The organism is Mesorhizobium zhangyense (assembly GCF_011045115.1).
GTDB lineage: Bacteria > Pseudomonadota > Alphaproteobacteria > Rhizobiales > Rhizobiaceae > Mesorhizobium_M > Mesorhizobium_M zhangyense.
This window is the reverse complement of sequence record NZ_JAAKZG010000024.1, coordinates 1-47,466: the sequence shown is the minus strand read 5'-3', so window position 1 is coordinate 47,466 and position 47,466 is coordinate 1. Positions and strand designations below refer to the sequence as shown.

The window sequence follows — 47,466 nt, the reverse complement described above, 5'->3', positions numbered from 1 at the left end:
AACACCATCGAGGATCGCGAGATGCGTGATCACGTCGGGGTAGTCCATCGCCATACGGAATGCGGTGTAACTGCCGCGATCGTGGCCTGCGACAGCAAAGCGATCGAAGCCGAGGTGCCGCATCAGGGCCACGCAATGACGCGCCTTTGCGCGTTTGGAGGATCCGGCGTGGTCGGGCGCGTCTGCGGGAACAGATGATTGCCCAAAGCCAGGAAGATCTGGACAGATCACAGTGTAACACTCGGCTAAATGGGGAACTACGCGATGCCACGTCGCGTGCGTGCGGGGATGCCCATGCAGGAGAAGCACCGGAGGGCCGTTGCCACCACGGCGAAGCCGAAATGTCGCCTCCGGCAGTTCAATCATTTCAAGATTAAAGCCATCGAACATCGGGGGATGTAATCCCTGGAGGTGCTCAAAGGTTCCCTCTGAATAGCAGCGGTATCAGTCATTGGCGCCGCGTCCCTGCCCCGCAGCAAGGAACCATCTTTCATTACCTTCGTTCGAGCCATGCCAAAGGCGGATACAGATTTCCATGAATGAGATTGCAAGACAGGGCCAGACCGAGTTCGCTGGTTTGACTTATGGTGATGATAGCGGTCGCGGGATCCATCGCCGCCGCTCGGGTAAGGGTTTCCACTTCATCGGCGTGGACGGCGGGACAATAACCGATGCCAAGATTTTGCATCGCATCAAATCGTTGGCAATCCCCCCGGCATGGAAGGATGTTTGGATATCGCCAAAACCGACGGGTCACATCCAGGCGACTGGGCGCGACGCTCGAGGCCGTAAGCAATACCGCTATCACTCGCTCTGGACCGCTTGCCGAGATGAGGTGAAGTATTCAAGCCTCGTGGACTTCGCGCGTGCTCTTCCGCAACTGAGGAAACACATCGAAGAAGATTTGCGCAGTCGCGGCCTGCAAAGAGAGCGCGTTCTGGCGTCTGTCATATGGTTGCTGGATCATGCCTTGATCAGAGTTGGCAACACCTCCTATAGACGTGACAATGGGAGTTTCGGGCTGACGACCTTGCGCGATCGTCATGTCGATATCGATGGGTCAACGCTGCGCTTTGCGTTCCGCGGTAAGTCCGGCAAGGAATGGAAATTGACCATTTCGGACCGCCGGGTCGCCAAGATCGTGAAAAGCGCACAGGATCTACCGGGCCAACATTTGTTCCAATATTTTGACGAAAATGGGCAGCGGCGCCCAGTCGAGTCGCAAGATGTGAATGCATATATTCGGCAAAAAGGCGGTGCCGATTTCAGTTCCAAGCACTTCAGAACCTGGGCGGCAACCGTTGCGGCCACATGTCTGCTCAATGACACGGACCTTCCTGAAACCAAGCATGAAACTGCGCGTGCCTTGAACGCGGTAATTGACACGGTGGCCGCAGACTTGGGTAACACGCGGGCGATCTGCCGCAAATGCTATATCCACCCGGCCACGCTAAAGTCATGGAGTGAGGCGCGCCTTTCAGAAGAGCTTTCTTCCATCAAAATCAGACAAACACCGAAGGGATATACGGAGGACGAGTATCTCGTTCTCAAATGGCTTCAAAAATTTCATGCTCCAAATGATGAAAATAAGAGCAAGTAGTCAATAAGTTTCCAGATCCCAGATTGGCGTTAGATCGTCAACGGGTCGTCATTGTTGACCGCGATGCTTGAGCGGCAAAGTATGTCGCGACAGCCCTGATGTCTTCATCCGTCAGTTTTTTCGCGGCATTGAGCATGAGATGACTGTAGGCGGTGCCGCTTCGCTTACCTTCCCTGAACAATCGAAGCTGTGCCTCGATGTAGTCAGCCCTTTGCCCCCATAATTTTGGGTAGGCTGGATTGTGGGCCGAACCGCCGTGACATCCGAGACAGGCAGGTACGCGTCTGGCCGACAGTCCGCGCTCAGCAATTTCGCGCCCTCTGGATGCAGCATGGCTTGTCGGTGCCCGCTCTAGTGCTGGTGGCGATTGCGCGGCGAAGTACCGAGCCAGTCTTTCCAGATCATCCGTATCCACGTTGGCTGCGGCCTGCGTCATGAATCCGCTCGCGCGGCTGCCCTCGGCATATGCACGGAGACTTTCCAGAAGGTACGCTTCGCTCTGCCCATCAATGATCGGCGTGAGAGCGCTCCTACCCGCTCCATTCGTTTCATGGCACCGGACGCAGTCGGCAAGCGCTCGCTCGAAACCGCTGTGCTGGGCGGAAGGAAGCCCTGTCGAACCATAGGCCAATTTCCGATACTGTTGAGGATCAAGCGACGGCAACTCCCTGAGGAACGCGACCATTGCCCAGATTTCGTCGTCCCGAGCCTGGGTGGGCCAGGCGGGCATGCCCGTGAAACGCACGCCATGCTTGACGATCCGGAAAAGCTCCTCGTCGGACCATTTATCGACAACGGTGGTCAAATCCGGCGGCTGAGGAAGCATCCGCTTGACCACGGGCGAGCGTGGCTCGCCAGGCGCGCCATGGCAGATAGCGCATCCGGTGGTAAAATGTGCAGCGGCTGGCTGAACACCCGCACGTGGGAGTTCGTCCGGGACCTCCACCGAAAGCGCGTAGGTGCGGACCGCAGACTGCATTGCGAAATGCAGAAACCACTCGGTGATCTTCCAATGTCCGGTGCTGGCCCCGACATTGAAGAAGCCTATCCAGGCGAACAGGATCACGGCCAGAGGTGCCACCACCAGCACAAGCACCATATGCCACCAGCGAACAAACATCAGGGTTCTCTCGCTTGCTGCATTGCATTCGGCTCCGATAGAATACGCCCAAGCAAGACCAGACCGCCGATGAGATAGACCACTGCACCAACCGCGAGCATGATTACGCCGCCTGCGTGTTGATCCCCTTGTGCACTCAGGGTGACGCCGAAGCACGTGACTTCATCTAACCCGTAGAGCGGCCGCGGAGCGAGGGACAGCAACACACCGAGCAGTGTCATATGTACGGAGGTCAGGAGCAGGCCGAGCGCTCCCACACCGCTGCGCGCTGCGGTGTCCTCGGACGTCCTGTAGCCGATGCATGAGAGCCAGAGGAAAAGCCCTGCAGCGAGGAAACTGCTTTGCTCCATCACCGTGACGAGAACAGAGCGTTCCGCCAGCGCTCTCATTGCCGGCGCATGCCAGAGCCAGACCACAAAAAGTTCAACCACTGATGCAACAATTGGCGTGGAAATCGATGATCGCGCGAGAAGGTCGAACCGGGAGCCGCTCACTACGATCGCCAGCAGCGGCGCGGCGATTGCAACTACGCCCATGTGTGCAAGCATGTGTGAGGCGAAGGAATTGCGGTACAAATCAAGCAATGGTCCGCCCCAGACCATCACCAGGACCGTCAATCCGAGCAGGAAGGACACCCGTCTCATGGCGAGCACTCCGCGATGAACAGCAGCGGCATTGCCACGTAGATGACCGCAACGAAACTGAGTCCGGAAAGCAGCAATGTTGCAAAGCCCTGAAAGAGCTCGCGGTCATGGCGGGTCGGATCGTCGTGTGGCGGATCGTGGGTACCGAAGCCCCATTGTCGCCACGCAAGCAAACCCGACATTGCGATCAGAGCCAGTGCCATAATCGTGACGAGGACAACTCCCAACCGAACGACGTCGAAGCCGAACGAAATCTGGCTGCTTTTGGCGCAATAGACGGCCACACTGACATAACAGATCAGAAAATGCAGAGCCCACACGACCGGTGCGGTGAACAGGGTCCAAAGCGATTCCATCTCGTTGGGAATGATGCGCATGGCAGGCTCACAACATCCGGGGGAAAAGGCCAATAACGGCAAAGGTGATCAGCGCGGTTACGAAGAGGAAGTGCCAGTACAAAACCACGTTTTGGAGGTCGACATCGTGCTGTGCTGTCAGACGCCCTACCAGACTGCGGGCAAGGCAATAGACCTGCATGACAAGTCCGAGCACCGCGTGAACCGCCGTCCACAACACCAGCACCCAGACAATTGCCGGATAGACATGGGATTTCGGGTCCATTCCGTAAGCCAATGGGCCAGCGACCGCAGCAAGGCTGCCACAAATCGTCAATAGCGCGGCAAGCATCAGACATGCACGCATAGCCAACACAAAACCTCGACCGTTCAACCTGCGCGCATAGATCATTGCGATCCAGGCTGCCGCAAACAGCCCAAACCCGATCATCGGCCATTGTGCTCCCGGACCTTTCGAGCCGGCGGTGAAATCCTCATGAATCGTCCAGTAGAAGAAGTAACCGAAGATGAGACTCGCAAAGGCGGTACCATCGCCTATCATGGTGATGAACATCGCCCACCAACCCGTGGAACTCGGTCCGGAAACGTAAAGCGGCAAGGTGACGCCCAGACCGATATGCTTTTGCGGTTTCTCGGGAAGTTCGGCGGTGCCCGTCCACAGCCAGTAGACGATTGCAGCAAACGCACCAACGGCGGAAACGATGGTGGCGATCCACCAGTGAAAGGTCAGCGCAACAAATGCTCCGCCAAGGAAGAAGGCCGAGATGATCGGGACGTAGGCCGTTCCGGCGACGCGGAGCACCTGGATCGGTTGGGCGTCCAGTACGGATGTCACCAAGCCTTCCCGTCTCCCCTCCTCCGCATCGGGCAGGTAAAATCGACCTTTGTTGATGTCTCTCATCAGGTTCGGCTGATCCCAAAGGGGATAACGGCTTTCGATGATGGGAATGGACCTGACACCCCAGTTTTCCTTGGGCTCGCTAATCCATTCCAGCGTCCCGGCGTTCCATGGATTGCTCTCGCCCTCCGGTTCGCGATGCTTCGGCCGCAGAACGTCGACCACGATCACCAGAATGCCCGAAGCAAGAATAAAGGCGCCGATCGTCGAAATCAGGTTCAGCCAGTCCCAGCCCACCTCCGGCGGATAGGTGAACACGCGCCGCGGCATGCCCCGCAGTCCGGAGAGATGCATTGGAAAGAAAGCCACGTTGAAGCCAATGAACATCAGCCAGAAGGCAAGCTTGCCTGCCCGGTCGCTGAGCATTCGCGCATTGATAAGAGGATAGTAGTAATAGAGACCGGCAATGACCGGGAACAGCATGCCGCCGATCAGGACATAATGCAGGTGCGCGACGACAAAATACGTGTCATGCGCTTGCCAGTCGAACGGGGCCAGGGCCACCATCACGCCGGTGAGGCCGCCCATTACGAAAATCGCTAGCCCCCCTGCCCCGAAGAGCATGGGGACCGAGAAGATGACGCGACCGGCGAGCATCGTTGCAATGAACACGAATATCTGCACCCCCGTCGGAATGGCTACCGCCTCCGAAGCCGCGGAAAAGAATGCCAGCGAAATCTGCGGCAATCCGGTCGTAAACATGTGGTGCACCCACAGTCCGAAGCTCAGGAAACCAGTGCCGACCGCCGCAAGCACGATCCACGAATAGCCGACAACAGGCCGTTGCGAAAAAGTCGGAACGATCATGGCCATCAGGGCGATGGCCGGCAGGAAGATGATGTAGACTTCGGGGTGGCCGAATATCCAGAACAGGTGCTGCCAGAGAATGGGGTCGCCACCCCGTTCCGGGTTGAAGAACGGCCAGTCGAACATGCGTTCCAGTTCGAACAGGATATCGCCGGCGATCAAAGGCGGAAAGGCAAACAGGATCATCCCAGCAACGACCAGCAGGTACCAGGCAAAGAGCGGCATCATGTTGATGCGCATCCCCGGTGCCCTGCATTTCAGGATTCCGACGATCAGTTCAACTGCCGCTGCGATCGAGGCGATCTCGATGAACGACAGGCCGAGAAGCCAGATGTCAGCGCCAATGCCGGAGAATTCCTTGTCGGTCGCAAGCGGCGGGTACATGAACCATCCCGATGACGGCGCGGCGTTGAAGAAGATCGAGCCGCAGACGAAGATGCCGCCCAGGAGAAAACTCCAGAAGCCGAACGCCGAAAGACGCGGAAAAGGGAGCTCCCGCGCGCCGAGCATGGGGGGCAGCAGAAAGATCGCCACTGCCTCGAAAATCGGAACGGCAAAGAGGAACATCATCACCGTGCCGTGAAGCGTGAAGGCTTGATTGAACAAATCCGCAGACAGGAAATCGTTATCCGGAACGGCTAGTTGGACCCGCACCATCAGCGCCAGCACACCAGCGAAAAGCATGAAGGCGAAGGCTGTCGCGGCATACCAGAGACCGATCTGGTAGTTGTTGACCGAAGTCCAGTAGCGCCAACCGGAAGGATCGGCCCACACCTTGCGCAGACGCTCCTCCTGGGCCTTGGCCTCCTTGCGCGTCATTCGATCAGCGAACTGGGTCATTTCAACCCCTTCAAGTAAGAGGCGATTGCTTGCAGGTCGTCTTCCGGCAACATCCGGAAGGCCGGCATTTTAGAACCTGGCTTGATGACGTCCGGGTCCGCAATGAACCGTCGGATCGCCTCCTCGGTATTTGGCAAGATGCCCGCAGCCAAGCTCTCCCGTGATCCGAGATGGGTCAGGTCAGGACCGAGCGTTCCCGTCGCCTCGGTGCCGTGAACCGTGTGGCAGGAGCCGCAGCCATTTGAAATGAAACGAAGCTTACCGTCGCTCGCAAGTTCCTCAGATGGCTGCGACTGGGCTTCAAGCCATATATCGAAGGCCGCCGGATCCATGACCATCGCGTAAAATGCCATGAGCGTATGCGAGGTGCCGCAGTATTCCGCGCAGGGTCCCCGGAAGATGCCGACTTTCGTGGCGAGCAGCGATAGACGGTTGGTCCTGCCGGGAATCATGTCCATTTTCCCGCCAAGCGATGGAATCCAGAACGAGTGGATCACGTCGCTGCTTTTGAGGACAAATTCGACGCGCTGCCCAAGCGGCAAGCGGATTTCGTTGGCCGATGCAATCGAAGCTTCGTGATTCTTCGACCGGTAAGAAACACGCCACCAGAATTGCTCACCGGTGACCTCGATTCGCAGGGGTGCACTGGGCGGTTCCCCTGACTGCGGCCGGAGTGACGGCATCAGCCACAAAGCGTAAGCGAGCAAGGCCATCAAAACGACGGCGGGGAAAATGGCCCCGCCCCAAAGGATCAGCCGGCCTGCCGATTGCGCGGAGTGGGGTTCGCCTTTCCACCGCGCGGCATAGAGCAGCGTTCCGATCACGGCAAGCCATACCACCGAGCCGCCTATGACCATTACCCAGAACAGTGTGGCAATCTGCCTGGCCTCGGCACCGGTCGGCTCAAGAGTCGATTGAATTCCCGCACACCCATGCGCGAACATAAGGATTGGAATGAAACCGTAGCGCAACGGCGATCGCGGATATGGCGGTCTTTCCACCGCTTGTCCGCGTACCACCTGGGAAAATCCCGACAAGAGACCTACTCTTTTGTTGAAGCGGTCCCCGCAATTCCCTGGTGGTTGAACCCCGCCATGGGAGGATTGTTCCAGGACATAGGAGGAGCGGAGAGGTAGTTCGGATGAAATAGCTGCCCCTCCATTCGAGATCGTTATTGCCCCGCATCGCTGGTCTGATCGGCGGGAACGACACGCCAGATCTTGTTGCCGACGTCGTCCGCAACGAGCAGCGCGCCATTCTTGTCGACAGCTACGCCGACGGGTCGTCCAAGCGCCTCGCCGTTTTCACTGAGAAATCCGGTCAGGATATCGCGGGGAGAACCGGAAGGCTTGCCATTCGCAAAAGGCACGAAGATCACCTTGTACCCGCTTCGCGGCTCACGGTTCCACGATCCGTGCTGACCGACAAATGCGCCCTTCGAGAATTCAGGGCCAAACAAGGTCCCCTCGTAAAAAGTCAGCCCGAGCGAGGCCGTATGTGGGCCAAGGGCGTAGTCGGGAACTATTGCCTTCTCGACAAGATTAGGCCGCTGCGGCTTCACGCGCTCATCGACATGCTGGCCGTAGTAACTGTAGGGCCAGCCATAAAAACCACCTTCTCGCACTGATGTCATGTAGTCGGGAACGAGATCACTGCCGATCTCGTCGCGTTCGTTTACCGCAACCCACTATTCGCCACTGTCCGGCTGCCATGAGAGGCCATTAGGATTGCGCAGTCCCGACGCAAACAGGCGGGATTTCTTCGTTGCGAGGTCGAGCTCCAGAACGGCAGCGCGGTTTTCTTCCGCCTCCATGCCATTTTCGCCGACATTGCTGTTGGATCCGGCTGTCGCGTAAAGCTTGGTGCCGTCGCGGCTCGCGATCACATCCTTGGTCCAGTGATGGTTGATGTCGCCGGCGGGGAGATCGACGATCTTTTCCGGAGATGCGGTGATCGCGGTCACGCCATCCTCATACGGAAAAGCGACGATTGCGTCCGTATTGGCGACATAGAGCTTGCCATTGAACAATGCCATCCCGAACGGCGAGTTCAACCCTTCGAGAAGCACTGAACGCGTCTCGGCAACGCCATCGCCGTCGGCATCCCGCAGCAGCATTATGCGGTTGGCGCTCGGCACTTCAGCTCCAGCCTGGCCCATTACGACGCCCATGATCCAATCGCGGAAGTCGAAGTCCTTGTCGGGTTTCGGTGGCCTATTGGTTTCAGTCACGAGGACGTCGCCGTTCGGCAGAACGTGCAGCGAGCGCGGATGATCAAGACCGTCAGCAAATGCGTTGACGACAAGGCCCTCCGCCGCGATGGGCTGCTGGCCGGCAGGCCAGGGTTTGGCTGGCGCGATGTTGACGGTGGGGATCAGTTTGGGATTTGGTTTGGGGAGAGTCGGGTTTGGTCCGTAGCCCTGCTCGATAGCGACGGTGGCAGTTTCCTTCGACAGAAAAAAGACCGCTCCTGCCGCGATGACGACCAAAGCAATCACCAAACCTACTGCAAATATAACTTTAGCCATCGGCCAGTGGCCTCTTTTACGTCTGCCCTGAATACTTGGGGGAACCAATCGAAGGCTGGCTGATTATTCAAAATCCGGATGTCCTCTTTCTCGTTCGGGTCGTCGAAGCCCGTCGCAGCCCCTCCAGCGGCGGGCTTTCCGGCAAAGGAATCCCCTTCCCGTCTCAGGCTTATTCCATGATATGAATGATCCGACGCGTGCCGGGTTCCACGACCACGGTCCGCTCGCCCACCACGACATAGCTGTAGCCTCCGTCGAGGTCGGGTTGTTCGATTGTGTGAAGCTCAACAGTATCCGGCAGAACCGTGCCAACAGAAAAATCTACATCAGGTAGAGGCTCGATAGGCACGACTCGCTCACGCACGACATATTCCCTGATTATGGTTTCCTGCGCAGGTCCGAGCAAAACATCCTGGGCAAACGATGCGCCAGTCGACGGGGCAATGAGTAGACTTGCTACTAAAAGCTGGGCTCTCATGGTTTCCTCCTGTTGTAGAGATTGTGGAATAGATGTTTCACAACTGCCCGCGCTCGGAAACGTTCCAAGATTTCGAGGAAGTTTGAGGCAATGACGGCAGTCAGGGATACGATCTCTATCCGGACAGGTTCATTACGTCTCGACTGGACGGCCTGCTAAATTCCACATGCCCCGCATCCGGCTTTTTAAATCCACGCCAACTCCCCGGGCATGGGGATGCGCGGAGACAGATTCTGCGAGCGGCCAGGAGGTGGCGGCAAAATTCTGCAGAATATGGTTCGGAAAAAGGGGCATGCGAAACATAGACGTGACGGCCGCCCGTGATGCCTGACCATGAGTATAAAACCGCTGGGGCGTAATTAAATGAATGCCTTGCACGGGTCATCGCCACGTAAAGCAGACACCTTCCCTCTTCAATTTCATCACGCTCGCCAACTGCGAGATCTGACGGTGTGCAACCCGTCGTGATGGAACATCCATTGATGGGGTCAATTCAGCCAGGATTCCTTCATCCTTCTGCCTTGAAGTTCTTTGCCTCCTTCTCGATCTCTTTCTTGTCGTCGCCATGCTTGCGAATCAAGGCCTTTGCCTGGTTGGGGGAGACGTCAGTTTTCTCGGCTAGGTCGAGTGCCCGCTTTTCGACATCTCGCGATTTTGGATTGTTCGGATTCATCGGCTTTCTCCTTCTGTTCGTCAATGAACGGGCAGTAGATGCGTTCCATCAGGCATCTGAGGGGAAACGGGCAGAAAACTTTTTGCCGTGACGCGCGTTGACATCGAAGGTCCGACCCATGGAGGCTCATATGCGCCGCGCGACAACAAAAACCAAAACAACGACCGAGGCAAAAGCAGCGGCTGCGAAGCAAAGACGAATCCAGGCCGGGATCGCCAAGTCGGATGCAAAACCAACACCGCAGGATAAGTCCTCGGTTCAGGTCGGGGCGCGCCGATATCCTGAGCCACCCTTTCCCAAACAACATCAATCGAAGCCGGGCTCCGAGGCAGTCCTTGATCCCAAGCCGATGTACGACGCGCCGTTTTACATTGGATCGAAGAAGCTTGAAGGAAAGGTGGCGCTTATCACCGGCGGCGACTCCGGGATCGGCCGCGCAGTGGCAATTTTGTTTGCTCGCGAAGGGGCAGACGTCGCTATCGCCTATCTTTCGGAAAAAGTAGACGCCGAAATCACGAAGAAGGCCGTGGAGACCGAAGGAAAACGGTGCATTACGATCACCGGGGACGTTTCCAAGAGGAACTTCTGCGTGAAGGCGGTCGCCCGAACTGTCAATGAATTGGGCAAGCTCGATATCCTGATCAACAACGCCGCATTCCAAATTCACGCATCAAAGTTCGAGGATCTGACCGAAGAGCACTTCGATACGACGCTCAAAACCAATCTGTATGGCTACTTCCACATGGCTCAGGCTGCCGTCGCGCATATGAAATCCGGTTCCGTCATTCTCAATACCGGTTCTGTGACTGGTATCGACGGCAGTCCGCAGTTGGTGGACTATTCGATGACCAAGGGTGGGATACATGCTTTCACCCGAGCTCTTGCCGGCAATCTGATTGATCGGGGTATTCGGGTGAACGCAATCGCTCCGGGTCCAGTCTGGACCCCACTCAATCCGTCCGACAAGAAAGCGCAGGACGTTTCGGAGTTCGGCGCAAAGACCCCTATGAAACGCCCTGCACAACCGGAGGAAATCGCTCCGGCATATGTGTTCCTGGCGTCATCCCATTGTTCCAGCTACATCACGGGCGAGATTCTTCCCATTGTCGGCGGCTATGAGTGAGTTGAAAAACAGGCAGAATTGCATTGAACAATTCCGATGGACGGTGGGCATGATTTGCTCGCGGGCAAAGCCCACACCATCCATGGATTGCGTGGGCTATCCGACTAGCCCGCACGAACAGGCCGGATCGTTCCGTTTCGGGTAATGCTTAATTCGTCTCCGCTGCAGTGCATGCGCGAGGCGCTGCCGCCGCGGGTGAAGGATCGTCAAGCCGTTCAATGTGGAGCGAAAGTCCCAGAGCTGACTAGCAGCAGAGTTACACCAATCACGATCAGAGCAAGACCCGGCCAATTGGCCGCCCAGCTAAATGCGGTTATGCCACTTCGCGTCGGCTCCAGAGTACGGCCTGTCGAGGAGGTAGAATGGGAATCACTTAAACGGCCTCGGAAAATGGCTGCTCTTGCCATCGCCAACACGCCGCAAATAATGAGCAACGCGCCGATCCAAATTAATATCATCGTCGCCTCTCCATTCTGCGGGACAAAACCGAAACACAATCAACCGACGCCAGTTCAACGTGTCTCGGCAATAACCACTAGGCGTGTCAGATCACGCTTCATGCCTTAATCCTTGCAGGCGTCATCAGCTTCTGCGGCGGCAGTTTTATCGCCCTTCTGCTGGGCTTCGACGTCCTGCTGAGATGTGGCAAGGTTCTTGTTGCCGCCGCCCTCCTGGTCGGCAAGCGGCATCGTGTTGCCGTCCTTCTTCGTAGGATTGGGATTGACCTCTGGCGTGGTGGTGCTCTGCGTGTCAGTCTGAAGTGGAGCTCGCGTGCCATCCTTCGAAATGCCGGTCTTCGCATCGTTGGAAATCGATCCGGTCGTCTCGGGACATGCCGCGAATGCCGCAACGGGGACAAAAGCCGAAATTGTCAGTGCGGCCATTGTTGCGATGATCGTTTTCATCATCATTCTCCTTTTCGCTTTTCGGGGTTAGTGGAACTCTAACCATTCAGCACGCAGGTTGTTCCGTTATGCGGCAAGGCGGTGCCGCAATACCTCGCGATCTCATTGTGGAAGGACATGCTCGCGGGCTGATCCAAGTCGAACTTTCTCTTCATCCAACATCAAAAGGCTCCTGCTGTCCGAAGATATTCCTCGTTGGGACGGCTTTGCGAACAAGGTGGCCGAGGAGAACTGCTCGTAGTGCGGTTCTCTGCACATGAAGTTTTTCGACGAATTATCGATGCGATGTTCGAAGGGGAAGGAACAAACCACTGCCCTTCCTTCGTTTTGTGTACCGTCCTCGTCCCACGCTCCATGAACGGTAGGCCGCCGATCGCCCCTGGCCGGCGGTATCAAAGCCGTTTGACGGCTGAGAAGGGCCAGGCCCGCATTACGTCCCTGGCCTTTCGGACTCCCAGCCTGGAACAAGCGCCACCCGCGGAATCCGACGCCGTCGCTCTTCGTCTATAAGACCCACTAGCTCACAACGGAGGGGCGAGAGAGCCGCAGCCTTAAGAATTTTGCGCGTAGAATGGCTCCTGTGGATCAATTAGCCAACTCACGCATTTCTCTCGGGAGGGATTGAAAGTGGAGGAATTCTTATGAGAAAGATGCTCATACTTCTGATTACGCTCACTTCCGTTGCCGCCTGCTCGCAGACAGAACGCGGCGCAGCGATCGGTGGTCTTGGCGGTGCCGCGGTGGGCGCTGCTGTCGCTTCCCCTGGCAACACGGCGGAAGGGGCCCTAGTGGGAGGGGCAGTCGGTGCGGTTGCGGGCGCACTCATCGGTCGTGCGAGTGAACCAGGCGATTGCTACTATCGCGACCGTCGAGGAAACCGCTATATTGATCGTTGTCCTAGCGGGTATTGAACACAGGTCGCCTGGAGACCCCTGATGTGCAGCGCTCATCGCTTTCGCGTGCATGATCGGCTGTAACCCCTGATCAGTAGACAGTGGTCAAAAAGGTTTTGTCAGAGCGAGTGCCGATCGCGCGGATTTCCAAGTTCCGGATCGCGCTGCCTCGAATAGTCATCAATGCGAGGCAGGCGATCGGCGAATTCCACCCAAGGCAATCTTAGTTTCCAGTAGGCATGGGCTTCGGGTTGAAAGCGCTCGGGATGGTCGAAGAAACCGATCGTCAGATAGAATTCATCGTCAATTCCGTCGTCGCGATAGCCAATCGACGTTCCGCAATTTCCGCAAAAACTGCGCGTGACGCCCGTGGTCTTCGAAAAGGTTTTCATCGTACCACGCGTCAGCTTGAACTGGCTCGGTCGATAACCCACCCACACGGTCAGCGGGCTGCCGATGGCGCGCCTGCAATCATCATCATGATCAGTGCAAATCCAGAACGGTTCTCCCTGCATCTCGGCGGCAATCGCGCCGCAGAAGCATGCTGCCGTTTCCACTCTGGCATTGTTTTCTTTTACGGCCATGCTGGGCACACCCTTGTTTCGGTCAACCTTCCGCTGCCACGCTCGGATAGTTTTCGCCTTTCAGCGCCCGCGCCAGATGGGCGGCATTTGACGCCGCCATCTTCAGCGTGTCGACCACCTTCTCCGGCGTACCGGGCAAATCGACATAGTTCACGGATCCCATTGCCTCGTCCACCCAATATATCCCGCCGTTGGCCGATATGGTGAAACCGACATCGTTTAGCGCCTGGAAACAGGCCGCATGGCAATGATGCGCGCGCCGGCTTCGTTGCCGACGACCGCCACCAGGTCAACCTTGCCCGCAGCCGGCATGCGCCCGCTGGCGTCGGTATCCGACTCAAAAAGCGTCCATTCGTTCAAGAACACGCTTTGCGATGCTCGAGGATTGGCCCATCCTGATCGGTCGGCGAGCCCGATACTGGGCCGTGATTTGGCTGCCGTCGCGCTTTACTTGACTGTCACGTCGAATTCCGCCGCAGCGGGCAGCGTTTCAGGCCGGGAACGATCATGAAAGATGTAGACAATCGTGTAGCTGCCGGGCGTATCGAGGGAAATGCCGGCGGTTGCGAAGTTGCTGAAGTAGTCCAGCGACACGGGAAACGGCGGTGGGGAGTCAGCCTTGTAGGTATGCTCGTCGGGAAGTGATTTCAGAACCTTGCCAGATTGATCGCGCACTTCAATGTCGAGCCCGATCTCGTAACTGGACATCGGCGTACCAACGTCCTTGCGACCGACATTCTCGAAAAAGGCGTAGATGAATATCTCCTCACCTGGTGCATAGACATTGTTGGGGCGTTCAACGAGGTTACCTTGCTTGAACGCCGCCTTGTCCGCCAACGTCTTCTTGGTGAGCTTCATAGGCGGAAGTACCGCCTGCAGGGCAACGGTTGCACCGTCGATGCTGATCGGTGCAACACGCTTGCCGTCAGGCCCTAGTGGCGTCGTGAAGTAGGATTGCACCATCGGATAGCAGAACGCGTTCGCTTGCGGGTGATCAAGAACAAAAATCATCGCTATGGGCGGCATCTTGGCGTTGCGGGTCTTGCCGAGTTGAACGAGCGCGCACATTGGCCATCTGGCGAGCACGCTCGCACCTTTAAGTGTTGGGTCGGTCTGGAATTGCTGCTCCACCTGGCGGAGCGACTCGTGGAATTCAGTCGAGTTCTTGTCTTGCGTGGTGGTGGTCATGAGCATGACGATGTTATCAGCAGCGTTTACCTTTGCTGCATCTTCCTGCGCTTTTTGCAGGACAGTACCATCTGCGCCGAGCCGATAGGTCCGCACGAAATCCTCGTTCTTCAACGCTTTGGTCGCACGCTGCCAGGCCTCCATATCGAACGTCCCCTCACCGCGATCACTCAGCACGAAGAAAGCAGGAACGTTTGCTTCCTCGGCACGGGCGGAAACGAGGAACAGGCTGGCAATCACAAGACTGGCGGTAAAATGCTTCATGGAACCCTCCATTCGTTCGCATCCCGCCCAGGATGGTATTCACGCCATCACGATAGCACTCAGTGTATCATAGAAGTTGCAATAGCCATCAAAATACGGGAATTGTGGCCGGGGCGCTGACGCCAACGTCGCTATGACGTAGTCGTCACTTTTGGACGCGGAGCTGTCGCTCACTGCGATCTATTGGCTATTTTTCGGACTGTTTTTCAGGGTGACGCGCGGGTAACCAAGGTTTTATCGTTCCCGAACGGGATCGAGGAGGTTGGTGTGAGAAAGCACAACAGCGTTGCTAATGGGTTGGGAGGTCTTAACTGACGACGAGGCCATCGAAGCCGCGATCGACAAGCATGGGACGGACCCTACGACATCGGTCGCCTATTGCACATTTAAAACGTCTGGAAATCGAGATGACCCTGAGTTTCGGTTTGGTTCGATCTATTTTTGAAGCTGGTGAAAAAGGCTCTCATCGGGTGGGCTTCGCCGCGCGTATTAAGGCACGTATCTCTTGGCCGGCGCCCGAAGATCTATTGCCCCTTCCGGGTCAGGAAGAAACTCCGGTCCTACAACCCTTACCTTGCCTTCAGGGTCGAGTGGACGGGCCGTCATTTCAGTACTGTCCTGTGTTCGGACAATCGCGTCCTTTGCCTCGTCGCTTCCCAAGTCCCTCGATATTTAGGGATCACAACCGGTCTGTTGCTCCCTCGGCGGCGTCCACTTTCGTAGTTTTCGATGGTCGGTTTGGACAAACCGAGAGCATAGGCTGCTTCTTCACGCGAATAGCCCATGGCCCTGCGCCATTCTTTAAAATCGTCGGCAGTCATTGAATTCCTATCGTGACAACTATTCGGTCACGCAGGCCTCGACTTTGCACGGCCACTTCTGTTTCCATTGATCACTCCGCTGCCCGACCACTCAGAGCCCTGACGGCCATGGCCAGCGTCATAGCGTCTGCCTCCCCACCCGCGAGCGAACCTAATGCCACAATCAAGGTTTGTCGCCATCTTCTCGATTGCTGGTGGTGGAGGGTGGTCAAACTCCTAGCTCTAATGCGCTCCGTCAGGATTCGTTTCGTTTTGACGTCTGATAATGGCCACCCGCCATCACCCACCAGCACCTGAAAATCTTCACGATACTCAGCCGGATCATTTCAGTGGAACAAAGAACGCATGGGGAACGTTATGGATGATTAGAGTGCGATGACCCGGCAACCCCTCTTCAGCAATACGAGTTGCGAGTTGCCTTGGAGCACTTACAGGAGACTCAGATGGATATGACCACGCTTCTCATAATTGTTCTCATCGTTCTTGTTCTAGGTGGCGGCGGCTGGTTTGGCCGAGGGCGCTGGTACTAAAAGCGAGCACCCGGAAGGCATCGATTCTTGTCCTCTGGCGGAGGAGTCCCGCGCAGACTATAATGCCTGTGACGGGCTGCAGTTCGCCAACCAACGGGACAGGTCCGATGCATGCAAGCTATAATCAAATCCGAAGGCCAAAAGGGCGCCGAAGCTGACGTCGAGAGCTTCCGCAAGGATCTTGGTCCGTTCGTCGTCGCTGCCGAAACGACACGGATGGCGATGGTCTTCACGGATGCAAAAGAACCAGCCAATCCGATAATTTTCGTCAACGACGCCTTTCTCGAACTAACCGGATACGACCGGGAAGAAGTGCTCGGTCAGAGTTTCAACTTCCTGATGGCGCGCGGCACCGATTCTGATTCTTTGGCGCGCATAGAGGTCGCGTTCGCGGGCCAATACACGGGAGGATCGGAAATATGCTACCGCCGCAAGGACGGCAGCGAGTTCTGGTCGGCAATCCTCGTCAGCCCGGTTCGGGACGACAGCGGTAACATCGTGCAGCATTTCGCCTCCTTCGTCGATCTTACCGACCACAAGCAGGAGCAAGCCCAGTCCAGAATGCTCATCGACGAATTGAACCACCGCGTGAAAAACACCCTTGCGACGGTGCAGTCGATTGTCTGGCAGGCTTTGCGCAATACCTCCGATCCCCTGGTGATCCGGGAATCCATCGAGTCGCGCCTCTTTGCCCTCTCCCGGTCGCACGACCTGTTGACCGTGGAAAAATGGGAAGGCGCAGGGCTGCGCGATTTGATCAAGGCTGCCCTGGAGCCGTTCGGGGTTGCAAATGGACGCTCGGAGCATTTTGTCATCACCGGCAGGAATATCCGCGTTTCCCCGAAAGTTACCCTTGCCCTCGGCATCGCGTTCCACGAACTCGCGACCAACGCCGTGAAATACGGTGCGTTCTCCAACAAGATCGGATCGGTCCTGATCTCATGGGTGATTGAACCGTCCCCGGAGGGCAATCGGCTGATCCTGAGTTGGCAAGAGAAGGACGGGCCTCGCGTCATACCACCGACCCGAAAAGGCTTCGGTTCGCGGGTAATCGAGCGCGGTCTGGCTCATGAGCTGGAAGGCGCTGTGCATCTCGACTATCCGCCCGACGGTGTGGTCTGCACGATCAACTTTCCCGCACCGCATGATGCTCGTGATGGATAAATTGCTTTCCGGTCGGCAGGTCCTTGTTGTTGAGGATGAAATGCTGGTCCTCATCATGATCGAAGACATGTTGGCCGATCTCGGATGTGAATTGGTGGTTGCCGCCGCTACTGTCAAACAGGCTCTTGCGGCGATTGATGCGCAAGTCTTCGATGTCGCGATGCTGGATATGAACCTGAATGGCGACAATACCTATTCCGTAGCAGACGCGCTTGCGGCGCGCGGGGTACCATTTGTCTTCTCGACGGGCTACAGCGGTCACGAAATGAGGGATGGGTACCGCGACCGGCCCCTTCTGAAGAAGCCGTTCATGGAGAAGGAATTGGCCGAGATATTTGCGCCCCTCCTCTCAGGTTGATTGGAAAAAAAGACAGAGTGGGCGTGGATTGGTCAAAAATCCGCACCTTTCCGAAAGCAACTCACATTCGGCTTGGCTTTATTGGGCATCACCATCGTCGATAAGAATGGCGGCTTCACGGGCGGCGTCAGCAAACGCTATACGAGCAAATACGGCTTTACGCCGGCCTTTCAATACAGCCTGGACGGCTTGGCACGCTGCGAGGTGCTTTGAACCGGCTTCCTTTGGCCATCTCTTGAGTAGAACTTCCTCCGCCTGCTTAATATTGCTGACGACATGCAACTTGTTCCCAGCCGGGCCGAGGGCAATACTCACCGGTCGGTCGAAACGATGAATGTTCATGACATGAACTCCCCGTTCGGAATGTAATTCAACGCGGGTCGGGGTAAGGGGTTGCGTCGTGCTGGTCTCGGGCCAAAGGTTGGGCCAAGGAGGGCTCGTCATCCAAAGACTCCACTTGCTTTTGGCCCGTATCGGCGTAGCGTTCTTGGGTGACCAGCCGATGATACGGGCGCTGGTTTTTGAGAGAGACTATCAAGCTTTCGCCCAGACCTGAGGAGAAAGCCATGAGCACTTCTCATGATTTTCAGCTCGGAATTTTTTATCCCGATCAACTGGATGTGCTGAACCGCGTCGTTGAGAAAGTTTGCCGCTGTGGCATGGTCTCAAGGAAGAAGGCTTGGATGCCGATGATCTCGCCGGACATGCCCTCTCGCTTTACAGTTCCGGCATTACCGATGAAGATGCATTGTTCAAAAGGCTTCGACGGATGCCTTTAACGAAACGAGCAAAGCATATTCGGAACGTTTCCGATTTCGTTCGGCTAGACCGCCGCCACGAAAGCTAACGGTCGTAGACATAATCTGGAGGAATTCGAGAACAGATTGCGCCGAAGAAAACTGTAAAATCCAAAACTGTTTCGACATTTCCCGCGTGTCTCGCGGCTTGTGAAACTGTTAGCGGCAGACTTCAGGACAGATCGGCTCGTAGCCAACTTATTCCGTGAACCTCCCTAGTGAGGCAGGCCAAAGTCAGGGACCATTTGTTCCAGATTTACGGCCACTTAGGAACTCACGCTCAGTTCACCGTTGCGACCTCCGGATGGTTGACGCATAATCAGCCGAGGGTGGCTTCTCGGGAGGCCTTGATGGACGAGACCGAGTTCGATTGCAGGTATCTCGCCTCCGAAGAGATCGACTTGCTGCGCCGGGTATACGACCGGGCGCTGGCGTCTCGGAACATCGCGCCGGGATCAAAGGAGGCCGATGAACTGGCCCTCAGGATCATGATCATGTACCAAGCTGGCGTCAGGAACGAGGAAGCTCTCCGTGGCGATGAGGCGACCGCGCCGTAACCCCAAGGATCATAATAGATACGAACTCAAGAACTCCCCAGACGGGACGTGGGTGGTGGTCGACGTGTTCACCGGATGGCCTGTAAAGGTGGATGGCGCGTTCACCATCGGGATGGACATGGAGCGGGCCGACTATTTGGTAAATCTCCTGAACTACAACGATCGAAAGTCCAGGGGCATTTACTAGCCGTCCGCCCAGAAGGCGAACTTGCCCTTGGCAACGTCTGGGACGAAGCGGATACAGCCGCGAAACAGCGTGTTGCGCAGAACGATCGAAAGGCAAGTATCCAGGTTCTGCCGATTTTGAGTTGGTAACCGAACCGATGAAGTTCGGGGTCAAAGGCCGGTGATCCAAGGTGGCAGGGTTCGTGCTCGAGCCTACTACGCTTGTCTGCCAACTGTTTTGCAGGCAGTTCGGCGATAGCAGGAGAAGGCGAACTTGCCCTCAGTTCGCCTGCAACCATCTTCCACGACAAAGGGTTCCGGGCGCTAATACGGCGGGCCAAGCAACGCCCGCCGTATATGACGGAAACCGTCAAATGGCATATGTGGGTTGGCTACATACCCTTGATCTTGCCACAGAACTCGGCGAATTTCGTGCTGTCGGTCTTCCCGCACTCGTCCTTCATCATTTTCTGATTGTCCGCCGACATCGCTGCCCAGGCCGCCTTGATCTCGTCGTCCGAGCGCATGGTCGTCATGGCTTCATCGCTATAGAACGGTTTCATCATCATCGGATCGTCTAGCGGCTTTGTCTTGTCCGCTGCTGCGGGATCACCGGCCGCCGGATCGGCCGTCGTTGACGTTTGGGCGTATGCCGCGCCGGATGCCAGCATGAGTGTCATGGCTGCGGTCGCAAGAAACTTGAGTTTCATCGCGTATTCCTTCCCTGAGTGCCTGCTATTTTCGATCGACTTGGAGCGATCAGATAGGCAACGGAAAGTCTCGGGAAAAGTTCCACGAATATATCCTGACTTAGCATGGCATTCCAAGATCGTCGCTCGATTTGAATGAAAACAGGGAGGCTCGATGGATTTTTCGAACTCTTGTGTTCCCAAGCGCATGAAGGACAGTGGATCGCGGCAAGAGAGTCCGTTCAAGAATTGCGTAGGAGCGACCACAAGCCCGCCTTCGCGAGGGCAGCGAGGGCGGGCTCTATGCCGCTGGGGAGTGAGTTAAACGCCAGCGACTTGCCGCCGGGGCCAAAGGCAACTGAATAAGCGGCGCAGAATTAACGCGTAGATCACGCCGAGTGTTCCAATCAAAATCGCTGGCACGGCAGTGAATTCGATGATTATTTGATCGTGTAGCTGGGCCCGCCGGCTGCATTGGCCGATGCGACGAATGGAACCCTCGTCGCGTCGGCCTCTCAAAAAATTGCGACGGGATAACTCCCAAATGCCCCCGCCCTGCTCAACGCCCAAGCCGACATTGAGCCAGGCAAGCGGCGAGAGTACCACCGAAGATTGCGGTAAAAACTGATGTAGATCAGCCCCGACTACGAGAATTTGCAATCACATTCCCCGCACCCCTGTTGGAGCAGGGCGCTTACCTATCTTTTGGCAATAATATAGCGCTCCACCCCTCATTACATCCCTGAAAGATTGCGCCAATTCCAAAATTGCCTAATTGGATGCACCCACTTGTTCATCTCGGTATCCCAGTCAAAGCGTCTCGCGATTAGGCTGCCGACAAGCGCGAAAGCAAGGATTGCGGCCATGTAGCTGAGAATTGGATATATCTGCTGCATCGTCGTTCCCTCGACGCTATGTATGGCACTCTAGCACAATTTGAGGATGATCCCCTACATCTCAAGCGCTTCCCTCGGCGAGGAGAATCCTCGGGCTCTGACGGTTGTGAGAGGAAGCAGTTACGGCCACAACTTCCTCTACCCCCAACGGGTGACCGACTTATCACTTCATTCGCCTCACCTAATCGCGACGCTGGACCGATAATGGGCTCTGGCCATCGCTAGCACTGTGTCAGCGGAGGCTCGACGCCACCCGCTCCACCCCCCGCGCAAGTACGTCGAGCCTCTCGATTGGGGCCGCGCCTTCTAGCTCTCATCGGTATTAGCTGCTGTTAGAAGAGAGGATCTGCGGCTTCTGGCTAGTGTGTGTTCCGGCGTGCAAATTTTGCACGCCGGAACACACACTATGGTTCGAATCGTTTCAGAACTGGCAGTCAGAGTTTCTGTCTACGGCGCTGTTAGTCGTTCTGTCGGTTTTCCTGAGGCATAAGGGATCGCCCGAATCTAAGCCCGCCCCCCCCCCGCAAACTCGGAAACGGGATCATAAAGCAGCCGGCGCGACGAGTTCTCTAGAACGCTCATCGCGCCGGCCATTCAAGCGACGTCACAAGAGAAATGTGTCGCGCAGCCAAGCAAGGAAGCCGTTACTCATCTTGGCAATTGAGCGCACGCGAGCCGCGGCCCACCGTGCCCGTATCGTCGTACCGGTATGGCAGGAGCAGACTACCCCGTGCAGCTGGTTATCAGAAAGCTCGAAGAATCGTCGGGCTTCACCGTAGGTGTCGTCTCTCAAGCCTTCCCTACGCAGTTGCGGGTCCTCAAATGCAACCGTCAGTGGAGAATTGTCGGAACGCGCAATCTCTCGCAATTCGGGGGAGAGGCGCTCGGTGCCAACAAGTGCATTGAGACACCGGTCCGAATCTGTCGCAAGCAACTCCTCCCAGCGTTGCAGGCGCTGAACGCGCGTCATCATGGGAATTGCCTCGGCCTTAACCGAGGCTACGAAATGCAGTTGATCAAGTGTTTGGTGCTTCATGGGTGCCTCCCGGATCACCAGGTGGAACGTCCAAGCCCCAGATCAGAATTTATGTCTCGCTCGGATGACGGCAAGATCGAGGAAGGGCTCCCCCGAAATTTATTTCGCCCAGTGGAATCACTGAGGCGAAGCACAAAGATTGCACTAGTCCGCGCATAGGAGGCGTGTCATGCTCGGCCCGCGGCGGACCGGCAGGAAAACCGCATTGGCCGGCACGATGAATTGAACCCTCATCGTGTCGGTCTCATATTGCTGAAGAGCATTAAATGGGGTGCCGCACCCTTCACAAAATGGTGTTATAATTCCATCGCGCAGGACTATACCCCTTCGCGATGGCCGGCGCGAAAACCCAAGCCCCCGCCCTGACGCACCGGCCGTCCTTCACAAAGGAAGATCGGAAATGCCCCAACTTCACGCCCGAGGTGTTGAACTGGTTGTCGAGCTTCTGGACGCGTCGGAGCGACTCGAAAGCTTACCGCCGGATTATGTTAAGAAACTTCTGCGGGAAACGTCGTTTGTGCTTGGACGGTTGTTAGTAAGGGATGTTCCACCGAACCATCGATGAAAACGCCCGCCCCGGATCACCGCGGCGGGCGTTTGAAACCAATGCGACTAGGCGGCCTTAGCCATTTCGTTTGCAGATGCATCGGCGAGACCGGTCAGGGCCTTGTCAGTCTGGGATTCTTCATCGAGGGTCTGGCCGAACAACGTCGCGGCATCGCCCATCCCGAGAACTTCTGCCCAACGCTTGAGCGTGCCGTAGCGGGTCATCTCGTAATGCTCGACTGCCTGGGCCGACGAGATCAGCCCGGCATCAAGCGCCGGCGTGCCTTTGAAGGCATCCATGACTTCTTCGCCTTCAGATATGATGCCGTCGATTGCCTCGCAGGTCTTGCCCTGTGGGCGCTTACCCATCAGTTCGAATACCTGTTGAAGTCGATCGACGTGGCCCTCGGTCTCATCGCGATGTTTTTCGAATGCTCCTTTCAGATCAGGAGATTGGGCAGCGCGTGCCATTTTAGGCAGTGCTTTCAAGATCTTTCGTTCCGCGTAGTAGATGTCCTTGAGGGTGTCGTGGAATAGGTCTTCCAAGTTCTTTTCTTTGGCCATGGGTGTTCCTCCAATCTCAGGCGATCACAGGGTCGTGAATTCGCACGGTGGTAAGTCGAACAGCCTTCAATTGTTCCCATGGTAATAAATTATAGTGGGGAGTTGTTTGGCCGGACGATGCACTGCGTCGGCGGATTTTTGCTTGGCGCCTTCGCAAAGAATAGCCAAGAGGGGATAATTTCAGAACTCTGGAGCGGGTCTGAAGTACAGCTTGCATCACTCGCGGCATGAGGCCACTGCGGCCTCGGTCGTGATCGCAGCACTGGCATTTGTGGTTCGCCTATTTCTCTTTTCAAACTAACTTTCCGGCAATGCCTGCGCGACGCGCTGCTGCTTGTCGGTCAGCGACATGTGTGGTTTCGTTCGACAAAATTTTTGAAGCCATGAACCTAGGAGTGACGCTGCGATGACCTGGTTATTGTCTCAGTTTATTTCGTCCGGTCTGTTTGCAGGGGCCCTGATAGTTCCGCAGCACGCCGCGCTGGCGGCATCTCCATGTAACGGCGTCGATACAACGCTCACGGCACAACGCAAGTCCGACTATGCCAATCTGGTTGCCAAAAGCCTCGACCAAAACATCATACCCTCAAAGGTCAGCATCCAGGGTTTCATGCAATCAGGCACATGGACAGTCGTTTATGCTGAGGTCTCTGTTGCCGATCCCGGCTATTTCTTCTTCGATTCCTCATCAGGCCGCCCGGCGTTTAAAGACGTATGGGGAGGAATGGCGGATGAAGGTGATGGTCCAGAAATCACAAAATGGGCGAAAAAGCTGGGGGCAAATAATGCGATCGCTTCATGCTTTGCTGATACAGTTACGGAGTAATCTTGGCCGCTTTCCAGGCTTGGTCATTTAATGGGAACCTTCGGACCCGCAGGCCTGTTTCTCTCTAAGATGGAGGAACTGGCTATGCCCAATAAAGTCTCCTACGAACATGGCGCTCGCAAACTCATGGCGCAAGATCGTCCCGACCCGAGCGACGAGTTCTCACAGAAGGCGGCAGAGAATAGAAAGCCGGCACTCGGCGTAGGTTTGACTGAGAAAGTCGACCACAAAAAGAAACTTGTCCGCGATCCGGCCAAGGAAGCACCACCGGCGCACGATGACGGCGATCGGCCGCCTCGTGACACACGAGAGGCGCCGGCACCGAACCCGGATGGGAAACCAGACCGGGCGGTCGACGCAGACGGATGAGAAAAGGCATTTCGGCTGCACTACCCGATTCTGTAATCGCTGTTGTCGGTTAGCGCCATATCTGATTACCTTCGATTGTTTCAAAGAACAATGGGGGGGGGAAACGCCGTGGCGAAAGCAAATGCACCGTGTGTAATCTGCAAAAAGCCTGCCACACTAAGAAAACCGTCATTCGGCGATTATCAACATTCTGACTGTTTAGAGTGTGGCCAGTTTAGATCGTCTAGCTCGTTCATGGCGGAAGCAAAGATTCTTTCTGTTACCATCAGACGCCGGGCGCTTGGGAAAGCTTCAATCCGTGCGCAGTATGGGGCATTGCCAATCGTCACAACCTATGACTGCCGTAGACAGACGCCGTCGGGCTCACCACCCCGTTGCTTGTCCGTCAGCGCCATTGATGTTTTAGCTACCGCGGTTTTCAAACATGGGGGAAGTTTCAAACATGGGGGAAGCGTTTTATGAATAATCATGTAGAGCAAGTGGATCCAGATGAGGCGGCGCAACTTTCGTTCAACGAAAAGAAGCCGCAAGGAAGCCTCATCGCGACGGACATGATTCAATTCGATCAATTGTCCGCGGCATTGATTTATGCCGTAGAGACAATGCACAGCAGCCATCGGCAGCGTTGCATGATCACAACACAGTCAGGAAGCATCTACCGCTGGAGCGAGATTCCTACCCTCTACAGTAGCGTTAAAACCCCACAGTAGTCAGCCAGGCCTGCTGAACCCCTGCCCACCCCGGCTTGGCTACACGTCGTTTACCGTCCACAGATTGTATTTAGCCCAGACGCCGCGCTCGGCTTCCTCCGCTGTTGCCCATTTAGCATCGTCAACGTTGAGGAGTGTGAGAAAGCCGTCGTGTTTATCCTCCAATCCTCTGGCGTGATGTAACCCTGCTCGCACTCCTCGCAGTGTTCGTAAACATCACCGCTGACAAGATTGCGAAACAGGATAACCGACCCTGGCGGCACCCTGGATATTGGCCAATATGAAAGCGAGTTACCATCGGCAGCACCATATTAACGACAATGGCGTGATGCCAACTCGCTCAGTCGGCAGCGTCTGTCCGCCCATCCTGATCTCGGTGCCGGCCAAAGCCGGGCTTGGCGTCGTCGTACCTCGCTCTATCTCCCTCATATCAAGGAAGGATATTGCAATGGCTGACGATAAATCAAAGGTCAAAGAAGACAGAAAGCTGGTGGCGAGCGGCGAGACTTATGAGGTCACAGCGTTCGCCAAGAAATACGGCATTCCGCCAAGCGAGGCCGCGACAATCATCAAACGCTACGGCCCGTCTCGAAAAAAGCTCGACGCGCACATGGCAAGCCGCAACGCTTGAGAGGTTGCCCTAGCGGACCCTTTTAGGCGGCTCTCACGAGGACTTTACAGCCACTCAACCGACCACCGCTGTCTTGCCGGCCCAAGGGCGCCGCGCACTCATTGAACCGCATCAACAACCGTGGCTTGCCCGGGTGACAGATTGACAAGACCGGCGATCGAAGGCAATTATATTTGATCAAATATATAAGAGTTGATGATGATCACTTTTGCCGACTTGGTTGGCCCGTCCGCCCCGATCCGAAAGCTGTTTGATGGGCTGCAATGGGCGGAAGGACCTGTCTGGGTTGCTGATGATCGACGACTCTTGGTCAGTGACATTCCGGCCAATCGCATTTTGTCGTGGACCGCAGAAGCCGGGGCTTCGATCCACCGTTCCGACTCAAGCCGCGCAAATGGAAATGCGATCGACACGAAGGGGCGACTGGTGACCTGTGAACACGCCACGCGGCGTGTGACGCGGACCGAAGCGGATGGAACGATCATCGTTCTTGCCGATCGTTTTCAGGGTGCCCGCTTCAATTCACCCAATGACCTGATAGTGCTCCGCGATGGTACCGTCCTGTTCACGGACCCTGACTATGCCCTGCTCTCCGCGCTCTACACAATCGAGGGCACCCACGAGATCGGCGGCAATCATGTCTACCGCATCGACCCGGAGAGCGGCGCGGTGACGATCCTCCTGGCTGATTTCGACAAGCCCAACGGCCTGGCCGTATCCCCTGACGAAACCTTGCTTTATGTCGCCGACAGCGGCCGTACCCATCGCTTGAACGGTCCTCATCACGTGCGGACCTTCTCGCTCTCACCGCGGTACGAGCCGATGGAATGCGGACCGACAATCGAAATCGCGCCGGGTGTGCCCGACGGGCTCAAAATCGACAGCCTGGGCAATCTCTGGATCTCGGCGCATGATGGCGTGCATTGCCACGCTGCCGACGGGCGGTTCCTTGGCAAGATTGACGTGCCCGAGATCGTCGCCAACCTCGCCTTCGGTGGCGATGGAGGCAAGACGCTGTTCATCGCAGCTTCCACCTCGGTTTACGCTATAAATCTCGAGGTCAGCGGAGCGGGTTGGTCATGACGAAGGTCGGTCGCTTACTCTGTCTGGCCCACGGTCCGTTTGCGTGCACTCTCGATCCGCAGATGGGCGGAGCGCTGCACGATCTCACGTATGCAGGTCTGCATTTCTTGCGGTCGGCATCGCGGCCCGTCTCGGCCACGGAGACCGCGTGCTTTGCAATGCTGCCGTTCTGCAACCGAGTCTCGGGCGACGTTCGAATGAACGACAAAGCGTGGCCCATCGAGCCGAATTTCGGCATTCCGCCAGCCCCCTGCCACGGCGATGGTTGGCAATCCGTTTGGAAAACCGACAAGCGTACGCCTCACTCGGCACAGCTGTCGCTCGCCTCTCGGCGCCCACCGTTTGCCTATAGTGCCAGCCAGACACTCACCTTGAGTGATGAGGGTCTTCGCATGGAGCTTTCGATACGCAACGAGGCTGTGGAGGTCATGCCCTTCGGCCTAGGCTTTCATCCCCATTTCCCTGATCCGGACACGGCCACGCTCAAATTTGCGGCGCGCCGCATCTGGCTCGAGGGACCTGACCGGTTGCCAACCGAGCCCATATCCGTCCCGCCCGAACTCGACCACACGTCAGGGGCTCCGATCTCGCCGCATTGGCGAAACAATTCCTATGATGACTGGGCAGGGCTGGTGCAGATCGAATGGAGCGACGGACGCCGCCTGTCCATGCAGGCCGATGCGATCTTGTCGGTCCTCCATGTCTATCGACCACCCGGCCAACAATTCTTCTGTCTCGAACCGCAAACTCATGTCAGCGGAGCGATGGGCTGGGCGCATGGCGCCATGCACGGCATTGCGCAGCTGGCGCCGGGAGCTACCCTCCAGGCCGCCGTCATGCTTTCCCCGTCCTTGCCTCAACGCAGATAGAGGCCGCCATTGACGTCGAGGATGACGCCGGTCAGATACGAGGCTTCGTCCGATGCCAGGTAGACAGCAGCGGCCCCTATATCGGCGACGCTGGCCAGCCGGCCGAGCGGCACCTGCGCTTCCAGCACCTTCACGCCCTCGGCTCCATGGGTGGAAAACAACATGTCGGTTTCCACCAGCCCGGGCGCGATGGCATTGACGGTAATGCCCAGCGGGGCCGCCGTACGCGCCAGCGTACGCGTGAAGCCATGGATGCCGCTCTTGGACACTCCGTAGTGCAGGTGACCCTTGAGCGCGCCTTGATGCCCGACCACCGATCCAAGTTGGATAATCCGTCCACCGGGTCGGTGCCGCATTCGCTCCATCGCGCTGCGCGAACACAGAAACGCACTGGTGAGATTAGCCGCAAGGATACCGTTCCAGCTATCCAGCGACATGTCGAAGATGGTTTCGGCCCGTGCCGCGCCGGCATTGTTGACCAGAATGTCCAATGCGACACCCGCCCTGTCGAGCGCGGCAAAGACCTCTTTTACTTCATGTTCCACCGTCAAGTCGGCGCCGAACACCGTGGCGTCCCCAAGCGTGTCCGCCAGCGCCTCGAGTTGCGCGCGGCTGGAGGCGAGGTCCACCAGCACCAGTTTCGCCCCAGCCGCATGAAAGGCCGTGGCGATGCCGGCCCCGATGCCGCGCGCAGCGCCGGTCACCAATGCGGTTTTGCCGTTGAGCCGGAAGTTCACTTAAGCACCCCTGGCAGCCACAGGGTCAAAGGAGGCCAGAAGGCGACGATGACCGGCACCAAGGTCAGCACGCCGCACAACAACCAGACCAGCCTACCTTCTACCATATGCTTGACCCCTCCCGCCGTTTTGGCGACATAGAGCAGAACGCCAACGGGTGGGGTGATGCCGCCCACCATGACACACAGGATCACCACCAGCGCCAACTGGATCTGATCCACCCCGAGAGCTGTGGCGACCGGCGCCATCACCGGCACCAGGATGATCAGGATCGCCAGCCCGTCAAGCGCCAGGCCAAGCAGCGTGACGATGACGATCACCACCAGCATCATGATGACTGCACTGCTCGATATCGCCTGGATGGCCGAGACCAGCGAAACCGGGAACTGGTCGATGGCCAGTATCCACGACAGGATGGAGGCTGGGGCTATGACCAGCAGAATTGCGGCACTCGACAGGGCAGCATTGGAAAACGCCTTGTAGAGCCGGGCCCACGTCAGGTCACGATAGATCAAGGCCAGCACCAGGGCGAAGATCGAGGCGATTGCACCGGCCTCCGTGGCCGTGAACGCGCCCACGGCAATGCCCCGGAAAATGACAAGCGGCAGCAATAACGGCAGGGCGGCCCGCTTGAACGCGCGCCACAGCTCGCCCCTTTCGCGCTTTGGCGAGCGGGCAAACCCCATACGATGCGCAATGATTGAGCTTGTGATCATCAGCGCTGCCGCAATCATCAGGCCCGGCAGGATGCCGGCGAGGAACAGGCTGGCGATGGAGACACCGCTGACCATGGTGGCATAGACGATCATGATGATACTGGGCGGGATGATCGGTCCCATGGTCGCGGCGGATGCGGTGATGGCAACCGAGAACTCGTCTCCATAACCAGCCTTGCGCATCGCCGGCACCATGACCTTGCCAAGGGTTGCGGCGTCGGCCATGGCAGAGCCGGAAATGCCCGACATGAAAACGCTGGCCAGGATTGTCACATGCGCCAGCCCACCGCGCAGGCGTCCGATCAGTACGGTAGCCAGGTCGATCAGGCGCTGCGTGATCGAGCTCGATCCCATCAGCTCACCAGCCAGAATGAAGAGAGGAATCGCGAGAAGCGTGAAGCTATCAAGCGAGGCGACCATGCGCTGCGCCACGATATCGGCCGGCACGCGTCCATCCATGAGGATGGCGAGCAACGGCCCAAGCGTCATGGCGATGGCCACCGGCACGTTCAGAACGAGCAGGATTGCGAAGGCAAGGAAGACAGTAAGAGTGATGACGGTCAAAGCTGCAGCTCCTCGTGCCGCCGGTCGACACCGGATTGGGGATCGGTAAAGGACACCAGGAGGCGCACGATGGCATAGAGTGCGAGGATCGCAGCACCGACCGGAAGCGCCCCCGATATCCAGCCTGTGGAGATTTCCAGGGCCGCCGTGCGCGCATCGGCGGTGCGTGCCGTGAAACTGCTGCCGACGATGACCATGGCTATGGCAAAGGCCAGGATGATCCCGTCGCCCAGCCTGTACAGCCAAAGCTTGCCGGTAAAGGGCAACCTGTTGGAGAGATAGTCGACACTATAATGAAGGCCCTGCTTGAGCGCCGGCCCCATCAACAGGAAGGCGGTCCAGACCAGCAGATTTCGGGCGAGTTCCTCGGTCCACACCATGGGGATGCCGAAGACATAGCGGATCAACACCTGGAGTAGTGCCACACCGAACACCAGCACCATCAACACCACTCCGATATGCCGCAGCACGGCGTCGAGCCCGTCCAGGGCCTTCGTCAATATCATTCTCATGATCGTCCTTTCGCGACGAAAGGCGGCAGCCGATCGCTGCCGCCCATGTCTTCAGCCGGCTTGGATAAGGGCAACAAGATCGCTGGCGCCTGCGGTCTTGCCGGTCAGCCGGCCCCATACCGGCTCGACCGCTTTCCGCAGCTCTTCGCGGTCGACCTGAAGCAGTTCGAGCCCGTTTTCCTTCAGTTGCACGGTCGCGGCGGCGTTGGCCTTCTTCATCTCTTCGCGCTCCCACACGGTCGCGGTCATGATCGCCTTGGAGATCGTGACCTGCTGCTCGGGTGTAAGACCCGTCCAGAACCTTTCCGATACGATGGGCGATCCGACAGTATTGATGTGCTGGGTCTGCGTGACGTATTTACCGACTTCGTAGAGCTTGCTGTTGATCATCCCTTCGGGCGTGGTTTCCACGCCATCGACCAGCCCGGTCTTCATCGCCGGATAGACCTCGCCCCAAGGAACCGGCACGGGTGTGGCACCGAGCGCCTTGAACATTTCCACGAAGCTGGCGACCTCGGGCGAGCGGAATTTCAGGCCGGAAAAATCGCCGATTGCAGTAACCGGCTTGTCGATCGTCAGCATGTCGCGGAACCCGATATGCAGCCAGGACAGCGGACGAAGACCCTGACTCGCGACCAGCGCGTCACCCAGGGTTCTTGTGACGTCGCCATCCACCACGCGCTCTACATGCTCCCAGTCGCGGAACACAAAGGGCAAGTCCATGACGGCATATTGCGGCACCAGGTTCGATAGATACGGCGGATCGCCAAAACACATTTGCAGGGTTCCGAGCTTGACCTGCTCCAGCAGTTCGCGCTGGCTGCCCAGTTGTGCGGCCGGATAATGGCGCACGGTGATCTCCCCGGCGCTGGCAGTTTCCACCGCGTTCTTGAATTGCAGGACGGTGTTGCTCAGCACCGAATCCACGGCGTTGTGGTCGCCGAAATTGATCATTACGGGCGTTGCGCCCCGCGCGATGTAAGGCATGGCCACAGCACCCATTGCGGCACCGGCTCCCAGCTGCAGGACTTTGCGGCGGGACATAGATAACGACATGGCAGGACTCCTCTCTGACCGACGGCTGAAGCGCCGTCATTCCTCCCGACGGTGCGGTTTTCTTTAAACTGTATATTTGATCATATTTCAAGTCAGAATATATTTGATCAGATTTTATTGGCGTGTTAGGTCACGGATCGTCGCCATTTGTCCTGTCCCGCCGCTGCGGAGTAATCGATGCCCAATCTTGACGACCGAAAAGCATCCATGTCGGAAACCACCACCGCGCGGGTGAAGGCCTCCATACGGCTGGATATTCTCGTCGGCGTGTTGCCCCCCGGTTCGCGCATAAAGCTGCAGGAACTGACCGATCGATACGAGATCAGCGCCATCCCGATCAGGGAGGCGGTGCGCGAATTGGCTGGCGAAGGCCTGGTGGAACTGCATGCGCATAAGGGCGCGGTGGTGCGTGGAGTCGATATCCGCTTCGTACGAAATATGTACGACATCCGTTCAGCGCTCGAGCAGATGCTGGTCTCGGCTGCGGTCGAACGCCTGGATGCTGACGATATCGACGCCATCCGAACCGCCGCAGTGGACTATGAAACGGCGAGCAACGCAGGCAACGTGCAGGCGATGCTGGCTTCCAACGCCCGTCTGCACCGCACCATCAACACTGCCGCAGACAATCCCGAGGCGCTTCGCATTCTCGAACAGGGCTGGGAACTGGTGCTGGCGCTGCGCTTCCGCTTTGGTTTCGGCGACGACCGCATCGTGACCATCCGCGAGGAGCACACGGCTCTGGTTAACGCCATCGAACGCCGCTCGATCGCCGACGCCGTGGCGATCACACGGGCCCATTGCGAGAGCGCCTGTCGCGATCTCGTCCAGCAAATGAAAAAAGCAGAGTTTCAATGAAGATCGAGACGGTCAAAACCTTCGTCGTTGACGCCTATCGCGCCAACTATGTCTTCGTGAAGATCATTACCGACGATGGCACATACGGCGTCGGCGAAGGCACCGTCGAACATCGCGAACAAGCCGTCGCGCATGCAATCGGTGAATTCGAGCCCCTGCTTCTCGGACGCGACCCATTCGCTACTGATGCGATCGTCGAACTGCTCAGCCGCGACAGCTATTGGCGCACCGGCGTGGTGATCCGCAGCGCCATCGCCGCCATCGAGGCTGCCCTGCTCGATCTCAAGGGCAAGTCCCTTGGCGTGCCGGTTTACGAACTGCTCGGCGGCAAGCAGCGAGACCGCGTACCGGTGTACGGCAATGCCTGGTTTGCCGGCGCACGCACCGCCGAAGACTTCGCCGAAAAAGCGCGCAATATCGTCGCCCAGGGTTGGCGCGCCCTCAAATGGGATCCATTCGGTCAAAACTACCTGCGTCTGGAGCGGACCGAGCGAATGCGCGCGATCGGCATAGTGGAGGCGGTCCGCGATGCCGTTGGCCCCGATGTGGAACTTATGATCGAAGGTCACGGACGGTTCGATGTCTCGACAGCTATCTCTGTCGCCAAGGATCTGGCTCCGTTCCGCCCCTACTGGTTTGAGGAGCCAATCCCACCCGAATCCATACCGGCACTCGCCGACGTTCGCTCCAAGTCACCCGTGCCTATTGCCGCCGGGGAGCGTTACTACGAAATCCAGCGCTTCCAGGAGCTGATTGCGGCGCACGCCGTCGACTATGTGCAACCCGACGTCAGCCATGTTGGTGGTCTTGCCGAGGCCAGGCGCATCGCCGCAATTGCCCACGCCCAATATCTGCCGATCTGCCCGCATAACCCGTTGGGACCGATCGCCAATGCCATGACGCTGCACGTTGCCGCCTCTACGCCCAACTTTGCCTGGCTCGAAACCATGGTGTCAGACGTGTCATGGCGCTCCGAGATCGTGCGCGAGCATGTCGTCATCAGGGACGGGCATATGGTCATTCCAACAGCGCCGGGTCTGGGCATCGATATCAATGAAGACGCTTGCGCCGAGTACCCGCCCAAACCGTATCTGCTGCGCCACTACAATGGCAGCCTGACCAACATACGTCCTGCCGCTTCAGTGCCGTTCTACCAGACAGCGTAAGCAATGATTTTTGTCCCGAGGCCGCCAGCAGGTTGAGCAGACATTATTGGCGACCATTCTGAAGTCGCAGTTGCGTATGCTGGGGACCTCCCCGGACGCTATTGCCCCTTGACCACTTTGAAATTCAATCGGTAGTTCGCCTCCCCTAAATCGATGCTCGTTTCTGGCGCAATCGCAACCGCACGTGTAGTCGCCGCTATGTCCGCTATCAGGAAACGTCATGCGCGCCCTCAATGACCGAGATTGGGCGCATAGCTGATATTCAAAGCCCCATACGTGACGTAGAGTCAAAACCAACTGTCGACCGTCGACGACGAGGCCTCTACGCCTTTCTACACATGGGCTATCTCCCGTTCTCTACGCAATGTAATTCAAGTGGCAATCGACGATTGCCCGCTATGGAGGGCAATCAGCGGTTTTGGTGGGCCGAAACGGATTCGAATTGCTGTAAGTCTGTAGGCCCTTTGCGAGCGTGCAATCCGGAGAAATCTGGAACTATCGCGTATTATACGGCTGTCTGGAGCAAATGTCGGTATCGGTGGTTGCCAGCCCCCACAACCAAGTCCAGCATAAATCAATCGCCGTCCCGATCTAACCATCAGGGCGGCGTTTTGCGTTCAAACCTCTCGTGCCGCCGGCCGCCCCGGCGTGAGATTGGCGCGCATACAAGGACGGTAACGATCAAGCAGCCGAAACGGAGGCGCTGAACCAAAGGCGATGTCTTTCATGCAGCGAATGGTCGCTTTGCGCCCAATGGCGGTCATGGTGGTGAACTTTACGTCCGCCTGGAAGCAGACATTGCCCGTACGTCCGCGCATGAAGAAGTTGTGCCAGAAGGCTAGGTGGCGTTCCGTCGTCTCCGGGTGTGCTCTGTTGCTGTCACTCAGTGAGTTCGAAACGCAATCTGAACGACTGGTATTCCTGAGAGGGTCGATAGCCGCGGCGCGGCCAGGATTGGGTTCGAACTGGGGCGGGCCGTCAAGACACGGAGCAGTATGAAGCTTTTACCTCAAACCTGAACCAGATGTCCCGGCGAGACTTCACGGTACTTTCGTGGTGTCGGCATGTAGTCGACCGAGCGCACCGGTGAGCGCAATTCGGATGCCGGCAGTTCGCGGCGAATGTGACGCCTTGATGGGTCGGGAACAGGCACCGCGGCGATCAGCTTCTCGGTATACGGATGTTGCGGATTTTCGAACACCGAAGACCGTGGTCCGATCTCGACGATTTCGCCAAGATACATGACAGCCACACGGTGGCTGACACGCTCCACCACCGCCATGTCATGCGAGATGAACAGAAATGACAGATGAAGGCTTTCCTGAAGATCGAGCAGCAGGTTGATCACCTGCGCCTTGATCGAGACATCGAGCGCCGAGACGGACTCATCGGCAACGATCAGTTTCGGGTCGAGAGCCAATGCGCGTGCTATGCAGATGCGCTGGCGCTGGCCGCCGGAAAACTCGTGTGGAAAGCGCTCGGCCATATCCTCGGTCAAGCCGACCCGGCGCAGCAGGTCCGCGACCTTTTCCCTGGCTTCCCGCTTCGTGCCGAGCCTATGCGCGAGATAGGGTTCGGCGATAGCGTCGCCTATGCGCATGCGCGGATTGAGGCTGGCGAACGGGTCCTGGAAGATCATCTGCACGCTGCGTCTCATGTCGCGGAGTTCATGCCGGTCAAGCGAGATTATGTCTTTTCCATCGACAATGATCGAGCCGGACGACGGTTGCAGCAGCCGCATGATGGAGCGTCCGGTCGTGGATTTGCCGCAACCCGATTCGCCGACCAGCGACAGGGTTTCGCCTGGCTGGATAGTGAAGGATACATTTTCTACCGCATGGACCCGGCCGGAAAGCGTTCCGAACGGCCCGGCATGGACATCGAAACGCGAAGAGAGATTGCGCACCTCCAGAACCGGGCGCTTTTCAGCCGAAACGGTATTCGCCGGCTGCGGGACAGGTCTTGCTTCACCGGTTGCCATATCGACGATCGGGAAACGCAACGGCCGCATATGGCCCGCCATCGCGCCAAGTTTTGGCACGGAGGAAAGCAGCGCCCGGGCGTAGGGATGAGCAGCATCCTTGAAGATTTTCGCCGTCGTGCCGGACTCGATATTTTCACCGCGATACATCACCACGGTCCTGTCGGCCATCTCGGCTACCACGCCCATGTCGTGCGTGATGAAGAGAACGGACATGTCCTCCTCGTCCTGCAGCGTCTTCATCAAGTCCAGGACCTGCCCCTGGATGGTGACGTCGAGTGCTGTCGTCGGCTCGTCGGCGATGAGAAGCCTGGGGCGGCTCGCAAGCGCCATCGCGATCATCACGCGCTGGCGCATTCCCCCGGAGAATTGATGGGGATACTCATTGTAGCGCGAAGCGGCGGACGCAATCTGTACCTTGTCCATCAGCCGAAGCGCCTCTGTTTTGGCATCGGCATGAGACAGCGAACGGTTGTGGCACAGAAGCGACTCCGCGATCTGGTTTCCGACCGAGAAGATCGGGTTGAGGCTGGTCATCGGCTCCTGGAAAATCATCGCCACGTCGCGCCCACGCACATCGCGCATCTGCCGATCCGTGAGCTTCACAAGGTCTGTTCCCCCGAGAACGATCGAGCCCTCGATGCGGCTCGCGTGTTTGGGCAGGAGCTGCATGATGGAAAGGGAGGTCACGCTTTTTCCCGAGCCAGACTCGCCGACGATCGCCAGTGTCTCCCTCGGGGCAATTTCGAACGATACATTTTTGACCACCGGGCGCCATTCGCCGTCGATCCTGAAGGATGTCGTCAGATTGGAAACCGACAGGACAGGAGAGGCGGTATCCAGAACAGATCTGGCGGCTGCGGCTACGGTCATTTGGTCATCCTTCGACGATCAGAATCGGTTGCTTCGGGTTATCTGCAGAAGAAAATCCACGACCGCGCGCACCTTGACCGGCGTGCGGCGATGGGCGGGAAAAACGATGGATATCGGGTCCGCTTCGATCTCGTAGTCGTCGAGCAGCGTCACCAATGCCCCGCTTTCAAGATCGTCGCGGAATATCCACCAGGTCGCTTGCGAAATACCGATGCCGGCAACGGCCGCTTCGCGCAGGATGTCGCCGCTGTCGGTAACGAGGCTGCCCGAGACGCGGACGACCTGATCGTCGCTGCCTTCACCCTTGAAGTGCCAGTTCGCGCCGAACCCACCGACGATGCAGTTGTGTGCGAGAAGATCGGCAGGCGTTTCAGGACGCCCATGCTGTTCGAGATAGGCGGGAGACGCCACCGTCTTTTGCGTGCCGCGCACGAGGATGCGGTTGATGAGACGCGAATCCGCCAGCCGGCCGGAGTGAACGACGAGGTCGTAACCGCCCTCGATCGGATTGGCCGTCTGATGCTTCAGGCACAGCTCGAGAACCACGTCTGGATAGCGCTTGTAGAAACCCGCCAGCGCCGGGATGACGGTTCGCCGGCCAAAGGACGGCGGCAGTGCGATGCGCACCAGCCCGCTCGGGGCGATGCTGCGCTCGCGCACCGCAGCTTCTGCGTCGTCCATGTCCTGGAGGATTTGCCGGCAGCGCTCGTAGAACTCCGAACCATATTCAGTCAGGTGCATGCGCCGCGTGGTGCGATGCATCAGCTGCGCGCCCAGATCCTCTTCCAGCCGTGTGACGCTTTTCGTCACGGCGGAGGTCGAGAAGCTCAGCGTGCGAGCTGCGGCGGTGAAACTGCCAAGCTCCGCAACGCGGACGAATGCCAATATGTCCTGAAATTTATTCAACGCTGGATAGTGTTCCCAATTATTATTTGAGCAGTCTGATAGCCAACCGAACAAAGATCAGGGTTTTGCCGGCTATCAGCCACTTTTCAGCTACCATACAGCAATTGTCGTGCCGTCCAGCCCCCTTGTGAGGCATAGGGCGCGCCGATTGGGAAAATGATTTTTTCCAAAATGCCATATTCATCTTCCTCTCCCTTTACGAAAAGAAAAAGAAAAGGAGCCGGAACCGGCCCGGGAACATGAAGGAATGGAAACGGCGTGACAGCCATCTGGTTCAACAATGCGCTTTGCCTGATCGAAGCCGAAGACGGATGGGCAGCGCAGCGGCACTCCATCGAAATCAGGAACGGCGTGATCGACGGTTTGCACGAGCCTAATGCTTCGATCGCGAACGACTGCGAGATCATCGACGCCTCGGGCCTCATCGCAGCGCCGGGTTTCGTCAATTGCCATAGCCATTCCCCCGATAATCTGATTCGCGGAACGGCAGGCGACCTTCCGCTTGAACTTTGGTCGCTTTCATCGTCTGCGGGACGTGAAAGCCGCACGCCGCGCGAGATCTACGTTTCAGCCCTGCTCGGCGCCGTCGAGATGATGCGGACGGGCACGACAAGCGTCCTCGACCATGTGCGTATCTCGCCCGATATCGAAGCCGATGCACTTGCCGCTGTCGCGCAGGCTTGGCGCGACAGCGGCATGCGCGCGACCATCGCGCCGGTTGTCTCCGATCGCGCGGTCTTGGAAACCATGCCTCTGGAGGCAGAGGATATTCGCGACATCGATCTTTCCGCTTACGGCCGTCGCCGTCCTATGCCCTGGCGCAGACAGATGCAGGTTGCGGAAGCCTTCTTTCGCCGTTGGCACGGAAGCGCGGACGGTCGCATCCGGGCTGCGATCGGCCCTTCGGGACCGCAGCGCTGCTCGGACGAACTGCTGACGGCAGCGGCCGATTTCAGTGCACGCAACGACACACTCCTGCACACACATGTGCTGGAAACCAGCATCCAGCGCGAGACGGGATTTCGGCTTTACGGCCGTGGCATGATCGACCACCTCGATGAGCTTGGTGTTCTTACACCGCGCACGAATCTCGTTCATTCGATCTGGCTCGAAGATGGAGACGCAGAGACGATTGCCCATTCCGGCGCCAGCGTTATTCATAACCCGGTGTCCAACGCGCGGCTCGGAAGCGGCTTTTGTCCTTTGCCGAAATTGCTGCGCGCCGGTGTCCGTGTTGGTCTCGGGACGGACAGCGCATGCTGCAATGACGGTAATAATCTTCTCGAGACGGTCAAATGGGCCGCCATCCTGCACAATTCGCATTCGCAAAACGAGCGTGATTGGACAAGCCCACAGCGGGCCCTTTCGTTGGCGACCTCTGGCGGCGCGGACGTGCTTGGGTTGGGTAGGATGGCCGGTAAGATCGCGGTCGGCCATGTGGCGGACATGACGTTGTTCCGCATCGCTTCGCCTGCTTTCGCGCCACTCAACGATCCTGTCCGTCAGCTTGTGCTGGCCGAAACTGGGTCAGCCATCGCACTCGTCGTGATTGCCGGACGGATCGTGGTTAGGGATGGCCATGCCGTTGACGTCGATGAAGCCAGCCTTTGGGAAGAAGCCCAAGAATTGTCGGAGCGGCGCCAGCGCGACAACCAAAGCGCCTATGCGGCGACGAATGCGCTGGAAATGCCGATACGGCGCATGCGGGCGCGCCTCACTGGGGGCTGCTCATGCCACTAGAATGGACGCGCCAGCCGATCCGGTTCTTTCAGCATCTGTTGCGCGAGGCCGATGCTTCCGGGCTCGACGTCGGGCAATTGATCGCGGAAATCAAAAGCGTCGGTGCGGGAGCCTGTATTGCCATGGGTGGCGGGTTCTCTGCCTGGTATCCAACCAAGCTCTCCTCGCAGACCATCAACCCGCATCTGACCTTCGATTTTCTTGGTGCGTTTCTGGACGCCACCAAGGAAGAAGGCATTCGCACGCTGGTGCGGATGGATATCTCCAAGGGCCGGGAAGGCATGGAGAGGAAGTATCCGGACTGGTTCGTGCGCCGGGAGGATGGAAGCGTCAGCACCGTCTGGGCCATGCCACAGATTTGCGCGACCGGTCCATTCTGGCAGCAGGAGACATTCGCGATCCTGGACGAAATCCTGACCGGCTATCCGACGCTCGACGGTTTCTTCTTCAACTATCTGCACGTGCCGCGATGCCACTGCGCGCGCTGTGCTTCGGCAGTTCTCGAGGCGATAGGCGAGGCGGTTCCGACGGAAGGCGTGCGCTCCGCGGCCTACGAGACGTGGCGGCAGGATTTCCTGGCGGACTATATGGGCCATGTTCGCGATTTCATTCGCGAACGGAATCCGGAAGCGGCACTGGTGCCCTACCATCATGTCCATGACGGCTGGAACATTCGCCGCATGGCGGAAGTCAGCGACATCATAGGATCGCAGGTTTCCAATCCGGTCATCCCCAATCCCGTCGACCCTCAACCGGCCTGGAACCATTGGGCGGCGGAAGAGGCGCTGACAGCGCGCGCGCTGAAGCCGGGAAGCGCGCCGATCCTCATCCAGACCACCTCCGAAGTCTTTGCCAGCCGCCAGACGGCGATGCCCGACGCCCGCCTTATCCAGAATCTGGTTCAAGCGGCAGCGCATGGCGCGAATACCGCCCCGGCCGTGAACGGCCTGCTCCAGCAGGACGATCCTCGTTTCGTTCCGGCATTGGAGCAGTTCGGAGGCTATCAGGCAAAACAGGCGACGTGGTATGAGGGCCTTCACTCCACCGCACGCATGGCGATCGTCAAATCCGAAGCCAGCAGGCTCTGGGGGCCTGACGCGGGCCGGCCTGCCGGTGCGCCGGATGGCTGCGGGCATGTCGCGGAATTTCGCGGGCTCTTCGAAATCGCTGCCGATCTTCGCTACCCCTGTGACATCGTCGTGGCTGGCGATCTTTCGGTTGCCGACCTTCAGCGATACGATGCCATCCTGCTGCCGGCAGTTCATTGCCTCTCGGATTCCGATGTCCGCGCGATCGATACCTATGTGCGCAGTGGCGGCAGGCTGATCGCCAGCGCGGATCTGGCCAGATGCGATGAGAACGGACGCGAACGTGGCTCGCCGCCGCTTTCCTGCCTGCCGCGTCTTCCCGGAGAAATTCGCAACGTGAATGGCGCTTATTTTGCGCTGTCCGGCCAGGCATTGCGGAGCGCATTCGGCGGCATCCCGCATATCGCTGCGGCGGGAGATTTTTGGATTCCGTTTCCGGAGCGAGGAAATGCCAACGATGATCTCAGGCTGATCGGCCCTTTCTCCAACAATGCGCCGGAATTCACGCTTGTCGAGGGTCCCGGCGCGGAGCCCGGATTGATTGAGGAACAGTACGGTCAGGGCAGGGTCGTGTGGCTACCATGGCGCATCGGCTCGCTTTATCACCGGTTCTCCATGCCTGAGTATCGGCAACTAGTTGGCGTGCTGCTCGAAACGGTGATCGGCTCTCCGCCGCTGCGCACGACGGCATCCTCGGCTGTCGATCTCATTCTTTACGGGCGTCCCGACGGCATGGTTCTGCATGCGCTGAACGGCGCGGCGACCCGAACGAAAGGGTTGATGGAAACCACTCCATTGGCTGGCTTCGAGATCGTCGTGGAAACCGACGCAGACAGCGCCACGGACCTTCAAACCGGCAAAACACTACAGGTTTCGAAAACGGAAAGACATCTGACCGTGCAGCTTGACCGCCTGGATAGTTTTGCTGCCATCGCCCTTTCAAGAGGCGAGAGCGGGAGGAAGACGTGACATCGGACGGATCAGCAACTACGGCGACACAGACCGCGTCGCCGCAACATAAAAAGTCCTCCCAGAGGGCACAAAAAGGGTGAACTTATGAAACATATGCTTGGAAGAAGCTTCCTGATTGCCGCCCTGGCCACGACGGTCGCGTGCAATCTGCCTTTATTTGCTGCGGCCGGAGAAGCGGGCACGCTTGTCGTCGCCCAGCCTGCCGATGCCTACTCAATGGATCCGGCGAAGCACTCGGCCTTCCCGACAGCGAACATCTTGTTCCAGATATATGACGGGCTCATAACCATGGACGAGAAGGGCGAACTCGTCGCGGGGCTGGCAACGTCATGGAGCAATCCGGACCCTCTGACCTGGCGCTTCAAGCTGCGCGAAGGCGTCAAGTTTCACAACGGGGAGCCCTTCAATGCCGAAGCGGTGAAATTCACCTTCGACCGCGCGCTCGACCCGAATTTCAAGGCTCCCTATTATTCCCGCATCTCGGCCATAAAGTCGGTCGAGATCGTCGACGAATACACCGTCGATCTCAAGACCGAGAAACCGTTCCCGACGATGCTGCTGTCACTTTACGAGGCATCGTTTCCTGCCCTGATCGTTCCGCCGAAATACACGCAGGAAAAGAACGGTGAGGCGCTGGGGTCGGCGCCGGTCGGAACCGGGCCTTACAAATTCGTCAAATGGCTGAAGGACGAAGAAGTCGTTCTTGAAGCCAATCCGGATTACTGGGGCGGCACGCCGAAGATCGACCGCGTCGTTTTCCGGCCGATCAAGGAAACCCGCACGCGCATTGCGGAATTGAAGAGTGGCGGCGCCGACATCGCGGTCGATATCCCGCCTGAAGACGTATCCTCGCTCCAGGCGGACGGCACCAAGATCGAAACGGTGGCCAGCGATTTCCTCTATTTCCTCGCCTTCGATACGACGCGCGACACGCCCTTGAAGGACAAACGCGTGCGCCAGGCAATCAACTACGCCGTCAATGTCGATGCCATTCAGGAGGCGCTGCTCAATGGCATGGGCAATCGCATCGCGCTCACCCTTCCTTCGAATGGATTTGCCTACAATCCAGACTGGAAACCCTATCCCTATGATCCCGCAAAGGCAAAAGAACTGCTTGCGGAAGCGGGATATCCGGATGGCTTTTCGATTCCCCTGATGACCCGGAAAGGCCGTTTCCTGAAGGACAGCGAGATCGTCGAAGCGACGGCCGGCTTCCTCCGCAAGGTCGGCATCAAGGCGGAAATCCAGTATCTGGAGCCGGGCGTCTGGGGCCAGATATCCGAGAAGAAGGGCCGCGAAGGCATCACTTTCCCCGGATGGAGCGGGCGCGATCCCAATCTTGTCTGGCTGCCTCTGCTGAAGACAGGGCAGTACCAGAGCTATTTCAGCAATGCCGAGCTCGACAAGCTTCTGGACGAGGGTGCCGCGACGATCGACCCGGCGGAGCGCAAGGCGATCTATGAAAAGGCAGCCGCCATCATCAAGGACGAAGCGCCGCATTTGCCGATGATACAGCCGCCGCTGATCTACGGCCTCAATGCCAAGCTGAACTGGAAGCCGCGCACCGACAGCATGATCGATCTGCGCAAGGCAAGCTTCGACTGATCTTCGATCATCCGTGGCCGGAATTCTCCGGCCACGGAACTTGAAACGACTTCGCCCATGGAGCGGCCAGGCCTTTGTCCTCATTCCTCATATCGCGAGTACTCTATGCGATGGCTGTCGTTTTCGGCGTGTCGCTTGCTGTGTTCTTCCTGATCCGGATCGGCGGTGATCCGTCCGCACTTTTCCTGCCGCCGGAAGCCTCCATGGAAGAGATCGCGCGCTTCCGCCATCTCATGGGCTTCGACCGGCCGCTCGTCGTGCAGTATTTCGATTTCGTCTCCCGAGCCGTGCAGGGCGATTTCGGTATGTCGCTGCGTTATGAGCAGCCGGCCATGCAGCTCGTCCTGGAGCGTGTGCCGGCCACCCTCCAACTGAGCGGCATGGCGCTCGCCCTGGCTCTCGCCATTTCCATTCCGCTCGCCATCCTGGCCGCTGCCTGGCGCGGATCGATCGTCGACCGGGTCAGCCTTCTCATCTCGCTGATCGGCCAGAGCTTTCCGGCTTTCTGGTTGGCGATCATGCTGATCCTGCTGTTTTCCGAGACGCTTCACATGCTGCCGGCCTCAGGCAAGGGCGGCTGGCAAAACCTCATCATGCCGGCTATCGTGCTTGCCACCTATTCGACCGCAATCATCACGCGGCTGCTGCGTTCCTCTATGATCGAGGTCCTGCAGTCCGACTATATCCGCACCGCGCGCGGCAAGGGCGTCAGCGAGGGGCGCATCATCTTCAAGCACGCGCTTCGCAATGCCGCGATCCCGACCTTGACGGTTATCGGGCTGCAGGTGGGCGCGCTGCTTGGCGGCGCCGTCATCACCGAAGAAGTCTTTGCCTATCCCGGCATCGGCAGGCTCGCCATCCAGGCCATTGCCAATCGCGATTTCACGGTGGTTCAGGCATTCGTGCTCGTCATGGCCGTCACCATCGTTACGGTCAATCTCCTCGTCGACCTGTCCTACGGGCTGCTCGACCCGCGTTTGAGGAAGGGCCGATGAACCCGTTTATCAAACGCTATCTCGACAGCCGCCTTGCCGTCTTCGGACTTGCGCTGGTGCTGATCGTTGTGTTCGCCTCCCTGTTCGGTCACTGGCTCATGCCTTTCGATCCCGATGCACAGGACATTCTCCAGCGCCTGAAGCCACCGTTCTGGCGGGGAGAGGAGGGGATGCATCTTCTCGGAACCGATGCACTCGGCCGCGATATCTTCAGCCGCCTGATCGCGGGTGCTCGCGTTTCGCTGCTCGTCGGTGTCGCTTCGGTCGTCATCTCGGGCGCCATCGGCGTCACGCTCGGCCTGGTTGCCGGATATGAGGACCGCTATGCTGGCCGCATTCTCATGGCCATCACCGATATTCAGCTTGCCATTCCGTTTCTGGTGCTGGCACTCGCGATGGCCGCTGTCGTCGGTCCGAGCCTCTGGAACATCATTGCCATCCTCGGCCTGACCAACTGGGTGCAATACGCACGCGTCGTTCGCGCCGAATGTCTCGTGCTGCGCGAACGCGAATTCATTCAGGCAGCGCAGACGATGGGCATTTCGGTGCCGATGATCCTCATCCGTCATTTGCTGCCGAACGTCATGTCGTCGGTGATCGTGATTTCGAGCCTGCTCGTCGCCAAGATGATCCTATTCGAATCTTCCCTGAGCTTCCTCGGCCTCGGCGTTCCGCCGGAAACGCCGACCTGGGGCACGATGATCGCCGAAGGGCGCAATTATATCGGCAACGCCTGGTGGGTGGCGACCGTGCCCGGCTTCGCGATCTTCTTCACCGTGGTCGGCATCAACCTTGTCGGCGACCGGCTGCGCGATCTGCTCGACCCGCGCCTGAGACAGGTGGAATCCTGATGACGGCGCCCAGCTATGACGTACTCATCCCCGGCTTTCCCGGGCGTACGCCGCGTGGTTTCCTTGGTTGGAGCACCACGGTGCTGCTCCATACGAGAGACGGCTACGCGTTGTTCGATACAGGCGGCGCGGGCGATCGCCCCGGCATTCTGAACGCGCTCGAACGCCGCGGCCTGACGCCGGCCGATATTCGCACGGTGGTACTTTCACATCTCCACTTCGACCACGTCGCCAACGTGGAATGTTTCCCCAAGGCCGAACTGGTCCTGCATGAAACCGAGCTTGCCTATTTCGACGAACACAAGGCAGACGATCGCGCCATTCCGCTGTTCCAGGTCGAGGGCCTCCTGCGCAGCCCGCAGCTTTCGCTCGTTTCGGGCGAACTCGATGTGCTGCCCGGCATTCGCATGATCCGAACGCCCGGCCACACCGGCGGGCATGCCTCTCTCGTCCTGTCTGTCGACGGGAAATGTGTCGTCCTTGCGCAGGACGCCGTGAAGCATCGCGGCGAAATCGAGACGCTGAACTCGGCCGGTGCCTTCGACAACATATCCGCGCGCGAAAGCATCCGGCGCATTGCGGCCATGGCCGATATTGTCGTTCCCGGCCACGACGCCAGCCTGACGATCGCGAATGGCAAGGTGGCGAGCGCTGGTGCGCTTTCGGAGGTCATCAGCCTTTCGCTGGAAGACCGGTCCTTCGTGATGGAGGTCTGATTTGCCAACGCTCCTTCACAATGCATTCGTCTGTACCGGGCTGGCCGGCGGCTTCATCGAGAACGGTGCTGTCCTGATCGAGGGCACGAAGATTGCGTGGGTCGGCTCCCTTTCCACGCTGCCACCTCAAGCTGCGACCACCAAGCGGAAGGACCTCGGCGGACGGGTTGTCATTCCGGGCCTCATCAACACGCATGCGCATGGCGGCCTCTCCATGCATCGCGGTTGCTGCGACGATGGCGATCTCTTCCAATGGGCTTCCGCGCTTGCGCCGCATACCGCGTCGCTGACGATCGAGGACAACCGGGCCGGGTGCACGCTGGCTGTCATGGAGATGGTGCGCAACGGCATCACCACCGCCTGCGACTGCACACGCTATGGAGCGGGAGTCTTTGCATCCGTCGCCAGCGAAATCGGCATGCGATCGCTCAGTGGAGCGCTGGCTAATTCTCCAGAATTGCGGCCTAACGGCCGCCCCAACTGGCCACTCGCGCTTGATGAAACGAAGGAGGCCATCCAGGTCTACCAAGGCAACGGCTTGTGCCGGTTCTATCTCGGCGGCCATTCCCCTTATAGCTGCACGCCGCAGCTTCTGACCGAGGTGAAGCGCGAAGCCGACGCGCTCGGCTTGCATTTCGTCCTCCATGTCGCGGAGAACCGCCGCGAAAACGAGATGATCCTTGCGCAGTATGGAAAATCGCCGCTGGCCTGGCTCGCCGAACTCGGTGTTCTGGACCGCCGATCGATCCTTGCCCACTGCGTTTGGCTCGACGAAAAAGACGTCGATATTCTCGCCGATACGGGCGCCGGCGTTGCGCATAATCCGGCTAGCAACGCCAAGCTTGCCAGCGGCATTGCCCCGGTTCCCGCTTTGAGACGAGGTGGCATCCCGGTTGGGCTCGGCACGGACAGTACGCTGTCCAACAACTGCCTCGACCTCTTTCAGGAAATGAAGCTTTCAGTACTGCTCCAGCGTGCCGCGTCGCTCGACGGCATGATCATGGGGGCGTCCGATGCCTTCACCATGGCCACTATCGAAGGCGCGCGCGTGCTTGGATGGGAGGCCGAAATCGGCAGCCTGGAAGCGGGCAAGGAGGCGGATCTCGTTGTGCTTTCGCTTGACCACCCCCTTGGTCTTACGGCGGAGCGGGTGCTTTCCGACATCGTCTATCACGCCGGCCCGCAGCATGTGCACAGCGTCATGATCGCAGGACGGACCATCTTCGAAGGCGGGTGTTTCTCGATGATCGATGAAGCCGAAATCCGAAGCGCAATCCACAAACACTATCAAACATCTGAAATGAATAAGGAAACGTCCGATGCGTGAAGCGCCTGTTGGCCTGATTACCAGTGCGGCCTCTGAAGAACTGCTCAAGGACCGTCGAGCCGAGACCGTATCGACACCATGGGGCAACGCACCTGTCCTGACGGGCACTATAGGTGGCCGCGAGGTCGTCGTGATTCTGCGCTATGGCGAAAAGCTCACGCTTCCCAGCCACAAGATCAACTACCACGCCAACATCTGGGCCTTGCGTGAACTCGGCGTGGAATCCATCGTCTCGCAGAACGCCATCGGCTCGGTCAATCCCGCAATCCGGCCGGGAGACATAGTCATTTCCGACGATTTTCTCGACAAGACGAAGTCCCGCGCGCAATCACTGTTCGATGAAAGCGAATGCTGGGTACGTGTCGATTTCACGGATCCTTTCTGTCCGCGCCTGCGCACTGAACTGATCGCAGCTGCAAACAAGTTCAGCAACCGGGTCATCGAGCGCGGCACATTCGTCTGCACCGAAGGGCCGCGTTTCGAAACGCCGGCCGAAATCCGCGCCTATCAGCGCGAAGGCGGCGATATCGTCGGTACGCCGCTCATTCCGGAAGTCATCTTCGCGCGGGAGGCCGAAATGTGTTTCGCGTCTATCGCGCCGGTCATCAATTTCGGCGCCGGAATGGCGCCGGCAGTCGTTCATTTCGGTCCCGGCAGCATGAACGAGATCTACTACAAGCAAGGCCTGCACGATCTCATCGAAAAGACCTTGATTGAGGCAATCTCGGCGCTGTCGACCGAACGCAGCTGCAATTGCCGCAACGCGCTCGTCGGCGGATTCCATGGTGAGCCGCCGGCATGGATGAAAGCCAAGAGCTGCATGGTGTGAAAATAGGGACTGAACGCATTGCGTATTTTTTGACGAGGCTGTCGGGCCAGCGGGCATTGGTGATGAGCGACTGCTATTCAGATGTTGACATCCATAATTTGCCGGAGCACGTGCGCGGTTTTCAAAAAAAGGGCTGAAGCATCCTTGCTTTGTGGTGGGAGGACCTTCAGCGACTTTCGTCAAAAGCCTTCCAGTACGATCTTGCCTTTGGAACGCCCGCTTTCGATCAAGGAATGGGCTTGCTTCAGATTCGCTGGATCGATGGGGCGCAGTACTTGGTTCAGAGTTGTTCGCACCTCGGGCTGATCGACGGGAAATGGAAATCGATCGTCCTGTTTCACCTTCTCTCCGGCACGCTGCGTTTCAATGAAATCCGCCGTCACATTGCCAATGTTACTCCCCGCATGTTGACTGACCTGCCACTGAACTTTCATCCAGCGGCGATTAGAGCCTCGGCCGGTTT

Annotated in this window: 47 protein-coding genes and 2 pseudogenes; 24 read left to right on the top strand and 25 right to left on the bottom strand. The window is 58.0% G+C overall.

All coding sequences use genetic code 11. From position 1 onward, the window contains the following. The coding region (locus G6N74_RS28860) for an alpha/beta fold hydrolase (RefSeq protein WP_165121442.1) at positions 1–390 on the bottom strand (390 nt) is incomplete at its 3' end. Between the two features lie 145 nt (positions 391–535). Here G6N74_RS28860 and G6N74_RS28855 point away from each other — a divergent pair. Beyond that, positions 536–1,600, top strand: coding sequence for a DNA topoisomerase IB (locus G6N74_RS28855; RefSeq protein WP_165121441.1), 1,065 nt, complete (start codon positions 536–538; stop codon positions 1,598–1,600). 37 nt (positions 1,601–1,637) lie between these two features. Here G6N74_RS28855 and G6N74_RS28850 read toward each other — a convergent pair whose 3' ends face one another. The 8 genes and pseudogenes from G6N74_RS28850 to G6N74_RS28815 all read right to left on the bottom strand — a co-directional run bounded on the left by G6N74_RS28850 (position 1,638) and on the right by G6N74_RS28815 (position 9,943). Beyond that, positions 1,638–2,720 carry a c-type cytochrome gene (locus tag G6N74_RS28850; protein ID WP_165121440.1) on the bottom strand — a complete coding sequence of 361 codons (1,083 nt, stop codon included), beginning with the start codon at positions 2,718–2,720 and terminating at the stop codon, positions 1,638–1,640. Next, a complete protein-coding gene (locus G6N74_RS28845) occupies positions 2,720–3,364 on the bottom strand; it encodes a cytochrome c oxidase assembly protein (RefSeq protein ID WP_165121439.1) in 645 nt (214 codons plus the stop codon). Before G6N74_RS28845 ends, G6N74_RS28850 begins: the two co-directional genes overlap by 1 nt. After that, entirely contained in the window at positions 3,361–3,741 is a 381-nt protein-coding gene (locus tag G6N74_RS28840) for a hypothetical protein (RefSeq protein WP_165121438.1), read from the bottom strand. Before G6N74_RS28840 ends, G6N74_RS28845 begins: the two co-directional genes overlap by 4 nt. A gap of 7 nt (positions 3,742–3,748) precedes the next feature. Further along, on the bottom strand, positions 3,749–6,265 hold the full coding sequence (gene ctaD / locus G6N74_RS28835) for a cytochrome c oxidase subunit I (protein WP_165121437.1): 2,517 nt from the start codon (positions 6,263–6,265) through the stop codon (positions 3,749–3,751). Next, on the bottom strand, positions 6,262–7,302 hold the full coding sequence (gene coxB, locus G6N74_RS28830) for a cytochrome c oxidase subunit II (protein WP_281354052.1): 1,041 nt from the start codon (positions 7,300–7,302) through the stop codon (positions 6,262–6,264). Before coxB ends, ctaD begins: the two co-directional genes overlap by 4 nt. A 134-nt stretch (positions 7,303–7,436) precedes the next feature. After that, positions 7,437–8,792, bottom strand: a pseudogene (locus G6N74_RS28825) (PQQ-dependent sugar dehydrogenase). Positions 8,793–8,961: 169 nt separating this feature from the next. Beyond that, positions 8,962–9,270 carry a DUF1236 domain-containing protein gene (locus G6N74_RS28820; RefSeq protein ID WP_165121436.1) on the bottom strand — a complete coding sequence of 103 codons (309 nt, stop codon included), beginning with the start codon at positions 9,268–9,270 and terminating at the stop codon, positions 8,962–8,964. A gap of 508 nt (positions 9,271–9,778) precedes the next feature. Then, positions 9,779–9,943: a hypothetical protein gene (locus G6N74_RS28815; RefSeq protein WP_165121435.1), complete on the bottom strand. Its 165-nt coding sequence runs from the start codon at positions 9,941–9,943 to the stop codon at positions 9,779–9,781. A gap of 130 nt (positions 9,944–10,073) precedes the next feature. Here G6N74_RS28815 and G6N74_RS28810 point away from each other — a divergent pair, with 130 nt between their 5' ends. Next, positions 10,074–11,066 (top strand): SDR family oxidoreductase, encoded by a 993-nt coding sequence (locus tag G6N74_RS28810; RefSeq protein ID WP_165121434.1) that lies wholly within the window; start codon positions 10,074–10,076, stop codon positions 11,064–11,066. Between the two features lie 563 nt (positions 11,067–11,629). Here the strand turns inward: G6N74_RS28810 and G6N74_RS28805 are convergent. Continuing rightward, a complete protein-coding gene (locus G6N74_RS28805) occupies positions 11,630–11,971 on the bottom strand; it encodes a hypothetical protein (RefSeq protein WP_165121433.1) in 342 nt (113 codons plus the stop codon). A gap of 641 nt (positions 11,972–12,612) precedes the next feature. Here G6N74_RS28805 and G6N74_RS28800 point away from each other — a divergent pair. Beyond that, positions 12,613–12,882 carry a YMGG-like glycine zipper-containing protein gene (locus G6N74_RS28800; RefSeq protein WP_165121432.1) on the top strand — a complete coding sequence of 90 codons (270 nt, stop codon included), beginning with the start codon at positions 12,613–12,615 and terminating at the stop codon, positions 12,880–12,882. Positions 12,883–12,983: 101 nt separating this feature from the next. On the opposite strand, the gene G6N74_RS28795 is transcribed toward G6N74_RS28800, so the two are convergent. From G6N74_RS28795 to G6N74_RS31600, 5 genes are all read right to left on the bottom strand, one after another. Further along, positions 12,984–13,448, bottom strand: coding sequence for a GFA family protein (locus G6N74_RS28795; protein ID WP_165121431.1), 465 nt, complete (start codon positions 13,446–13,448; stop codon positions 12,984–12,986). 22 nt (positions 13,449–13,470) lie between these two features. Next, positions 13,471–13,611, bottom strand: a complete 141-nt coding sequence (locus tag G6N74_RS31455) for a hypothetical protein (protein WP_312857943.1) — start codon at positions 13,609–13,611, stop codon at positions 13,471–13,473. Positions 13,612–13,667: 56 nt separating this feature from the next. Continuing rightward, positions 13,668–13,808 carry a hypothetical protein gene (locus tag G6N74_RS31450; RefSeq protein ID WP_312857942.1) on the bottom strand — a complete coding sequence of 47 codons (141 nt, stop codon included), beginning with the start codon at positions 13,806–13,808 and terminating at the stop codon, positions 13,668–13,670. Between the two features lie 87 nt (positions 13,809–13,895). Continuing rightward, positions 13,896–14,900 carry a hypothetical protein gene (locus G6N74_RS28785; RefSeq protein WP_165121430.1) on the bottom strand — a complete coding sequence of 335 codons (1,005 nt, stop codon included), beginning with the start codon at positions 14,898–14,900 and terminating at the stop codon, positions 13,896–13,898. 602 nt (positions 14,901–15,502) lie between these two features. After that, a complete protein-coding gene (locus tag G6N74_RS31600; RefSeq protein WP_165121429.1) occupies positions 15,503–15,721 on the bottom strand; it encodes a helix-turn-helix domain-containing protein in 219 nt (72 codons plus the stop codon). Positions 15,722–16,362: 641 nt separating this feature from the next. Between G6N74_RS31600 and G6N74_RS28775 the strand changes: the two genes are divergently transcribed. Together G6N74_RS28775 and G6N74_RS28770 are read left to right on the top strand one after the other, a co-directional pair. After that, on the top strand, positions 16,363–17,415 hold the full coding sequence (locus G6N74_RS28775; RefSeq protein ID WP_165121428.1) for an HWE histidine kinase domain-containing protein: 1,053 nt from the start codon (positions 16,363–16,365) through the stop codon (positions 17,413–17,415). Further along, complete coding sequence (locus G6N74_RS28770; RefSeq protein ID WP_165121427.1) at positions 17,408–17,773, top strand: response regulator; 366 nt, start codon at positions 17,408–17,410, stop codon at positions 17,771–17,773. Before G6N74_RS28775 ends, G6N74_RS28770 begins: the two co-directional genes overlap by 8 nt. A gap of 78 nt (positions 17,774–17,851) precedes the next feature. Here G6N74_RS28770 and G6N74_RS28765 read toward each other — a convergent pair whose 3' ends face one another. Beyond that, positions 17,852–18,115, bottom strand: coding sequence for a DUF982 domain-containing protein (locus tag G6N74_RS28765; RefSeq protein ID WP_165121426.1), 264 nt, complete (start codon positions 18,113–18,115; stop codon positions 17,852–17,854). A 224-nt stretch (positions 18,116–18,339) separates the two neighbouring features. On the opposite strand from G6N74_RS28765, the gene G6N74_RS28760 reads away from it, so the two are divergent. Further along, positions 18,340–18,552: a hypothetical protein gene (locus tag G6N74_RS28760; protein ID WP_165121425.1), complete on the top strand. Its 213-nt coding sequence runs from the start codon at positions 18,340–18,342 to the stop codon at positions 18,550–18,552. Positions 18,553–18,920: 368 nt separating this feature from the next. Beyond that, on the top strand, positions 18,921–19,127 hold the full coding sequence (locus tag G6N74_RS28755) for a hypothetical protein (protein ID WP_165121424.1): 207 nt from the start codon (positions 18,921–18,923) through the stop codon (positions 19,125–19,127). Between the two features lie 557 nt (positions 19,128–19,684). Here the strand turns inward: G6N74_RS28755 and G6N74_RS28750 are convergent. Next, entirely contained in the window at positions 19,685–20,002 is a 318-nt protein-coding gene (locus tag G6N74_RS28750; protein ID WP_165121423.1) for a hypothetical protein, read from the bottom strand. Positions 20,003–21,284: 1,282 nt separating this feature from the next. Between G6N74_RS28750 and G6N74_RS31445 the strand changes: the two are divergent. Next, positions 21,285–21,424 (top strand): annotated as a pseudogene (locus G6N74_RS31445) (DUF6766 family protein); the annotation flags it as partial. Between the two features lie 57 nt (positions 21,425–21,481). On the opposite strand, the gene G6N74_RS28745 reads toward G6N74_RS31445, so the two are convergent. Continuing rightward, positions 21,482–21,913, bottom strand: coding sequence for a hypothetical protein (locus G6N74_RS28745; RefSeq protein ID WP_165121422.1), 432 nt, complete (start codon positions 21,911–21,913; stop codon positions 21,482–21,484). A 612-nt stretch (positions 21,914–22,525) separates the two neighbouring features. After that, entirely contained in the window at positions 22,526–23,023 is a 498-nt protein-coding gene (locus tag G6N74_RS28740) for a YciE/YciF ferroxidase family protein (protein ID WP_165121421.1), read from the bottom strand. Positions 23,024–23,429: 406 nt separating this feature from the next. Between G6N74_RS28740 and G6N74_RS28735 the strand changes: the two genes are divergently transcribed. The 5 genes from G6N74_RS28735 to G6N74_RS28715 all read left to right on the top strand — a co-directional run bounded on the left by G6N74_RS28735 (position 23,430) and on the right by G6N74_RS28715 (position 27,511). Then, positions 23,430–23,849, top strand: coding sequence for a hypothetical protein (locus tag G6N74_RS28735; protein ID WP_165121420.1), 420 nt, complete (start codon positions 23,430–23,432; stop codon positions 23,847–23,849). 827 nt (positions 23,850–24,676) lie between these two features. Continuing rightward, a complete protein-coding gene (locus tag G6N74_RS28730; RefSeq protein WP_165121419.1) occupies positions 24,677–24,928 on the top strand; it encodes a hypothetical protein in 252 nt (83 codons plus the stop codon). A gap of 280 nt (positions 24,929–25,208) precedes the next feature. Continuing rightward, entirely contained in the window at positions 25,209–25,559 is a 351-nt protein-coding gene (locus tag G6N74_RS31595; protein WP_246246038.1) for a DUF3606 domain-containing protein, read from the top strand. Positions 25,560–25,757: 198 nt separating this feature from the next. Next, positions 25,758–26,642: an SMP-30/gluconolactonase/LRE family protein gene (locus tag G6N74_RS28720; protein ID WP_246246037.1), complete on the top strand. Its 885-nt coding sequence runs from the start codon at positions 25,758–25,760 to the stop codon at positions 26,640–26,642. Further along, positions 26,639–27,511: an aldose 1-epimerase gene (locus G6N74_RS28715; RefSeq protein ID WP_165121417.1), complete on the top strand. Its 873-nt coding sequence runs from the start codon at positions 26,639–26,641 to the stop codon at positions 27,509–27,511. The genes G6N74_RS28720 and G6N74_RS28715 overlap by 4 nt, the downstream gene beginning before the upstream one ends. On the opposite strand, the gene G6N74_RS28710 is transcribed toward G6N74_RS28715, so the two are convergent. The 4 genes from G6N74_RS28710 to G6N74_RS28695 all read right to left on the bottom strand — a co-directional run bounded on the left by G6N74_RS28710 (position 27,499) and on the right by G6N74_RS28695 (position 31,096). Further along, positions 27,499–28,248, bottom strand: coding sequence for an SDR family NAD(P)-dependent oxidoreductase (locus tag G6N74_RS28710; RefSeq protein ID WP_165121416.1), 750 nt, complete (start codon positions 28,246–28,248; stop codon positions 27,499–27,501). The two genes, G6N74_RS28715 and G6N74_RS28710, sit on opposite strands and share 13 nt — an antisense overlap. Next, a complete protein-coding gene (locus G6N74_RS28705) occupies positions 28,245–29,528 on the bottom strand; it encodes a TRAP transporter large permease (RefSeq protein ID WP_165121415.1) in 1,284 nt (427 codons plus the stop codon). Before G6N74_RS28705 ends, G6N74_RS28710 begins: the two co-directional genes overlap by 4 nt. Beyond that, positions 29,525–30,028 (bottom strand): TRAP transporter small permease, encoded by a 504-nt coding sequence (locus G6N74_RS28700; RefSeq protein ID WP_165121414.1) that lies wholly within the window; start codon positions 30,026–30,028, stop codon positions 29,525–29,527. The genes G6N74_RS28705 and G6N74_RS28700 overlap by 4 nt, the downstream gene beginning before the upstream one ends. A gap of 63 nt (positions 30,029–30,091) precedes the next feature. After that, positions 30,092–31,096, bottom strand: coding sequence for a TRAP transporter substrate-binding protein (locus G6N74_RS28695; RefSeq protein ID WP_165121413.1), 1,005 nt, complete (start codon positions 31,094–31,096; stop codon positions 30,092–30,094). A 207-nt stretch (positions 31,097–31,303) separates the two neighbouring features. On the opposite strand from G6N74_RS28695, the gene G6N74_RS28690 reads away from it, so the two are divergent. After that, positions 31,304–31,954, top strand: a complete 651-nt coding sequence (locus tag G6N74_RS28690; protein ID WP_165121412.1) for a GntR family transcriptional regulator — start codon at positions 31,304–31,306, stop codon at positions 31,952–31,954. Next, on the top strand, positions 31,951–33,120 hold the full coding sequence (locus tag G6N74_RS28685) for a mandelate racemase/muconate lactonizing enzyme family protein (protein ID WP_165121411.1): 1,170 nt from the start codon (positions 31,951–31,953) through the stop codon (positions 33,118–33,120). The genes G6N74_RS28690 and G6N74_RS28685 overlap by 4 nt, the downstream gene beginning before the upstream one ends. 1,009 nt (positions 33,121–34,129) lie before the next feature. Here G6N74_RS28685 and G6N74_RS28680 read toward each other — a convergent pair. Continuing rightward, positions 34,130–35,974, bottom strand: coding sequence for an ABC transporter ATP-binding protein (locus tag G6N74_RS28680; protein WP_165121410.1), 1,845 nt, complete (start codon positions 35,972–35,974; stop codon positions 34,130–34,132). A gap of 18 nt (positions 35,975–35,992) precedes the next feature. Further along, positions 35,993–36,880: a LysR family transcriptional regulator gene (locus G6N74_RS28675; RefSeq protein WP_165121409.1), complete on the bottom strand. Its 888-nt coding sequence runs from the start codon at positions 36,878–36,880 to the stop codon at positions 35,993–35,995. 258 nt (positions 36,881–37,138) lie between these two features. On the opposite strand from G6N74_RS28675, the gene G6N74_RS28670 reads away from it, so the two are divergent. The 9 genes from G6N74_RS28670 to G6N74_RS28630 form a co-directional block, all read left to right on the top strand. Next, entirely contained in the window at positions 37,139–38,620 is a 1,482-nt protein-coding gene (locus G6N74_RS28670) for an amidohydrolase family protein (RefSeq protein ID WP_165121408.1), read from the top strand. After that, positions 38,611–40,677: an alpha-amylase family protein gene (locus tag G6N74_RS28665; RefSeq protein ID WP_165121407.1), complete on the top strand. Its 2,067-nt coding sequence runs from the start codon at positions 38,611–38,613 to the stop codon at positions 40,675–40,677. Before G6N74_RS28670 ends, G6N74_RS28665 begins: the two co-directional genes overlap by 10 nt. 87 nt (positions 40,678–40,764) lie before the next feature. Beyond that, a complete protein-coding gene (locus G6N74_RS28660) occupies positions 40,765–42,285 on the top strand; it encodes an ABC transporter substrate-binding protein (protein WP_165121406.1) in 1,521 nt (506 codons plus the stop codon). Positions 42,286–42,359: 74 nt separating this feature from the next. Then, positions 42,360–43,280 (top strand): ABC transporter permease, encoded by a 921-nt coding sequence (locus G6N74_RS28655; protein WP_165121405.1) that lies wholly within the window; start codon positions 42,360–42,362, stop codon positions 43,278–43,280. Continuing rightward, a complete protein-coding gene (locus tag G6N74_RS28650) occupies positions 43,277–44,131 on the top strand; it encodes an ABC transporter permease (protein WP_165121404.1) in 855 nt (284 codons plus the stop codon). The genes G6N74_RS28655 and G6N74_RS28650 overlap by 4 nt, the downstream gene beginning before the upstream one ends. Next, the gene (locus tag G6N74_RS28645) at positions 44,131–44,847 is read left to right on the top strand and encodes an MBL fold metallo-hydrolase (protein ID WP_165121403.1); all 717 of its coding nucleotides are present in this window, start codon (positions 44,131–44,133) and stop codon (positions 44,845–44,847) included. Before G6N74_RS28650 ends, G6N74_RS28645 begins: the two co-directional genes overlap by 1 nt. A gap of 1 nt (position 44,848) precedes the next feature. After that, positions 44,849–46,174 carry an amidohydrolase family protein gene (locus tag G6N74_RS28640; RefSeq protein ID WP_165121402.1) on the top strand — a complete coding sequence of 442 codons (1,326 nt, stop codon included), beginning with the start codon at positions 44,849–44,851 and terminating at the stop codon, positions 46,172–46,174. After that, entirely contained in the window at positions 46,167–47,003 is an 837-nt protein-coding gene (locus G6N74_RS28635) for an MTAP family purine nucleoside phosphorylase (RefSeq protein ID WP_165121401.1), read from the top strand. The genes G6N74_RS28640 and G6N74_RS28635 overlap by 8 nt, the downstream gene beginning before the upstream one ends. Before the next feature lie 239 nt (positions 47,004–47,242). Next, positions 47,243–47,466, top strand: a 224-nt coding sequence (locus G6N74_RS28630) for a winged helix-turn-helix transcriptional regulator (RefSeq protein WP_446685596.1), incomplete at its 3' end; no start/stop codon positions are given.

What these genes read in the sequence shown, in the direction of transcription:
- G6N74_RS28855 (WP_165121441.1), top strand. Translation starts at nt 536, where the DNA reads ATGAATGAGATTGCAAGACAGGGCCAGACCGAGTTCGCTGGTTTGACT.
- G6N74_RS28850 (WP_165121440.1), bottom strand. Translation starts at nt 2,720, where the DNA reads ATGTTTGTTCGCTGGTGGCATATGGTGCTTGTGCTGGTGGTGGCACCT.
- G6N74_RS28845 (WP_165121439.1), bottom strand. Translation starts at nt 3,364, where the DNA reads ATGAGACGGGTGTCCTTCCTGCTCGGATTGACGGTCCTGGTGATGGTC.
- G6N74_RS28840 (WP_165121438.1), bottom strand. Translation starts at nt 3,741, where the DNA reads ATGCGCATCATTCCCAACGAGATGGAATCGCTTTGGACCCTGTTCACC.
- ctaD (WP_165121437.1), bottom strand. Translation starts at nt 6,265, where the DNA reads ATGACCCAGTTCGCTGATCGAATGACGCGCAAGGAGGCCAAGGCCCAG.
- G6N74_RS28820 (WP_165121436.1), bottom strand. Translation starts at nt 9,270, where the DNA reads ATGAGAGCCCAGCTTTTAGTAGCAAGTCTACTCATTGCCCCGTCGACT.
- G6N74_RS28815 (WP_165121435.1), bottom strand. Translation starts at nt 9,943, where the DNA reads ATGAATCCGAACAATCCAAAATCGCGAGATGTCGAAAAGCGGGCACTC.
- G6N74_RS28810 (WP_165121434.1), top strand. Translation starts at nt 10,074, where the DNA reads ATGCGCCGCGCGACAACAAAAACCAAAACAACGACCGAGGCAAAAGCA.
- G6N74_RS28805 (WP_165121433.1), bottom strand. Translation starts at nt 11,971, where the DNA reads ATGAAAACGATCATCGCAACAATGGCCGCACTGACAATTTCGGCTTTT.
- G6N74_RS28800 (WP_165121432.1), top strand. Translation starts at nt 12,613, where the DNA reads ATGAGAAAGATGCTCATACTTCTGATTACGCTCACTTCCGTTGCCGCC.
- G6N74_RS28795 (WP_165121431.1), bottom strand. Translation starts at nt 13,448, where the DNA reads ATGGCCGTAAAAGAAAACAATGCCAGAGTGGAAACGGCAGCATGCTTC.
- G6N74_RS31455 (WP_312857943.1), bottom strand. Translation starts at nt 13,611, where the DNA reads ATGGGATCCGTGAACTATGTCGATTTGCCCGGTACGCCGGAGAAGGTG.
- G6N74_RS28785 (WP_165121430.1), bottom strand. Translation starts at nt 14,900, where the DNA reads ATGAAGCATTTTACCGCCAGTCTTGTGATTGCCAGCCTGTTCCTCGTT.
- G6N74_RS31600 (WP_165121429.1), bottom strand. Translation starts at nt 15,721, where the DNA reads ATGACTGCCGACGATTTTAAAGAATGGCGCAGGGCCATGGGCTATTCG.
- G6N74_RS28775 (WP_165121428.1), top strand. Translation starts at nt 16,363, where the DNA reads ATGCAAGCTATAATCAAATCCGAAGGCCAAAAGGGCGCCGAAGCTGAC.
- G6N74_RS28770 (WP_165121427.1), top strand. Translation starts at nt 17,408, where the DNA reads ATGGATAAATTGCTTTCCGGTCGGCAGGTCCTTGTTGTTGAGGATGAA.
- G6N74_RS28765 (WP_165121426.1), bottom strand. Translation starts at nt 18,115, where the DNA reads ATGAACATTCATCGTTTCGACCGACCGGTGAGTATTGCCCTCGGCCCG.
- G6N74_RS28760 (WP_165121425.1), top strand. Translation starts at nt 18,340, where the DNA reads ATGAGCACTTCTCATGATTTTCAGCTCGGAATTTTTTATCCCGATCAA.
- G6N74_RS28755 (WP_165121424.1), top strand. Translation starts at nt 18,921, where the DNA reads ATGGACGAGACCGAGTTCGATTGCAGGTATCTCGCCTCCGAAGAGATC.
- G6N74_RS28750 (WP_165121423.1), bottom strand. Translation starts at nt 20,002, where the DNA reads ATGAAACTCAAGTTTCTTGCGACCGCAGCCATGACACTCATGCTGGCA.
- G6N74_RS28745 (WP_165121422.1), bottom strand. Translation starts at nt 21,913, where the DNA reads ATGAAGCACCAAACACTTGATCAACTGCATTTCGTAGCCTCGGTTAAG.
- G6N74_RS28740 (WP_165121421.1), bottom strand. Translation starts at nt 23,023, where the DNA reads ATGGCCAAAGAAAAGAACTTGGAAGACCTATTCCACGACACCCTCAAG.
- G6N74_RS28735 (WP_165121420.1), top strand. Translation starts at nt 23,430, where the DNA reads ATGACCTGGTTATTGTCTCAGTTTATTTCGTCCGGTCTGTTTGCAGGG.
- G6N74_RS28730 (WP_165121419.1), top strand. Translation starts at nt 24,677, where the DNA reads ATGAATAATCATGTAGAGCAAGTGGATCCAGATGAGGCGGCGCAACTT.
- G6N74_RS31595 (WP_246246038.1), top strand. Translation starts at nt 25,209, where the DNA reads ATGAAAGCGAGTTACCATCGGCAGCACCATATTAACGACAATGGCGTG.
- G6N74_RS28720 (WP_246246037.1), top strand. Translation starts at nt 25,758, where the DNA reads ATGATCACTTTTGCCGACTTGGTTGGCCCGTCCGCCCCGATCCGAAAG.
- G6N74_RS28715 (WP_165121417.1), top strand. Translation starts at nt 26,639, where the DNA reads ATGACGAAGGTCGGTCGCTTACTCTGTCTGGCCCACGGTCCGTTTGCG.
- G6N74_RS28695 (WP_165121413.1), bottom strand. Translation starts at nt 31,096, where the DNA reads ATGTCGTTATCTATGTCCCGCCGCAAAGTCCTGCAGCTGGGAGCCGGT.
- G6N74_RS28690 (WP_165121412.1), top strand. Translation starts at nt 31,304, where the DNA reads ATGTCGGAAACCACCACCGCGCGGGTGAAGGCCTCCATACGGCTGGAT.
- G6N74_RS28685 (WP_165121411.1), top strand. Translation starts at nt 31,951, where the DNA reads ATGAAGATCGAGACGGTCAAAACCTTCGTCGTTGACGCCTATCGCGCC.
- G6N74_RS28680 (WP_165121410.1), bottom strand. Translation starts at nt 35,974, where the DNA reads ATGACCGTAGCCGCAGCCGCCAGATCTGTTCTGGATACCGCCTCTCCT.
- G6N74_RS28665 (WP_165121407.1), top strand. Translation starts at nt 38,611, where the DNA reads ATGCCACTAGAATGGACGCGCCAGCCGATCCGGTTCTTTCAGCATCTG.
- G6N74_RS28660 (WP_165121406.1), top strand. Translation starts at nt 40,765, where the DNA reads ATGAAACATATGCTTGGAAGAAGCTTCCTGATTGCCGCCCTGGCCACG.
- G6N74_RS28650 (WP_165121404.1), top strand. Translation starts at nt 43,277, where the DNA reads ATGAACCCGTTTATCAAACGCTATCTCGACAGCCGCCTTGCCGTCTTC.
- G6N74_RS28645 (WP_165121403.1), top strand. Translation starts at nt 44,131, where the DNA reads ATGACGGCGCCCAGCTATGACGTACTCATCCCCGGCTTTCCCGGGCGT.
- G6N74_RS28635 (WP_165121401.1), top strand. Translation starts at nt 46,167, where the DNA reads ATGCGTGAAGCGCCTGTTGGCCTGATTACCAGTGCGGCCTCTGAAGAA.